This window comes from Halobacterium sp. KA-4, from assembly GCF_021028995.1.
GTDB lineage: Archaea > Halobacteriota > Halobacteria > Halobacteriales > Halobacteriaceae > Halobacterium.
In genome coordinates this window covers 269835-324728 of record NZ_JAJJZG010000002.1, presented here as the reverse complement: position 1 = coordinate 324728, position 54894 = coordinate 269835, and the positions used below count along the sequence as shown (strand labels likewise).

Genomic DNA, 54894 nt, shown 5'->3' with positions numbered 1-54894 from the left:
GTCCTCCACGAGCGCGCCGGTGCTCTCCGTGAACTTGCGCTCCTCGCCGACGAGGTCCGCGCGAATCTGGTCGAGAATCTCCTCGGCGACGCTCATCTCCACGTCGCTCTCCAGCAACGCGAGTTCGAGTTCGCGCAGCGGGCCGTCGAGGTCCTCCTCGTCGATGACGACGCGCCCGCGCGCCAGCGACGACGCCTTGCTCACGAACCCGCCGCTAGAACTCTCGGACTCCTCGGCTTCCGCCTCGGGTTCGGCTGCTTCGCCCTCGACGTCGGCGGCCTCTGCGTCGGCCTCCGCGACGTCCGCCTCGGATTCGGCTCCGGCGGCCTCGTCGCTGTCGAGTTCTTCTGCGTTCTCCTCCGCGACCTCCTCGGCGTCCTCGCGGAAGTTCGAGAGTTTGTCCTTCAGCCCGTCGAACATGCCCTTATTCGCCGTCCTGCTGCTGGGCCTGCATCTGCTGCTGCATCATCTGCTGCTGGGCCTGCTGTGCCTGCTGTTCGAGGGCGGACTGCTCCTCCTCGACTTCGGCGATTTCGGAGCGAACGTCCTCGATGCGCTCGTCAAGCGCTTCGCGCTTCTCGTCGAGCACGTCGGCCGCGTCGTCGGCGTCCTGCTCTGCCGCGTAACCGCCGCCAAGGCTGACGACGACCTCGTCCATGTCCTGCACTTCGGCGCGAACGTACGCGTCGCCGCCGAGCGGGACCTGCACGGTCGAACCGGTTTCGAGGACGTCGAGCGCTTCCTGCGCCTCGTCGACCTCGATTTTCTCCTCTTCGAGGGCCTCGACTTCTTCTTCGAGCTCCTCTTTCTCCTCTTCGAGGGCCTGAATTTCCTGTGAAAGCTGCTGAAGCTGCTGTTGACCGCCGCCGCCTCCAAGACTCATACCCAAAATTCGGGGAGCGAGCGGGAAGTATCTTCCTACTCGGGAACTCGGCGACGGCGTGTGAGACGCCCGCCCTCGCAGGCGACAGCGCTCGTGACGGAGATAGAGAACCGGGGAAAACGAAGTCGAGAGGATCGTCAGTCGATGAAGCCGAGCGCGTCGTCGATGCGCCCGAGTTCGGGGCCGGTAGTGTCCTCGCCGACGACGTAGCCGTTGTCGTTGGCGACGAGCCCGGAGCCGACCAGCGGCGCGCCGTAATTCACGGTCCCGATGTCCGCGGGGACGCCGAGGGCGTCCTCGATCGCGTCGAGCTCCTCGTCCGTGGACTTCGGGTGGCAGAGCACGCCGTCGTTCGTCGCGACGGCGGCGGTGCCGACCGTGTTCACGCCTGCGAGTCGGCCACGGGTAACGGGCACGTCGAGGGCGTCCTCGACAGCCTGAACGGCCTCCCGCGAGAGTTCCGAGTGGACGTACGCGCCCGTGTCGTTCGCCACGACGACGTTGCCGGCGGCGTTCACGCGTCCGGGGAGTTCGCCGACGGAGACGTCGGCGGCGTCCTCGATGCGGTCGCGTTCGCGCTGCCGGATTCGGCTGCTCGCGAGCAGGCCGTTGGAGTTGCCCGCGACTAGCGAGCCGACCGTCGACGAGCCGCCGACGTTCGTCGGAACGGCGGGGACGCCGAGTTCCTCGGCGAGTTCGTCGGTCAGTTCCTCGGAGATGTCCGGCCGGACGACGACGCAGTCGTTGGTCGCGCGGGCGAAGACGCCGACGTACGGGGACCCGAGGAAGGCAGCGCGTAACAAGTTCTTACTCTTCGTATTCGGCTTCGACGACGGTCTCGCCGTCCTCGACGAAGCGCGCGGCGTGCACGCGGACCTTCCGCGGCGGGTTCTTCTGGCCTTCCGACCAGACGGCCTCGTTGATGGAGGGGTCCAGACGGACCTCGTCCTCCTCGACCGCGAAGTGCTTCGCGAGGTGTTCGCGGATGATGGTCATCGCCTGTCCGGCCTGCTCGTGTTGGGGCACCTTCGTCACGTCGCGCAGTGGGACGGTGACGATGCGCTCCTCGAAGTCGCTGGCGGACATTATTCGTCGGTGTCGTTACGCCGCCAGTTGCGGCGCTTCGGGTTACGCTGGACGTCCCGATTCGTCTTCATCATGACCCACGCGGGCACGCGGCTGTTCTGGCGTTCGAGTTTCGCCAGTCGCTTCTTCTGCGCCTTCGATTTCTTGCCCATAGTGGTCGTCGCTACCACCGCCGTCGTTAAAACCTTGTTCTTCTGAAGCCGCGTCAGCGCCGCCGCTAGAGGTCGACGGCGTGGACAGTCTCGTACTCGGGGCCCTCGTGGGTGAGCACGCTCTCCGTGAGCCGGACCTCGGAGACGCGCATCGTCCCGACTTCGGGGTGGCGGTCGCGCACGAGGTCCTGGACGAGTTCCTTCCCGCCGGCGTGTTTCATCCGCGCGAGCGTGACGTGGGGCGTGAAGTCGTGTTCCTCGGCCTCGAAGCCGTGCTCCTCGACGAACTCCATCTCAATGGCCTCGTGCAACCGCGCGAGTTCGGCGCTGCCGTCGCCGACGCCGAGCCACACCACGGAGATATAGTCGAGACTCGGGAACACGCCGAGCCCGCCGAGTTCCGCGTCGAACGGCTCGACGCCGCTCTCGTCGACCGCGCGCCCCAGGGCATCCGCGAGTTCGTCCTCGCGGGCGTCCTCAACCTCGCCGAGGAACTTCATCGTCACGTGGGTCTGGCTGGGGTCCACGAAGTCCAGGCCCTCGGCGTCGGCGAATTCGGCTTGCAGGTCCGCTACGTCGTCGGCGAGCCGGTCGGGGAGGTCGACACTGACGAACAGCCGCATACCGGCCGTTCTCGGTGCGTTGCCCTTAACCTCCCGGCCGCGCTAGACGCGTGTATGACTGACCGAGAGGAGCCCGAGCCGCCCGAGGCACCCGACGACCACGAGTTCTCCGAGGGGCAGGGCTTCGACGAGCCCTACGATGGGTTCGACCTCGACCCGCCGGAGCTCTCCGTCGACGACCCGTCCAGCGTCGACCCCGTCGACAGCCGCGTCGTCAGCGACTCCCTGGACGAGCGCGTCGTCCAGAACGACGACGTCGACGCCGACGAACTCATCGACGTCGGCCTCAGCTACCTCGGCATCAACCGCCACGAGCAGGCCGCCGACGCCTTCGAGCGCGCCGCACGCTTCACCGACGACGAGGACATCGAGCAGGAGGCGTGGGTGAACAAGGGCATCGCGCACGGCCAGATGGAAGAGTGGGACGAGGCCGTCGGCGCCCACCGCGAAGCAATCTTCGTCGCCGAGGACGGCGACTTCGAGGCGGAAGCCCACACGAACCTCGCGTACGCGCTCTGGGAGTTCAGCGAGGACGAACAAGCCTACGAGCACGCCGAGGAGGCCGTCCGGAAGAACGACCGCCTCCCGCAGGCGTGGTACAACCTCGGCTTCATCGAGAACGAGCGCAGCCGCCACGAGCAGGCCCTCGACGCGCTGAACAACGCCGTCCGGCTGGGCTTCCAGCAGGCCGACGTCTACGAGGAGAAGCAGCGCGCCCTCGAAGCGCTCGGTCGTGACGAGGAAGCCCAGAAGGTCGCCGAGCAAGCCGAAGACATCCGGGAGGCCCAAGAGCGGGACCTCGTCGAGCGCGAGTGATGATACTCAGCGAGCGACAGACAGACCGCGGCCTCCTCGTCACCGCATGCGACCCGGACGTCCTCGGGGAGACGTTCGCCAACGGTGACACGGAGTTCACCGTGAACGAGGAGTTCTACGGCGGCGAAACCGTCGACCCGGACGCCGTCCGCGAATCGCTGGCCCGCGCGAACGTCGCGAACCTCGTCGGCGTCGACGTCGTCGACCTCGCCATCGAGGAGGGCCACGTCGAGGAAGCGAACGTGCTCGACCTCGACGGCACCGTGCACGCGCAGTTCATGCGTCTCTAATCCCTGTTTTCGGGCGTCAGCGATACCGGCAGCGATCCCGGCACCGAAGAACAATAGTGTCCGCGCCTCTTATCCGACTGTAATGGAAGCCACCGAGCAGGACCCCCTCGACGTCGACGCCATCCGGGCCGACTTCCCCATCCTCGACCGGGAGGTCAGCGACGGCCAGCGGCTCGTCTACCTCGACAACGCGGCGACGACGCAGACGCCCGAGCAGGTCGTCGACGTCTTCTCGGACTACTACCGCGGGTACAACGCGAACGTCCACCGCGGCATCCACCAGCTCAGTCAGGAAGCCTCCATCGCGTACGAGGAGGCCCACGACCGCCTCGCCGACTTCGTCGGCGCGGACGGCCGCGAGGAGATGATTTTCACGAAGAACACCACCGAGTCCATCAACCTCGTGGCGTACGCGTGGGGGCTCAACGAGCTCTCGGAGGGCGACGCGGTCGTGCTCTCCGAGATGGAGCACCACTCGTCGTTCGTGACGTGGCGCGAAATCGCGAAGAAGGTTGGCGCCGAAGTCCGCTACATCCGCGTCGACGAGAACGGCTACCTCGACATGGACCACGCCGCGGAACTCATCGACGAGGACGTTGAGATGGTCTCCGTGGTGCACGCCTCGAACGTCCTCGGCACCGTCAACCCGATGCGCGAACTCGCGGACCTCGCCCACGAGCAGGACGCGCTCATCCTCGGTGACGGCGCGCAATCCGTCCCGAACCGCCCCGTCGACGTGAAGGAACTCGACGTCGACTTCTACGTCTTTTCCGGGCACAAGATGGCGGGGCCGACCGGCATCGGCGGGCTCTATGGCAAGCAGGAGATTCTGGAGGACATGGAGCCGTTCCTCTACGGCGGCGACATGATTCGGCGCGTCTCCTTCGAGGACACCACGTGGAACGACCTGCCGTGGAAGTACGAGGCCGGCACGCCGCTCATCGCGCAGGGCATCGCGCTCGCGGAAGCCGCCGACTACCTTGACGACGTCGGCATGGAAGCCATCCAGGCCCACGAGGAACGCATCACCGAGTACGCTTACGAGCGCCTCGACGAATTCGACGACGTGGAAATCTACGGCCCCCCCGCGGACGACCGTGGCGCCGTCGTCGCGTTCAACGTCGACGGCATCCACGCCCACGACCTCGCCTCGATTCTGAACGACCACGGCGTCGCCATCCGTGCCGGCGACCACTGCACGCAGCCGCTCCACCAGAAACTCGACATCGCTGCGTCCGTGCGCGCCTCGTTCTACCTCTACAACACGAAAGAAGAAGTCGACGCGCTCGTCGACTCGCTGGACGCCGCGCGGGAGATTTTCAACTAGCGCACGCACTTTTTGCTGCGTTCGGCGCGCCTCACTTGCAAAAACTTGCGGAGAAAGCACTCCTCCTTCGGTCCGCTTCGCGCTCACGGCGACGCCGTTCGCGCATTCCGAGGCGCGTAGTGCCTCGCGCCCCTCAGTCGTCGGCCAGCGAGCCTCCGGCTCGCGGTGAACCCCTTCGTCCTCGTTCGTTTCACTCACGAGGGGCAAGCAGACCGGAGGTCTCCTCAGTTTCGGGTCCTTCGGACCGCTCACTCGCGGATGCTAACTCTCTCTGGTGTGTCGTTCCGCGGAACGTTTTTACGGCGTTCTGCCCTACGAACGCTCAATATGAGTATGGGCTCGGACATGTACCGGCAGCAGATTCTCGACCACTACCGCAACCCCCGGAACCACGGCGAGCTCGGCGACGCGACGTTCTCCCACGACGGCTACAACCCCTCGTGTGGCGACGAACTGGAGTTCGACGTGAAGCTCGAAGACGACGGGGAGACGATCGAGCGCGTGGCGTTCCGCGGCGACGGCTGCGCCATCAGTCAGGCCTCCGCGAGCATGCTCACGCAGAAGCTCCCGGGGATGACCCTCGACGAAGTGAAAGACCTCGACACCGACGACGTCCTCGACATGCTCGGTGTCGAAGTGACGCCGATGCGCGTGAAGTGCGCGGTGCTCTCCGAGAAGGTCGTGCAGGACGGCGCGAAAATCTACGAGGGTGAAGCCGACGTCGACGAGACGACCACCGAAGACGACGAGTAACGCTCGCTGCTCACCGATACTTTCACTTCTCTGCCTCTCTGTCGTCCCGCGAAAACAGCGACTTCTCTCGTTCTGCCATCCAACCGCCGTTGCGAGCATTCGCGGTGCGAGCAGTCTGACAGACCCGAGCACCGCGATTCATCGAGCGACCAGAGAGGGACGACGGAGCCGCCCCTCGGGCCTGTGGGCGACTCACAGGTCGCCTGCAGACGACGGGGGCGAGGAGTGTTTTGCCGCAAGTTCTTGCCAGGGAGGGCGCCTCTGACGTTCTCCCTGGCAAAAAGTGGGTTCTAGAACCCGAACATCCCCATGACGGACTTGGCGGCGCGACGCACGACGAGTGCGAGGCCGAGCAGGACGAGGACGAGACCAGCGGCGACGATGGGGGCGTTCCACGCGACGACGCCGATGCCGGCGAGAATCAGCAGGACGCCGAACAGCCCGGAGAGGCCGAGTTTGTCGAGCATGTGCGGGACGAGCGCCACCACGAGGGTAAGCGTACTGGTCCCGCGTGGGGTTGTGTACACCCCGAATTGTACAGGGTTTAAACCGCTCGCTGTCCTATTCGCGCCCATGAGCGACGACGAAGGTGGACGCACGAACCTTCGGATGCCCGAGGACGACGAGGTGTTCGCGGAAGTCACAGACATGCTCGGCGCGAACCGCGTCCGGGTTCGTTGCGCGGACGGGGAGGAGCGGACCGCCCGCATCCCCGGCCGGATGCAGAAGCGCATCTGGATTCGGGAAGGCGACGTCGTGCTCGTCGAGCCGTGGGATTGGCAGGACGAGAAGGCCGACGTCGTGTGGCGATACGAGAAATCGGAGGCGGACCAACTACGTGAAGAAGGACACATCAAATAATGGGTCGGCGGTGACCGACGGGTTCGGTCTCGCCGAGGACACCGAGGGAGCGTCCGGCGACGAGTTCGAGGAAATCGACGTCTCGGACACGGAGGCGGACCGTATCGCGCGCAGACAGGACCGGGAGTTCGCGGAGTTCCGGAAGCGCCTGAAGGACAACGAGCGGTTCAAGCTCGACGACGGCGCGTTCGACGACGCGACGTACGCGGCCATCTACAAGCTCGTCGAGGACGGCTACGTGGGCGCGTTCGGCGGCCCGATTTCGACCGGGAAGGAGGCCAACGTCTACGAGGCGCTCGACCACGATGGCGGCGACGTCGCGGTCAAAGTCTACCGCATCAACGCGTCGAATTTCAAGCAGATGCGGGGCTACCTCGAGGGCGACCCGCGCTTCGAGGGGATTCGCGGCGACAAGAAGGCCGTCGTGTTGTCGTGGACGCGCAAGGAGTTCGCGAACCTCCAGCGCGCCCGCGAGGCCGGCGTACGCGTCCCCGAACCCATCGCGGTCCAGCGAAACGTGCTCGTGATGGAACTCATCGGGCAGGAGGGCGACGCCGCGCCGACGCTGAACGACGTCGACGTCGACAACCCCGAGACGGCCTACGAGGTCGTCCGCGAGTACATCCGCCGGCTGTACGACGCGGGCCTCGTGCACGGCGACCTCTCGGAGTACAACCTCGTGGTGTACGACGGCGAACTCGTCGTCATCGACGTCGGGCAGGCGGTCACCATCCACCACAACAAACACGACGAGTTCCTGCAGCGGGACTGCCGGAATATCGCGAATTTCTTCGCGCGGCAGGGCGCGGATGTCGACCCCGAGTCGCTGTACGACTACGTCGTCGAGAACGCGTCGCCGCGGTCGGACGAGGAGACCAAACGCCCCGACGAGTAACCGACCGCAATCATTTTTACTGGTCTTCGACTACCGCCGCGTATGCAGTCCGCTCCCACTGGCTGGCGCTGGCGTGCTCCGGGAGCGGACAGTCTCGCCGCCGCGGCCTGACGGGCGTCACCCGGTCGGGTCGGGCGCGTGGCTCCCTCGCTTCTCTCGCGCATCGCTTCGCCGAGCACCTGCCACACCCACTACACAGCATGCCAGCCGACTCCGTCACACCGTACAGCGTCGCGGGCGATCTCGACTACGAGAAACTGCTCGCCCAGTTCGGCGCGGACGCACTGACCGACGACCAACGCCGCCGCTTCCCCGACCACCCGCTCGTGCGCCGCGGCTCGTTCTACGCAGGCCGCGACGTGGACGCCTTCCTCGATTCGGACGACCAGTCAATCGTCACGGGCATCGGGCCGTCCGGGCCGATGCACCTCGGGCACGCGATGGTGTTCTACTTCGCCAAACGCCTCCAGGACGAATTCGGCGCGCGCGTCTACGTGCCCGTCTCCGACGACGAGAAGTACTGGTTCAAGGACCAGACCGCCGCGGAGACCACCGACTATCTGGAATCCAACCTCCGGGACCTGCTCGCGGTCGGCCTCGACCCCGTGTTGACCAGAATCGTCGTCGACACGGAGGACGCCGACGTGGTCTACCCGCTGGCGACGGCGTTCGGTCGGGATATCACGCATTCGACGCTCGAAGCCGTCTACGGGACCCCCGAGAACGTCGGGCAGGGGTTCTACCCGGCCGTGCAGACCGCGCACCTGCTGCTCCCGCAGCTCGTTCACGGTGCGCACGAGACGCTCGTCCCCATCGCCGTCGACCAGGATCCGCACGTCCGCGTGAGCCGGGACGTCGCCGCGAAAGCGCGCTACCCCGCGAACAAGCCGGGCGCGCTGCTGCTGCAGTTCCTACCGTCGCTTGGTGGCCCCGGAAAGATGAGTAGTTCCGAGGGCGTCGCGATTCGGCTCACGGACGACGGCGAGACAGTCCGACGGAAAGTCCGCGAGAACGCCTACACGGGCGGCTGCGCGAGCGTCGAGGAGCACCGTGAGCACGGCGGCGACCCCGAGGTCGACGTCCCGTTCCAGTACATCGCGGCGTTCTTCGAGCGCGACGACCGCGAAGTCGCGCGCATCGAGCGGGACTACCGGAACGGCGACCTGCTCTCTGGCGAACTGAAGGAATTCGCCGCCGACCGCATCGTCGACTTCCTGGAGGGGCACCAGCGCCGCCGGGCCGCGCTCGGTGACGTGCGCGAGGAACTCGCTGCCTACCGGCTCACTCAGGACGAACGCGACCGTGCGCGAGCCGCGGTCGGCTTCCAGCGCGAGTAGTTCCCACACCGGCACAACGCTGAAGCCGGTTCGGTGTCGTCGTCCCTACATGAGCGGCGACGCAGAGGCCGCGTTCGGCGCGGTCGCGGACGAACTCCGCATTCGCATCCTCCGTGCGCTGTGGGAGGCCGACGACCCGCTGTCGTTCTCCGAGCTCCGCGAGCGCGTCGACGTCCGGGACTCCGGGCGGTTCAACTACCACCTCGGGAAGCTCCGCGGCCGGTTCGTCGAGCAGACCGACGACGGCTACGACCTCCGGTTCGCGGGAAGCCGGCTCGTCGGCGCGCTGTACTCGGGCGTGTTCACGGAGGAGGCGTCCGTCGGACCGGTGCCAGTCGAGGGCACGTGTACGAGCTGCGGCGGGGCCCTCGAAGCGAGCTACGAGGACGAACGCGGGCGCGTCGACTGCACTGACTGTGACGTGGCGCTGCTGTCGGGCGGCGTTCCGCCAGCGTTCGTGGACGACCGCGAGGACGACCTCGCGACCGCCCTTGACGGCTACTTCCGGACGATGCTGCGGGAGGTCAGAGCGGGCTTCTGCACGCAGTGCAGCGGCCCGGTCGCCGGCCGCCTCAAACACGACCCCGACCACGGGCCGCGAGCGGTCTTCAAGTGCGAGCGGTGCGGCGGCACATTCCGCGGGACCGCGGCCGCCGTCGCGCTCGACCACGCGGCAGTCGTCGCGTTCTACTTCGAGCACGGCCTCGACGTGCGGACCGTCCCCATCTGGGAGGTCGACTGGCTCCACGACGCGACGTACGAGAACGACACCGCCCACGTGACCGTCGAACTCGACGGCGACGAACTCGACCTCGTCGTCGACGAGTCGCTGGCCGTCAGCACGCCGGAGCGGGCGTGAACCGGTCACACGACGGGAGAGAAGGCTTTTACGCGCCCGTCCAGTATTCTGGTGTATCATGAAACACGTGAAGATTCCGCAGGACCGCATCGGCGCGCTCATCGGCGAGGGAGGTGAGACGCTGCGCCGCATCGAGCAGGCCGCCGAGGTTCGCCTCGACGTCGACTCCGAGGACGGGTCGGTCGCCATCGAGCGGACCGGCGACCCCGTTCGCGGGATGCAGGCGCCCGAAATCGTCCGCGCAATCGGCCGCGGGTTCGACCCGGACGCCGCGCTCAGCCTGCTGGACGACGACATGCGGATGTTCGAGACCGTCGACATCGAACGCGCCGCCCGCAACGACAACGACCTCCGCCGCAAGAAGGGCCGACTCATCGGCGAGAACGGCCGCACGCGCGAACTGATGGAGGAACTCACCGGCGCGAACGTCGTCATCTACGGGTCGACGTTCGGCGTCATCGGCCAGCCCAACGAGGTCGACGTCGCCCGGTCGGCCGCCGAGATGCTGCTCGACGGGGCACCCCACGGCTCCGTCTACTCGTTCCTTGAGCGCAAGCGCGCCGAGGAGCTCAAACAGCAGGGCATGGAGTACCACGAGTTCTCCGGCTGAGGCGACACACTCAGGATTTTCTGCTACCTTCTCGTTCTCTGTGCTCGCCGAGCGCGAGCGCCGTCTCCCGACGAGAAAACCCGATTTAAGCATAAATACCCCGTCGTGAATTTTCGAATTTGGCGTTGACTGCCGTCTCAGCGCGTCTCCCAGGGTGTGTTACTCCCTTTCGCACAATATTTAAATAGAATCGCATTCAATCAAACAGTGACTATGGCGCAGCAGATGGGTAATCAGCCGCTTATCGTACTTTCGGAGGATAGCCAGCGCACCTCCGGAGAGGACGCACAGTCGATGAACATCACCGCCGGGAAAGCCGTCTCCGAGGCCGTACGTACCACACTCGGCCCCAAAGGGATGGACAAGATGCTCGTGGACTCCACGGGTGAAGTCGTCGTCACGAACGACGGCGTCACCATCCTCAAGGAGATGGACATCGAGCACCCGGCGGCCAACATGATCGTCGAGGTCGCCGAGACGCAGGAGACCGAGGTCGGCGACGGCACCACCTCCGCCGTCGTCGTCTCCGGCGAACTCCTCTCCGAGGCCGAGGACCTCCTCGAACAGGACATCCACGCGACCACGCTCGCGCAGGGTTACCGACAGGCCGCCGAGCAGGCTCGCACGTTCCTCGAGGAGAAGGCCGTCGACATCTCCCCGGACGACACCGAGGAGCTCGAGAAGCTCGCCGCGACCTCGATGACCGGTAAAGGCGCGGAGAACGCCAAGGACGTCCTCTCGGGTCTCGTCGTGCGCGCCGTCCAGTCGGTCGCCGACGACGGCAGCGTCGACACGGACAACATCAAAGTCGAGAAGGTCACCGGCGGCGCCATCGAGAACTCCGAACTCATCGAGGGCGTCATCGTGGACAAGGAGCGCGTCAACGAGAACATGCCCTTCGGCGTCGAGGACGCCAACATCGCGCTCGTCGACGACGGCCTCGAAGTCAAGGAGACCGAAATCGACACCGAGGTCAACGTCACCGACCCCGACCAGCTCCAGCAGTTCCTCGACCAGGAAGAGGAGCAGCTCAAGGAGATGGTCGACGCGCTCGCGGCCGCCGGTACCAACGTCGTCTTCGTGGACGGCGGCATCGACGACATGGCCCAGCACTATCTCGCGGAGGAAGGCATCCTCGCCGTCCGCCGCGTGAAATCCGACGACTTCACCCGTCTGTCCCGCGCCACCGGCGCGACGCCCGTCTCGAACGTCACGGACATCGAAGCCGACGACCTCGGTGAAGCCGGCAGCGTCGCCCAGAAGGACATCGGCGGCGACGAACGCATCTTCGTCGAGGACGTCGAAGAGGCGAAGTCCGTCACGCTCATCCTCCGCGGCGGCACCGCGCACGTCGTCGACGAAGTCGAGCGCGCCATCGACGACTCGCTCGGCGTCGTTCGCGTCACGCTCGAGGACGGCAAGGTGCTGCCCGGTGGCGGCGCCCCCGAAACCGAGCTCGCGATGCAGCTCCGCCAGTTCGCTGACTCCGTCGGTGGGCGCGAACAGCTCGCCGTCGAAGCGTTCGCGGACGCCCTCGAAGTCATCCCGCGCACCCTCGCCGAGAACGCGGGCCACGACCCCATCGACTCCCTCGTGGACCTCCGCAGCCAGCACGACGCCGGCAACTCCGCGGCCGGCCTCGACGCCTACACCGGCGAAGTCATCGACATGGACGCCGAAGGTGTCGTCGAGCCGCTCCGCGTGAAGACCCAGGCCATCGAATCCGCCACCGAAGCGGCGACGATGATTCTCCGCATCGACGACGTCATCGCCGCGGGCGACCTCGCTGGCGGTCAGGTCGGCGGCGACGAAGGCGGCGACGAAGGCCCGCCCGCCGGCGGCCCCGGCGGCATGGGCGGCGGTATGGGCGGCGGCATGGGCGGGATGATGTAAACCCACTTTTTGCTACACTCGGACGGCTTCGCCGTCCTCGTTCGCAAAAACTTGGGAAAAAGCCCCGTCGCCCACTTTCGGTGGGTTCGGCGCCAGCGCGCTTCGCGCGCTGTGAACCGGCGACCTCCGGTCGCCGGATACTCCCGTTCCGCCGCGCTGCACCGCTCGCTCACCGACTCGCGACCTTCTTTCGAAATTACCGGATAGCGGCCGCTGTCGACACAAGGGAGGTTCTAAGTGCGGTGCCTGCAATTTTTGCGGCATGGAGACGCTGCTGCTCAACAAGGAAGACGTCAGCGAGAACGTCCAGATGGCGGACCTGATTCCGGCCGTCGAGGACGCGTTCGCGGCCTACCAGAAGGGCGACGCCCAGATGCCCTCGAAGTCCTACATCGACCTCCCCGAGTACAACGGCGACTTCCGGTCGATGCCCGCGTACCTCGACGCCGGCGACTGGGACGCCGCCGGCATCAAGTGGGTGAACGTCCACCCCGACAACCCCACGCACTACGACCTCCCGACCGTCATGGGGACGATGGTGTACTCGGACCCCGAGAACGCCTACCCGCTCGCCATCATGGACGGCACCGAACTCACGATGCAGCGCACGGGCGCCGCCGCAGCCGTCGCCACCGACTACCTCGCCATCGAGGACGCCACGTCCTTCGGCGTCGTCGGCGCTGGCGTCCAGTCATACACGCAACTGGAAGCCATCGCCACCGTCCGCGACATCGAGGAAGTCGTCGTCAGCGACGTCAACGAGGACGCCGTTCGCGCGTTCGTCGAGCACTTCCAGGACCGCTTCGACGTCCGTGAAGGCTCCATCAGCGACGCCGGCCACTGCGACGTCCTCTCGACGGTCACTCCCGTCGAAGACCCCATCGTCTCCCGCGAGGACGTCGGCGACCACACCCACATCAACGCCATGGGCGCGGACGCCGAGGGCAAACACGAACTCGCCGACGACCTCCTCCTCGACAGCAAACTCGTCATCGACGACCACGACCAGACCACCCACTCCGGCGAAATCAACGTCCCCTACAATACTGGTGTGCTCGGCGACGACGACATCTACGGCGAAGTCGGCGAACTCGTCACCGGCCTCAAGGACGGCCGCACCGCCGATGACGGCATCACCGTCTTCGACTCCACGGGTCTCGCCATCCAGGACGTCGCCGCCGCCCACGTCGCCTACGAACACGCCGAAGAACACGACAACGGCTACGGCTTCGACATGCTCGGCGTCTAAGACGCACTTTTTGCTGCGCTCGGCGCGCTCCGCGCGCCTCACTTCCAAAACCTTGCGGAGAAAGCACTCCTCCCTCCCGATGGTCAGTCGTCGGCCCGCGCTCACTACGTTCGCGCGATGAATCGCGGCACGAGGCCACGAATGCTCGTCCGCGGCTGTTCAGCGTCCCGCAGCGTAGTCCGTGAGCCGCGCGATGACCCAAATGATGACGAGGAACGGCAGTAGCGGCATCAGCAACACGAGTAGGCCGAGCAGCATCGCGTAGCCGACGCTGGTCATCTCGGGATTCCGCCGCACCTCCGCATGTCGCCGGACGCTCCGCGGCGCTTCGTCGTTCTGGTCGCTCATGTGTCGCGGTTCGACGCGCCGCGGAAAAAGCAGTCTGGCCGACAGGCTCGCTACTCGAGTTCGATGGCGGGACGGAACGGCACCGCGCGTGAGGCGCGCTCGGCGTCAGTTTCCGTCTCGGGGACGACGTCGACGTCGGCGTCGAACTGGCGCGCGAGGAAGCCCGCCGCGTTCTCGTAGACGTCCTGCTCGTCGACCTCGTCGAGCGCCGTCAGTTCCTCGGCGGAGCGCTCGCGGACGTCCGCGACGAGGTCCTGCACGAGGTCGTTGACCGCGTCGCCCTTCTCGCGCAGGCTCTCGTGTTGCATCACTTTCCCCATCACCGCGCCGATATCAGTGCCGGTCTCTCGAACCGTCTCGTAGACGGTCTGCTTCCACGGCGCGGGCGTGAACACGGTAATCTGGTCGGGGTCGGTGTCGGTCACGTCGATGACCTCGCGCACGTCGTCGGTCAGCGACTCCACGAGCTGTTCTTCGACCTCCACGCGCTCGGACTCCAATTCGGGGTCGGCCTCCGGCCAGTCGTCCTGGCCGACGGGCTCGCCCGTGAGCTGCTCGTGGAGTTCGTTCGAGAGGAACGGCACGATGGGCGCGAGCAGGCGGAGTCGCGTCCGCAGCACTTCTCGGAGCGTCCACCGCGCGCCGTCGCGGTCGAGGTCCGTGCGCTTGCGGTACCACGTCAGGTGCTCCTCGAAGTGGTAGAACGCCTCCTGGCTGGCGGCGCGCGTCTGGAACTCGTCCATCGCGCCGGTCGCGTCACGAATCGTCGACTGGAGCTTCGACAGCAGCCAGCGGTCGATGCGCTTCAGCTCGACGTCCTCGCGGTCGCCGACGCCCTCCGCGTTCTCGATGACGTCCTGCGCGCGCTCGTAGAAGCGCGCGAGCTGGTCTTTCGTGGTGCCGACTTCGTCGTCGCGCCAGTCGACGTCCTGCCACGGCTCCGCGGAGTTCAACAGCACGAAGCGGACGGTGTCCGCGCCGTACTCCTCGATGGCTTCGGTGGGGAGCACGACGTGCCCCTTCGAGGAGGACATCGCGTCGCCCTCCAGCAACACCATCCCCATCACGGTGATTCCCTCCGGCCACTTCGCCTCCTCGAAGAGGTCGGTGTGGTGGAAGAGGTAGAACGTCAGGTGGTTCGAGATGAGGTCGTTGCCGGAGACGCGCTGGTCGACGGGGTACCAGTAGTCCCACTCCTCACGCAGGTCCAGGGCAGTCTCGTCGGGGTCGTCGACGGCGTCCTCGCCGTAGAACAGCGTGTCGAAGAACTCGCGGTCCATCTCCTCCGGCGGTACGTCCTGGAGCCGGTGGGCGATGGTGTAGTAGGACATGTACACCGTCGAGTCCGACAGCGGCTCGATGACGAAGTCGTCGTCCCACGGCAGGTTCGTGCCGAGCCCGAAGTTCCGGATGCACGGCCACTCGTTGAGCCAGTCGACCGTGTGGTCGAGCTGGTCGCCCGCGCTGTCCGGGCGCGCGTCCAGGTCGCTAATCGCGTCGTGAGCGAGTTCCTTCCAGTCACCGTCGCTGTACGTCAGGAACCACGTGTCCTGCTTGGCGACTTCGACGTCGCCGCCGCAGCGACAGACGACCTCCTCGGAGAACTCGTACATCGAGTCGAACTCGCCGGTCGAGCGGAAGTGCTCGGCCAGCTCGTCGCGGACGTCCTCGACGACGGCGCCCGCGTACTCGTCGTACATGTCCTTCAGTTCGCCTGCGTGGAATTCGCGGTTGTACACCTCCTGCGTGGCCTCTTCGAGCGCGGGGTCGTCACTGGACTCGATGCCGTGCTCTTCGACGGCCGCCCGCGCCGGGAACGGGTCGTCGTAGGCGTCGACGTCGATGATGGCCTTCGGCTGGATTTCGTCGACCTCAGCGGGGTCGATGCCGTACTCGCGCATCCGCTCGTCGTCGGCCTTGGCCTCCTGCAGGGCCATCCAGTCGTCCGGCGAGTGCGCCGGCACGGACATCACGATTCCCGTGGCGTTGTCCGCGTCCACGAAGCTCGCGGGCAGCACGAGCACGTCCTCGCCCGTGACGGGGTTGGTGACGCGCTCGCCGACCAGCGCCTCGCCCGTGAACCGGTCGAGAATCTCGACGTCGCGCTGCTGGAGGACGAGTTTCTCCGCGGCCTCGTCGCTGAGGAGCCACGTCTCGCCGTCCACGTTCGCCTCCACGTAGTTCGCGTCCGGGTCGATGTACGCGTTCGTCACGCCACGCACGGTCTCCGGGCGCAGCGTCGCCATCGGCACGACCGTGTCGCCTTTCCGGAATTTGACGAGCGTGTACTCCTGGAACTCCGCCTCCTCACCCTCGAGCAGGTCGTGGGTGGTGACGGGGTTCTCCTCGTCGGTGCAGTACTTCACGGGGTGGAGGCCCTTCTCCAGGCGCCCGTGGTCGCGCAGCGTCTCGTACTGCCACGTGACGAACTTCGAGTAGCGCTCGTCGTTGGTCGTGAATTCCCTCCGCCAGTCGATGCTGAGGCCGAGGGACTTCATGTTCTGCTTGTAGTGGTTCTCGATGAAGTAGCGCGCGAACCCCATCGGCGTCTCCAACTGTTCGAGTTCGGACTCGGGGACGTCGTAGGTGTCCCGCAGCACCGACATCTGCTCTTCCTCGCGCTTCTGGAGGCGGTTGACGGCACCCACGATGGGCGTACCGGTCACGTGCCACGCGATGGGGAACAGGACGTTGTCACCCTGGAGGCGTCGGTAGCGGGCGTAGACGTCTGGCACCGTGTACGTGCGAGCGTGCCCGATGTGCATCCCGCCGGAGGGGTACGGGTACGGGACCGTCACGAACGTCGCGTCCTCGTCGGGGTCGGGGTCGGCGTGGTAGCGGCCGCCGTCCTCCCAGCGGTCCTGCCACTTCCGCTCGACTTCCCGTGGCTCGTAGGTCATATCCGGTGTGACACTCTGCCGGGCCAAAAGCCCTCCCATCGTGACTCTGGGGCCTGTCGCTTCCCGGACTCGATTGCCGGTGTCGGCCCACGCAGAACGTCTTTGACGCCCGGGTGTCTCTCGCGAGGTCGTGGGCGAGTTCACCGGTGCCGGGCACGTACACCGCCGTGACGCGCTCGCCGCCGGTCCGCGGCGACGCCGAGCACACCGTCACACGTGTTGCCGACCGCATCACGGGCGGCCTCTGAAAAGGACTCGTTGACGCCCGCGACGCTACTCGATGTCGACGCTCGTCGACTCCTCGCTTGTATGGACCTTCGGGAGCGTCACGGTCAGCACGCCGTTCTCGAAGGATGCGGACGCGCCCGCCTCGTCGACTTCCTCGGGGAGTGTGACGCTCCGCGAGAGCGAGCGCTTGCTGCGTTCCCGGCGAACGTAGTTGTCCTCGCCCTCCTCCTCGGTCTCCTCCTCGTGGCGGGCTTCGAGACGGAGCGTCCGGTCGTGGACCTCCACGTCGATGTCCTCCTTGTCGAATCCCGGAAGGTCAGCGGTCACAACGAACTGGTCGTCCTCATCCTCGACGTCGACCGCGAGCCCGCCGCCAGCGCGCTCGCGTGCGTCGTTCATCTTGTCCAGCAGTCGCTCCAACTCGTCGAACGGGCTGCCTCGTGCCATACACCCGGATTCACCGCGAACCACGGAAAATCTACTGGCTAACCGAGTCAAATAACGGCTGACGAGCATCCGCGAGCGCCGCGAGGTGCATAGCGCCTCGGAATGCGCGAGCGGTTCACTCGCGGCGAAGCCACGAGGCCGACGACCGACTAACGCGCCCGCAGGGCGCGGCAGGAGCGAGGAGTGCTTTTTCCGCAAGTTCTTGCTAGAGAGGGCGCCTCCGGCGCCTTCTCACAGCAAAAGTGCGTCTTAGACGCCCTCGACGGTCTCGCGATAGGCTTCGACGCTGGCTTTGGCGTCGGCGATGCTCTCGCGTGCTTCCTCGTCTTCGACCGCGTCCGCGAGGTCGTCGAGCGCGTGCGTGATGCGGGCGAGGCGGCCGTGGTCGGGGCCGTCGTCGGCGGTCGCGAGTTCCGCGAGCGCGTCGGACTGGTCGTAGAGGCGCTGCTCGTGGTCGGGGTCGTCGGCGGCGACGGAGGCGGCTCGGAGGTGGTCGCTCGCCGCGCGCAGGTCTTCGCGTACCATGCGTCGAATATCGTCCGGGTCCGGGAAATAGGTGCGGTGTGGCTACCAGGGTCCCGACCCTTCGCCGACGGCGTCCTCGACGCTGACGACGTGGTCGAGCGCGCTCGCGACGAGGTCGCGGGCGTCTTCGTCGACGCGCCCGTGGAACTCCCGGAGCGTGTGGCGGTGGCCCGAGAGCCGGCGCTGGTCGGGCGCACGGTCCCGCGCCGCGAGTTCTTCGAGCGTCTCGGCCTCCGCGTACAACTGATCCTCGATGTCGCCACCCTCGACGAGTTCCTCGGCGTCTCGAAGGCACTCCACGGCGGACAGCAGTTGCTCGCCGTTGCCGGTGTCGTCGCTCATGCTCGCGGCTTCGCCCGGTCGCGGCGAAAGCGTTGGGGCCGACTACTGGAGTTCGAGGACCCCGCCGTCGTCCGTGCCGACGAGGAGGGCATCCCGCACCGCAGCGAGGACGGTCACGCCGTTGGGTTCGCCGTACGTCCAGCGCGTCTCGCCTGTCTCCGCGTCGAGTGCGTACACGTTCCCGTCGCCGTGTTCGTTCCCAGCCTCGCCGACGTAGACGGTATCGTTCGCGACGACCGGCGGACAGAACCAGCCGGGTCGCTGGAACGACCAGCGTTCCTCGGCGGTGTCGACGTCGATGCCGTGTAGCGTTGAGGAGTCCGGAACGTTGTAGCCGTTCTCGGAGTCCCCGTACTGGATGGAGACGACGTACGCGCGGTCACCGTCGCTGGCAATGCTACCCGCGCTGTTCCCGAGTTCGACATAGTGCTCGCGGGTGCCGTCCGGCAAAACCACGTTCACGCCACAGGTCTCCGTCTGGAAGCAGGTGGTCTCTCCCGCGACGATGCGGTTACCGGTGACGACCGGCCTCGTCGGGCCGAACACGTCGCGAGACGTCCAGGCGCGTGTCGGCGCGTCCACGAGGACGCCCCGGAGCGCGCCTCGTGGCTCGTACGCAGCGAGGTTCGACGCACCGGCGAGCAGGTGGCGCCCGTCGAGCGCGGGGAAGGTGTCGGCGCCGGTTTCCACGCGCCATCGGCGACGGCCGGAGTCGAGTGCGTACGCGTCGAGCCGGTCGTCGACGCCGACGTACGCCGTCCGCTGGTCGACGAGCACGCCGTAGACCCGGCTCTCGACGTCGTGCCGCCACCGCAGCGCGCCGTTCGACGCCGCGAATGCGGCGACCATCCCGCGGCCGACCGCGACGACCACGTCCGGGCCGACGGCGATTCGGTACCCGCTCGCGGCCCGGTCCCAGCGCGGATGCTGGTCGCCGTCCGCGAACGCGTAGACGGCGTGGTCGGTGCCGACGTACAGGTGGCCGACGCCCGAGGCGAGCGCGTTCACGGCCCCGGCAACGTCGTAGGTCCACGCGAGACTTGGGTCCCCAGTTGGTGGGGACGCGTCCGGATTGTGGCCGGTGTTGCCATCGTCGTACCGCGGCTGTAGCCACGTCCCCTCGGGCGGGTCCAGCGGCGCCGGCGACCACGCACCGTATCGCGCCGCGCCGCCAGCGAGCAGGCCTGCTGCACCGAGCGCGCCGGTCTTCAACACGTCGCGTCTGGAGGGCATCGTCGACGGTTCGTCCGGCGCCGGCAAGTGTCTGTTGTCGGGTCGCACGCCGCTCGCGATAACGTGGTCCCCCTGCGGTCGCCCACGCCGCCGGTGGCGAGCCCCTGAAGTGTCCTCGCGCCTACTATCAGATAATGAGCGACGCCAGCGGTCCCCTCCAGCCGGACCGGCCGGAGGCCGACGTGCCGTTCCGCGTGGACGCGCCGTTCGACCCCGCGGGCGACCAGTCCGACGCCATCGAGCAGCTGGTCGAGGGGTTCGAGAACGGTGCCGACGCACAGACGCTGCTCGGGGTGACGGGCTCCGGGAAGACCAACACCGTCTCGTGGGTGGTCGAGGAGCTCCAGCAGCCGACGCTGGTCATCGCACACAACAAGACGCTCGCGGCCCAACTCTACGAGGAACTGCGGAACCTCTTCCCGGACAACGCCGTCGAGTACTTCGTCTCGTACTACAACTACTACCAGCCGGAGGCGTACGTCGAGCAGACGGACAAGTACATCGAGAAGGACGCCTCCATCAACGATGAAATCGACCGGCTGCGTCACTCTGCGACGCGCTCGCTGTTGACCCGGGACGATGTCATCGTCGTGGCGTCGGTCTCCGCGATTTACGGACTGGGTGACCCGGGCAACTACGAGGAGATGAGCCTCCGCCTCGAAGTCGGCCAGGAAATCGAGCGCGACGAACTGCTGGGGCGGCTCGTGGACCTGAACTACGAGCGCAACGACGTGGACTTCACGCAGGGCACGTTCCGCGTCCGCGGGGACACCGTCGAGGTGTTCCCGATGTACGGTCGCTACCCCGTGCGCGTGGAGTTCTGGGGCGAGGAGGTCGACCGAATGGCGAAACTCGACCCCCTCGAGGGAACCGTCGAGAGCGAGGAGCCCGCGGTCCTGTTCCACCCCGCGGAGCACTACTCGGTCCCCGAGGACGAGATGGAGGAAGCCATCGAGAAGATTCGGACGGACATGCACGAGCGCGTCCGGCACTTCGAGCGCAACGGCGACATGGTGGCCGCCCAGCGTATCGAGGAGCGCACCACGTTCGACCTCGAGATGATGGCGGAGGCGGGCTACTGTTCGGGCATCGAGAACTACTCGGTGTACCTCTCGGACCGCGAGCCCGGGGACGCGCCATACACACTCCTGGACTACTTCCCCGACGACTTCCTCACCGTCATCGACGAGTCCCACCGCACGGTCCCCCAAATCAAGGGCCAGTACGCGGGCGACAAGTCCCGGAAAGATAGTTTGGTAGAGAACGGCTTCCGGCTCCCGACGGCGTACGACAACCGCCCGCTGACGTTCGAGGAGTTCGAGGAGAAGACCGACCAGACGCTGTACGTCTCCGCGACGCCGGGCGACTACGAACGCGAGCGCTCCGACCAGGTCGTCGAGCAGATTGTTCGCCCGACGCACCTCGTCGACCCCGAAATCGACATCGCCGACGCCACGGGCCAGGTCGAGGACCTGATGGACCGTATCGACGACCGCGTCGCCAACGACGAGCGCGTGCTCGTGACGACGCTCACCAAGCGCATGGCCGAGGACCTCACGGAGTACCTCGAAGAAGCGGGCGTCGCCGTTGAGTACATGCACGACGAGACGGACACGCTCGAGCGCCACGAGCTCGTGCGCGGGCTCCGGCTCGGCGAGTACGACGTGCTCGTCGGTATCAACCTCCTGCGCGAAGGCCTGGACATCCCGGAGGTCTCGCTGGTCGCGATTCTGGACGCGGACCAGGAGGGGTTCCTGCGTTCGGAGACGAGTCTCGTCCAGACGATGGGACGTGCCGCCCGGAACGTCAACGGCGAGGTCGTGCTGTATGCCGACGAGCGCACGGACGCGATGCGGGACGCCATCGAGGAGACTCAGCGCCGCCGCCGCATCCAGCGCCAGTTCAACGAGGAGCACGGCACGACGCCGACGACCATCGACAAGGAGGTCGGCGACATGAATCTCCCCGGCGCGGAGACCGACACGTCCGACGTCGCCGGCGACGGCCCGAGCGACGAGCAGGAAGCCGCCATCCTCGTCGAGGACCTCGAAGAACGCATGGAAGCGGCCGCCAGCAACCTCGAATTCGAGCTCGCGGCGGACATCCGCGACCGCATCCGCGAAGTTCGCGAGGAGTACGACCTCGCCGGGGGCGACGAGGGCGAGGACGCGGGTGTCGCGCCTGAACCCGGCGAGTGGTAGCGGCCGGACGTCGCCCTGATTCCCCTCTCAGAGTCGACTCGTGATAGTTTCTGCAGTTGCCTCGCCCACGCCCTCCACGTCCCGCAAGTCCTCGACGGAGGCTTCGCGCACGCCCTTGACGCTCCCGAACCGCCGTAGCAGGCGCTTGCGGAGTTCCGGGCCGACGCCATCGACGTTGTCGAGTGTCGTCTCCACGTCGTCCCGGATCGTCTGATGGTAGGCGACCGCGAACCGGTGGGCTTCGTCGCGCACGCGCTGGAGGACGTGCAGTTGGGGTGCGCCGTCGGCCCAGTCGTACGTCCGGCGCTCCGTGATGACGACCTCCTCGTCCTTCGCCAGCGCGACCGCGGGCACGTCCCAGCCCGCGTCCGCGAGCGCTTCGCGCGCCGCGTCCAGTTGCCCCTCGCCGCCATCGATGAGGAGCAGGTCGGGGGCTGGGCGGTCGTCTCGTTCTTCGACCGCGCGGTCGGCGCGCCAGCGGAGCAGCCGGTACATGTTCGCGTAGTCGTCGTTCTCCTCGTCGAGTTTCTTCCGGCGGTAGTCGGACTTCTCGGCGCTCCCGTCCACGAAACAGACGTCGCTGCCGACCACGGCCTTCCCCTGCGCGTGGCTCACGTCGAAGCCCTCGATGCGGGTCGGCCGGTCGATGCCGAGCGCGTCCGCGAGCGCGCCGAGTTCGTCCCGCTCGCCGGAGCGCCGGTGGGCGTTCTTCAGCGCCAGGTCGACGAGCGTCGCCTCGCGGCCCGCGCCCGGCACCCGGACCTCGACGCCCGCCTCGTCGAGCCACGCCGCCACGTCGTCGTCGCCGTGGCGCTCGGGCAACAGCAGGCGGTCCGGGAGGTCGCGTTCCGCGTAGAACTGCACGAGGAACGCCGCCAGCACGTCCGCCGGACTCTCGTTCTCTGGTGCATCCAAGTGGTGCTGGTCACGCTCCACGAGCTGCCCGCGTTCGGCGTGCAGGCGCGCGACCGTCGCATCCTCGCCCTCCACAGCGACGCCGAGCACGTCCGTCGTCGCCGCGTCGTCGCCGCCCGCGACCGCCGCGCCCGCGCCGCCGTGGAACGCTTCGACGGCGTCCAGGCGGTCTCGGAGGTGCGCCGCGCGCTCGAAGTTCTGCGCTTGCGCGGCCTGCTCCATCGCGCGTTCGAGGGGGTCCGCGAGCGCACCCGTCTCCCCCTCGAAGAATCTGCGGGCGGACTCCACGTCAGCCGCGTAGTCGGCCTCGCCGATTTCGCCCGTGCAGGGCGCCGAACACAGCCCCATCTCGTAGTCGAGGCAGGGGCGCTCGCGGTTCCGGTACTTGTGGTCCGAGCAGCCGCGGAGCCCGTACACCTCCCGAATCGCCTTCACCACAATCTCGACGTCGCCCTTGTCCGTGTACGGGCCGTACGCCGCCGCGCCCTCGTCGGGGTCGCGGGTCACCTCGATGCGTGGGACGGCGTGGTCCGTGAATTGCACGAGCGGGTAGGACTTGTCGTCTTTGAGGCGGACGTTGTACCGCGGCTGGTGGCGCTTCACGAGGTTCGCTTCCAGCAGCAGCGCCTGCGTCTCCGTGTCCGTCACCGCGAAGTCGATGGCGTCCGCGCGCTCGACCATCCGCGCGATGCGCTCGCTGCGCGGGTCTGCGTACGACCGCACGCGGTCCCGGATGTCCACCGCCTTCCCGACGTAGAGGACGGTGTCGCCGTCGAGGAACTGGTAGACGCCGGGCTCCGTCGGCAGGTCGCTCGCGCGCTCCCGAACCGCGTCCGCGTCCATCGCTTCGAGGTACGGCCGCGGCGACTTTCAACTGCGCGGTCGCCGAACCGCCAGGCTTGAACCGAATGCCGCCGAACCCGCACCTATGCCCGAAACCGAGCGCGTCTGGCTGGTCTTCCGGGAGTACACCGACAAGGGGCTGCTCAACCTCGTCTACGCGACGCCAGAGGGTGACCGCGTGCTCCGCAAGCAGCGCTCGCTGAACGCCGGCGACCCCACCGCCGCCGTCGACGCCGACGTCGACGACCTCGAACCCGTCGAGGACCCCGAGGACCGCGAGCGCTACGGCCAGGAAGCCAGCCGGATGCGGGACTCCCACGACCCCGACGACCGCGTGTAGTTCGCAGCGGCTGCGGTCGGGAGCAAGACACTTCCCGCCGCACTGCGACGGCCCGACCATGCAGTCAGCCCTCCCCGTGGTGGTAGCGTGACGTGGCCGGTCGTCGCGCGCCGCGACCTCCGCGCCCTCCACGCCGACAACTCGCTGGCGGTGTTCGGCGGCTTCTTCGCGCTGCTGGCGGCCGTCCTCGCGTACGGTGCCACGAACGGCGCCGGCGTCACCCCGCTCCCGACCGCACTCGCGCTCCTGTTCATGTTTGCCGTGCCGCTGGCCGCCGGCACGCTCACCCACGAAGCTGTGCCGAGCGCCGTCGCCAGCGGTCGCGTCCGACTCACGCTCTCGCTGCCACACTCGCGCTCGACGTTCCTCGCTGGCGCGGGCGCTGCCCGCCTCACGACGACGCTCGTCGCCGTCGTCGCTGCAATCGTCGTCGCCACCGTCGTCTACGCGCTCCGCGGCGCGCCGGTGCCGGCGCTCCGGGTGCTCGCCGTGCTCGCGCTCGCCGCGCTGCTGGCCGCCGCGTTCGTCGCCGCGACGCTCGCGTTCACCGCACGCTCGACGTCCACGACGCTCGCCGCCGCGACCACCTTCGGCTTCTTCGCGCTCGCGCTGTTCTGGCCGATTGCGCTGAGCCTCGTGCGGGTCGTCCTCGCCGGCCAGTTCGGCGTGCAGGTGCGTCTCGGTCTCACGGACTCGCTCGTCGTCGCCAGCCCGCTGTACGCGTACGTGAACGCGCTCACCGTCGTCGGCATCGACCCGGTCGCGACGACCGGCTCCGTCCCCGACGGCGTCGGCGTCGCCGTGCTACTGGCCTGGACGTTGGTCGGGTTCGCGCTCGCGTCGCGCCGATTCGCCCGCATCGAACTCTGAGACGCCGGCGCGCGGTCGCTCGCGCTGCAAACCACCCCAATCGATTTAGGCGGTCGGCGAGACTTCCACCGCATGGCAGCAATCGAACTCGCTGGCGTCACCAAGCGATACGGTGACGTCACCGCCCTCCACGACCTCGACCTCCAGGTCCAGTCCGGGGAGATATACGGCTTCCTCGGGCCGAACGGCGCCGGGAAGTCGACCACCATCGACATCCTCCTGGATTTCGTGCGCCCGACCTCGGGCACCGCGACCGTGCTCGGTCACGACGCCCACGACGAGTCGCTGGCCATCCGCCAGCGCATCGGCGTCCTCCCCGAGGGGTTCCACGTCTACGAACGCCTCACCGCCCGCCAGCACCTCGAATTCGCCATCGAGTCGAAGGACGCCGACGACGACGTCGAAGCCCTGCTGGAGCGCGTCGGCATCCCGGAAGCCGCCGACCGGAAGGCTGGCGGCTTCTCGAAGGGGATGCAGCAGCGGCTCGCGCTCGCTATCGCCCTCGTCGGCGACCCCGACCTCCTCATTCTGGACGAGCCTTCGACGGGGCTGGACCCGAACGGCGCCCGCGAGATGCGCGAAATCATCACCGAGGAGGCCGCTCGGGGCGCGACCATCTTCTTCTCCAGTCACATCCTCGAACAGGTCGAAGCCGTCTGTGACCGCGTCGGCATCCTCCAGCAAGGCGAACTCGTCGCCCAGGACACCATCCGCGGGCTCCGCGAGGCTGCCGGCACGGGCGCGACGCTGACGGTCACCGTCAAAGCACTCACACCCGACATCGTCGAAGCCGTCGAGGACGTCCCCGGCGTCACGAGCGTGGACACCGACCGCGACGTGCTCACCGTGAGCGCCGACGACGCGTCCAAGACCGACATCCTCGACGCCATCGAAGCCGCTGGCGGGGAGGTCGTCGACTTCGCCACCCGGGAAGCGTCGCTGGACGACGTGTTCGCGGCGTACACGAACGACCGCGACGAGGAGGTGTCGGCATGAGCTGGCCGGCAATCGCGCGCAAGGACTTCCACGACGCCGCGCGCTCGAAGGCGCTGTGGGCGCTCACCGCGCTGTTCGTGCTGTTCATGGCCGGCGTCGCGTACGTCTACACGCTCCTCCAGAGCGGCGGGCAGGGCGGCGGGGAGTTGGAGACGATCGGCCTCATTTTCTTCCTGCTCAGCCCGGTGACGCTGCTCATCCCGCTGACCGCGCTCGTGATGTCCCACAAGGCCATCGCGGGCGAAGTCGAGTCCGGGAGCGCGAAGTTCCTGCTGTCGCTGCCCCACACCCGCCGCGACGCCATCGTCGGGAAAGTCGTCGGTCGTGGCGCAGTCCTCGGCGTCTCCGTCGTCGTCGGGCTCGTCGTGGCGGCCGTCGTCACGGTCGCGCTCTACGACAGCTTCGACGCGCTGGCGTTCCTCGGCTTCTCGGCGCTCACGGTGCTGCTCGCGGTGCTGTACACCGCCATCGGCGTCGGGCTCTCCGCGACCACACAGGACTCCGGGCGCGCCACCATCGTCGCCGCAGCGTTCTTCGTCGTCTTCGAGGTCGCGTGGGGCGCCGTCGTCAGCGGTGTCTACTACCTCCTGAACGGCACCTTCGGGCCCATGAGCGCCGGCTCGGTTCCGGACTGGTACCTCCTGTTGAACCGCGTCCCGCCGTCCTCGGCGTTCACGAACGCCGTCTTCCAGTTCCTCCCCGGGCAGTCCACGCTCGTTGCCCAGCTGTTCCCGCAGAATCCCCCCATCTACCTCTCGAAGTGGGCCGCGCTCGCGACGATGTTCGCGTGGCTCGTCGTCGTCCCCGCGCTCGGCTACTACGTTTTCGAGCGCGCGGACCTCTAGGGCACGTACCGGTACCGCCGCGTCTGCTCGCCGTCGAAGCGCGGTCCCGCCCCGGCGTCCTCGAAGCCCTCGTTCAACAGGATGTCGCCGAGTTCGTCACCCTCGACCAGCACGGCCTCCACCGCGAGCCCCTCGTGGGCCGCGAAGTCGCGGGGGCCGTCCAGCAGTTCGCCGAGCGTCTCCGGGTCGCCCGCCAGTCGCGTGACGTGGACGGCGCCGCGCCACGCGTCGAACGCGACGAACCCCGCGAGCCCGTCGTCGTTCTCCGCGACGCGTACCGTGCGGTCCCTGACGAGGCGCGCGGCGTCGAGGTCGTCGTCGGCGAGCGCGTCCAGCGCGGCCGCGTCCTCGGCCGTCGCGTCACGAACGTTCATACCCTCAAGTACGCGAGCGACCAACTTAACGCCGCGGCCGCGAGAACGGCAACCGTTTCGTGCATGCAAGCAGTTATCACCGCCCGCGTCCCTACGACCCGGCTATGAGCACGGCTCCGATGACCGGTGGGAAGCGATGCGCGTAGTCGCGAAGTTCGGCGGCACTAGTCTCGGGAGCGGCGACCGCATCGAGCGGGCCGCCGACTCCATCGCAGACGCGGTCGCCGCCGGCCACGAACTGGCGGTCGTCGCGTCGGCGATGGGGAACACGACCGACGAACTCCTCGACGACATCACGTTCGACGCCGACGATGCCGACCGCGCGGAAATCGTCTCGATGGGCGAACGCACGTCGGTGCGGATGCTGAAGGCGGCGCTGACCGCCCGCGGCGTCGACGCCGTCTTCCTCGAACCCGGCCACCCCGACTGGCCGGTCGTCGCCAACGACCGCGGCGAAGTCGACGTCGAGGAGACGAAGAAACGCGTCGAAGCGCTCGCCGAGGACCTCGACGAGGTCGTCCCCGTCATCACGGGCTTCCTCGCCGAGGACCACGAGGGCAACGTGACGACGCTCGGGCGCGGCGGCAGCGACACCACTGCCGTGATGCTCGGCCGGTACGCCAACGCCGACGAGGTCGTCATCGTCACCGACGTCGAGGGCGTCATGACCGGCGACCCCCACGTCGTCGAGGGCGCGCGCAACGTCGGCGAAATCACCGTCGACGAACTCCGCAACCTCTCCTTCCGCGGTGCCGAGGTGGTCGCCCCCTCCGCCCTCTCGTTCAAGGACGACGACCTCGACGTCCGCGTCATTCACTACCAGCACGGCGACCTGCTCTCGGGTGGCACGAAAATCGAGGGCCAGTTCGAGAACATGATCGACATGCGGGACACGCCGCTGGCGTGTCTCACCGTCGCCGGGCGCGCCATCCGCAACCGCCCCGGCATCATGTCGACGCTGTCGACCGCGCTCCACGACAGCGACATCAACGTCGACGCGGTCGCCTCCGGCATGGACTCGATGACGTTCTACGTCGACGAGGGCGTCGCCGAGCGCGCCGAGAACGTCCTCCACAGCGAGGTCATCGAGGTCGGCGAACTCTCCTCGGTCACCGTCCGCGACGAGGTTGCGGTCATTCGCGTGCTGGGCGGCGAACTTCCGAACCAGCCGGGCGTCCTCCGGCGCATCGTCGACCCCATCGCGGAGGCCGGCATCAACGTCATCGACATCATCTCCAGCGCCACCTCCGTGGCCGTCTTCGTCGACTGGGACGACCGCGAGAAGACCCTGGACATCGTCCAGGACCACTTCAGTTCCTAATCACCGACCGTCCGCGAGTCGCTCGGCGGTCGCGTCCGGCAACCCCGCGTCCCGCACTGCCTCTGCGACGCGGTCGACGTCGTATTCGACGCGGTGTTCTTCGACCGTCGCTTCCTCGACGTCCAGCACCGCGTACGCCGCACGCGGGTCGCGGTCCCGCGGCTGGCCGACGCTCCCCGGGTTCAGCACGACGCCCTCGTCGTAGACCTCGTGGTGCTGGACGTGCGTGTGCCCGAGAATCAGGACGTCCTCGTCGCCGAGCAGGTGCGGACCGAACGCCTCCGGGTACGTGTAGCGGTCCTGTACCTCGGGATGGTCGTGGACGACCTTCACGCGCCCGTCGAACAGCGTCCGCTCGCGGGGGAGTCGTTCGACCCAGCCGCGCTGGACGTCGTTCAACTCCCGCTTGGCGTGTCTCACGCCCGCCTGTGCCATCCCGTTCCCGCCGAAGTTCCGGTCGGTCGCCACCATCCGGTCGTGGTTTCCCATCACCGTCGGGACGTCGCGCTCGCGGAGCGCGTCCACGCACTCCGCGGGCCACGGGTTGTAGCCGACGACGTCGCCGGCGCAGACGAGCGCGTCCACGGCCGGCAGGTCGTCGAACACTGCCTCCAGCGCGACCAGATTCGAGTGGATATCGGAGACGACGCCGACCTTCATGGCTGCCGGTCGGTGCCGGTCGCCCTTAGTTCTCGGGCCCGTTCTCGATTGCCGTCGCGTAGCCGTCGCCGTCGCGCACGACGCCGACCGCACAGACCGCGTGCTCGAACGCCGCGCTGTACGCCTCCGCAGCCACTTCGCTGGCGGTGTCGGCCTCGAAACCGATTGGCTCCGGGCTGTCCTTCTCGTAGGTCGCGACGAGCGTCGGCTCGTCGACGGCCTCCACGAGCAGCGCGTCCTTCCGCACGGTCCCAAGGAACGCGTCGCGGTCGGGCGTCAGCACGCCCGCGATGCGGGGTGTGTCGTAGTCGTCTTTCTCGTAGTCGAGCGCGAGCAGCGACGCCGCGAGCGCGTCCCGCGCCGGGTAGCCCAGGCCGAGTTTCTCCGTAATCGGGTCGACGTGGCTGCCGTTCCCGACGACCGCGTGGCCCGCTGCCGTCCGGTAGCAGTTGTACGACACGTAGGGGTTGTCCGTCTCCGGCGCGTCCGGCGTGGGCGCGACCGTCAGCGCATCCTCGCGCTCGACCACCTGGCGGTTCGGGAACGACCGCGAGGACACTCGATACGCTGCCACGTCCGGACCGACGACGACGAACCGTCCGACGTACATACGAGAACGTGCATTCTCGGGCGGCAAATAGGCGTCGAACTACACACGTTCGCGGTGTCGGCGCGACGCGGCGTCACGGCTGCTCGGCGCGTCTCCGTCGTCGGGGTTCGCAACACTCATAAGCCACAGTCGCCTTCTATCGTGTGCGAGCAGTCCATTGGGGTAGTGGCCAATCCTGAAGCCTTCTGGGGGCTTCGACCCTGGTTCGAATCCAGGATGGACTATTCTACTTCGACACTCGACTTCGTAGCGGCGCGTTCGCTTCACGTTCCAAACTTTCACCCGCAGATAGCCGAACGAATCCAACCACAACGCCACTAAGCGAGGCGTCCGTACCCTCGTACATGAGCGTCGTCGACACGCTCGCGGAGGGACTCCGGCTCGGCGGGGAGATGTTCTGGGAGACGTGGTGGGCGCTCGTGCTCGGGTTCACCATCGCGGGTGCCGTCGAGACGTTCGTCAGCGAGGAGCGGATGTCCCGGGTGCTCGGCGGGTCTGGCCTACGCGAGCTCGGCCTCGGCACGCTGTTCGGCGCGGCGTCGTCGTCGTGTTCGTTCGGCGCGGTCGCGACGACGAAGAGCCTCTTCAAGAAGGGCGCGTCGCCGATAGCGAGTCTGGCGGCGTTCCAGTTCGCGTCCACGAACCTCGTCATCGAGCTCGGGCTCGTGATGTGGATTCTGCTCGGCTGGGAGTTCGTGCTCGCGGACTACGCCGCCGGCCTGTTGCTCATCGTGCTGCTCGCCGCCGTCTTCCAGTACGTCGTGCCCGAGGAGTGGTTCGCGGCCGCCCGCGACCACGTCCAGTCGACGGAGGGCGTCCGCGACCCGGTCTGTGGGATGGACGTCGACCCGACCAGCGACGACGTCGTCACGCTGGAGGCCGACTCGGGGACCGAGTACTTCTGCTCGGAGTCCTGCAAGCGCACGTATCGCGACGAACGGGAGGCCGGTGAGCGCCAGCCCAGTCTCGCGACCCGGCAGGGCTGGCGGCTCGCCGCGAAGAACGCGGTCGGCGAGTGGAAGATGCTGTGGACGGACATCGTCGCCGGGTTCCTCGTCGCGGGGCTCATCGGCGCGTTCGTGCCGCGCGCGTGGTGGACGACGCTGTTCGACGTCGGCGCGCAGGGGTCGTTCACGTGGGTCGCCGCGAGCGCGATAATCGGCGTCACGGTCGGCGTCGTGACGTTCGTCTGCTCGGTGGGGAACGTCCCGTTCGCGGTCATCCTCTGGAGCAACGGCATCGCGTTCGGCGGCGTCATGTCGTTCATCTTCGCGGACCTTATCGTCCCGACCATCACCGACGCCTACCGGCGGTACTACGGGCTGCGGATGGCGGCGGTGCTGTTCGTCGGCATCTTCGTGACGGCCGTCGTCTCCGGCATCGTCATTCACTACGCGTGGCACGGGCTCGAACTCGTCCCGCAACCGGGTGAAGTCGGCGGCACCGCACCGTCCGGCTACACGCGCTACCTGAACGCGGCGTTCACGCTGGTGTTGCTCGCGCAGCTCTACCTGATGTACGGCACGAGCGCCGACGAAGAAGCCGAGGGGGCGCACGCGCACTGACAGCGACGGCCGCGTTACTGGTCGGCGGGCGGTGCTGCGGTCTCGGGGTCGGCGTCCGTGTCGGCCGCGTCGACGTGCTCGTACTCCTCGCGGAACTCGCCGATGAGCTGGCCCATCTTCGCGTACCAGTCGTTGAGCATGCGCTGCATCTCGTCGGCGATCTCGTCGGGGTCGGCGGGCTCGTAGACGTGGTAGTAGCCGCCGTGGTCGTAGTTCACCTGGTGCTTCTCGACGAGGTCGGCGTCCATCAGCCGCTGGACCGACCGGTAGGCCGTCGAGCGCTCGCGGTCGATGCGGTCGCTGACTTCGTCGACGGTCAGCGGCTCGCCCGTCTCGACGAGCAGCCCGAACACGCGCCGGTCGAGGTCGCGGAGCCCGTGGAAACATTCGAGGAGCCCCTCGCACTCCATGTCCCGCTGGAGGTAGTCGCGCATCGAATCTGGCATCTCGGCGGGAAGTACGCCGCTGAGCCGTAAAAAGGTTTGTAGCGACCCTGCAATACCGTCAGTCGCGGCTCCGCCAGTACCCCTGTGTGTACGCCCCGAGGACCATCCCCGCGACGCCCCACAGAATCGGGAGGTTGCCGATGCCGAGGCTGGCGTACGCCGCGCCCGGGCAGATGCCCGAGATTCCCCAGCCGACCCCGAACACCGCGCCGCCGCCGACGACGTTCCGGTCGAGGTCCTTCAGCCGACGCGAGTACCTCGTTCCCGTCACCGGTGCGCGGTCGAGGTACCGCGTCGCGACGAAAAAGGACAGCCCGGAGACGATGGCCGCGCCGCCCATCACGAAGACGAGCCCGAGGTCCTCCAACTGGAGGAAGTCCAGGACGACTTCGGGTTTCGCCATCTCACTGAGCGCCAGCCCGAACCCGAACACGAGCCCGCCCAGCAGCACGACGGCCAGCACCCACGGACTGCGTTCGCTCCCGTCGGTCACTTCATCCTCGCGGCTCACGGCGACACCCCCACAGCCTGCACCAGTTGCGCCGTCCCGATGGCGACGCCGAGGAACGTCACGACGTTCACGAGCGAGGCGTTGGACAGCGACCCGACGCCGCAGACGCCGTGGCCCGACGTGCACCCCTTCCCGACGCGGGTGCCGACGCCGACGAGCACGCCGCCGCCGAGCAGCCGCCACCACTGGACGTCAGTCGTCCACGCGCCGCTCCCGGAGACGAGCGTGTAGACGGCGGCGCCGGCGACGATGCCGACGGTGAACACGACGCGCCAGTCCCGCGAGCGCACGTACTTCCCGCGGTTGAACCGCGAGACGTCGGAGACGTACGACAGCGTGGATTCGAGGAACGTGCTCGCGCCCGCGATGATGCCGGTACCGAAGTAGATGATGGCGGCCCCCAATCCGACGAGCAGGCCGCCAGCGAGATACTGCGCGATGCCGCGCGGGAACAGGTCGACGGCAACGAGTGCGCCCGCCATCTACTCGGCCGCCTCCCCGCTGGCCGCGCAGTTGTTCGGCCCGAGTTCGAGCGTGAACGCCACGTCGTCGTCGGGCGCGCGCTCGCCGAGGTTCGTCGCGACGATGTCCTCGTGGTTCGCGGGTCGCGGCGGCATGTCGGTGGTGACGAATTCGACGAACGCCTCGCGGTCCAGCGAGAGCGCGTCCACACGGTCGATGATTTCGCCGAGTTGCGCGGTGTACGTGTCGCCCTCGCGCCGCACCGCGCCGTCGCCGTAGTGGGCGGGCGCGACGAGCGTCTCGTCGTCGTGCGCGAGCACGCGCTCGTGGAGCGTGTCGTACAGCGTCTCCGCGGCCTCGCGGGCGGCCTCCGGGTCTTCGAGGTCGGGGCGCGCGACGCTCTCGGTGAACAGGCCGTCGCCCGTGAACAGGACGTCGTCGACGCGGTACGCCGTCATCCCGGTCGTGTGGCCGGGCGTGTGGACGGCCTCGATGGTCGCGTCGCCGACCGTCAGTTCGTCGCCGTCCGCGACAGTCTCGAACGGCGCCTCGTAGTCGACACCGCGCGCGGCGGCCGGTTCGGGAAGGACTGCCGTCGCGCCGGTCGCTGCGGCGAGTTCCCGGATGCCCGAGACGTGGTCGGCGTGAACGTGCGTGTCGACGGCGTACTTGATGCTGATGCCGCGCTCGCGAGCGTCTTCGACGTACGCGTCGGTGAACGCGCGTAGCGGGTCGACGACTGCGCCCTCACCGTTCGAGGCGACGAGGTACGCGAGACAGCCGCTGGACGGCCGGCGGTACTGCACGACAGTCGCGTCGCCGTTCGTCTCGACTTCGCGGGACTCGTAGACGCGCGCCCAGCCGCGCATGCCGTCGGCGAGCTGTTCGGCGTCGTAGCCCGCGTCGAGCAGGCGACCCGCGACGAAGTCGCTCGACGCGCCCTTCGCACAGACCACCGTGACCGTGCGGTCGTCGGGCAGTGCTGCAAGGCTGTCTTCGGGGAGTCCGTCGAGGAATTCGAAGTACGGGACGTTCAGCGACTCGACGCCGCTGTCGATGTGCCACTCCTCGTAGTTGCTGGCCGCACGCACGTCGAGGACGAAGACGTCCTCGTCGGCGTCGATGCGGAACTTCAGTTCGCTCGGCGCGACGCTGTCGGGGCTCGCGTCGGTCGCCGGGAAGTCTTCGGGTTTCATCTCGGCCGTGGCTACCGGACGCTCACGAATAAACCTTCGCGTAGACGAGTGTATATGATACAATACTATGCCCCAACAGAACTTCAGAAATACGCTTTTGCACCTTCTGTGGCTGTTTTGATATTGTCTTATTGCTTCACTACTGGATTTCTACCGACGAGTTTTTCCCTGACCAGTCGGTATTGCAGGCCGAGCACAATCATGGATGCAGACGAGACCCTCGACGCGACCGGACTGAGCTGTCCGATGCCAGTGGTCAAGACCAAGCAGGCGACCGACGACCTCGCGGTCGGCGACGTCCTCGAAGTGCGCGCGACCGACCCCGGGAGTGTCAGCGACCTCGCCGGGTGGGCCGACGGTACCAGCGGCGTCGAACTCCTCGACCAGACTGAGGACGGTGACGTCTACACGCACTACGTCCGCCGGACGGAACGATGAGCGCGGAGTCACCCGAACCCACGCGCGAGGAACTCGCGGCGCGCGTCGCCGACCTCGAAGCCCGTCTCGACGACGGCGACGACGCTGACGAGGACCAGCCGAAACTGAGCATTATCGCCACGAAGGGCACGCTCGACATGGCGTACCCGCCGCTCATCCTCGCGACCACGGCCGCCGCCTTCGACTGGGACGTCACCGTCTTCCACACGTTCTGGGGACTGGATATCCTCCACGAGGAGCGCGCCGACAGCCTCGAACTGAGCGCCGTCGGCAACCCGAACCTCCCAGTGCCCAACGCTGTCGCGGCGCTGCCCGGGATGGACCGCGTGACCACGCACATGCTGGAGCGCAAACTCGACGCCAACGGCACCGCTTCGGTCGCCGACCTCCTCGAGACGGGCATCGAGATGGGCGTGGAGTTCCAGGCCTGCCAGATGACCATCGACCTGCTGGACTACGACGCCGACGACTTCTACGACGGGGTCACCGTCGGCGTCGGCGCCGCCACCGCGCTCCGAGACATGGCCGACGCGGACGTCCAACTACTCGTCTGACCGATGCCCGACGACACTGCCGACTCGACCGACGGTGACGACGCGACCGCGTCCGACCCCGAACTCGGCGTGGGACTGTTCGAGACCGACATGGGCCCCAGCTCCGCGCTCGCGCACGTCTACCGCGGGGAGATTCACCGCATGAAGTTCTGGCGCGAGCGCCTCGACCGCACTACGAACTGGGCAGTCGTCGTGATGGCGGCGGTCCTCACGTGGGCGTTCTCCGGGCGCTCGAACCCACACTACCTCCTGCTCGTGGGTGTTATCGCGCTCGGCGCGTTTCTCGGCGTGGAGGCGCGTCGCTACCGCGGCTACGACATCTGGCGGAGCCGCGTCCGCACGCTCCAGGAGAACGTCGTCGCCGTCGGCCTCGCGCCCGACGAAACGTCGCCGGACACCGACTGGCGCGAGCGCCTCGCCCGCGACTACCGCGAACCCACCATCAAGGTCTCCGCGGAGGAGGCGATTGCCCACCGCCTGCGCCGCATCTACCTGCCGCTGTCGACGGTACTGCTCGTGGCGTGGGTGGTGCGCGTCACCGCGTTCTCCCCGGTGTCGTGGCCGTCGAGTGCCGCCATCGGCTCGCTGCCCGGCGTCGTCGTGACTGCCGCCGTCGCCGTGACGTACGGAACTGCGGTCGCCGTCGCGTGCCGGCCGCGGACGTGGCACGCCCGCGGCGAACTCCGCGAGGAAGCGCTCCGGAAGCACGACTGACCTCGCACGCGCCGCGAGTCGCCGGTACGTTGAAACGCACCGTGGGCGAACCACCCGGCCCATGCTTCGGGACGCCCTCCACGCCCTGCGGACGCTGCTGTTCGACCCGCGCTCGTTCTTCGAGACGCACCCGCCCGAGCGGTCGCTGGGTAGCGCCGCGCTGGTCGTCGTCGCGGTCGCCGCCGTCACGACCGTCGCGTTCGTCGCCATCGGCGAGTACATGGCCGCCCAAATCGACGCCACCGTCACGGTCACGACAATGGAACCGTGGCCGGAGTCGACGTGCCAGTCGTTCGCCGACATGAACGGCTCGCTACCCGAACCCTGTACTATCGACGAACCGCGGACGAAGCAGGTCTCGGTCGGCGCGAAACTCCGGGACGCGATATACGGACGCATCCCCGTGATTTTCTTCGGCACCCTACTGGGCTGGGTGCTGGTCGCCGTCGCGCTGCACGCGGTGGGTGCATTCACCGGGAGCCGCGGCTCGTTCACTGCGACGCTGGCGGTTACCGGCTGGGCGACGCCGGCCCAACTCGTCCAGACCGTGCTCGGCGCGGCCGGCCTCGTCTTCCTGCTGTCGGGCGTCGACTTCGCCAGCGACCCCGAACTGCTAGCCGAGCAGCTCCGGCGACTCACGAACACGACCGGTACCGCCATCGGCGTGCTCGGCGCGCTCGTCGGCACTGCATGGCAGGCGTACATTTGGACGCACGGCCTCCAGGAAGGCCACGACGCCCAGCCGGGCAGCGCGGCCGTCGCGTCCGGCATCGTCGCCGTGCTGCTGTTCGTGCTCTCGCTGGCCTGACGTCACTTTCAGTTTCACCGCGCGGCAGGATTCCATTCTTGTGTGCGACGAGCGTCAGACGAATCTACATGGGCGACCACCCGTCCGACGCCGGCTGGCGTGTCAAGTGTCCACGCGGCCACACGCGACTGCGCCGGCAGCGCGACGGCCGGTACTACTGCCGGAGTTGCCAGCGCCACTACGACCGCCGCGACCTCCGACAGTAACACGCTGTACGTCTAGTGTCTGACGACTGTCTGCTCTTCGCGGGCGGCGTTTCGAGTGGAAAACCAACTGATAGCGACGGCGCAACGCGGCCCACCACTACCTTTCCGACGACAGAATCACGGGAAAGCGACCACCCGATACCCCTTCGTTTCGACTGGAGAGGGGTATGTTACCGTTTCTCACTATTCGTCCTGCACGAGGTCCATCGCGTCGAGTTCGCGTTCGGGGTTGTACTCCGCGAGGTCGCCGTGCTCGATACCTGCTCGCCCGGTCAACTCGCCGAGAATCGCCTCGCGAGCGTCCTCGGGGGTGTCGTACTCCTCGGGCACCAGCCGGTCGAAGACGTCCGCCAGCGCCTCCGTCTCGTTGACGATTTCGTCGCGCTCGGTCGCGTACTCGGATTTGAGTGAACTCGCGTTCGTCGGGTAACTCGACCCCTGGACGGCCGCCTCCATCGCTTCGAGGGTCTCCTCGACGTGTTCGGCGAGCGGCTCCTCGTGCTCGCTGGGGAACTCCTCGGTCGACTCCTCTGGCACGTAGTCAGCGTCGTCGCTCATGCCTAGGTGGTTCGACGCGCCCGCCAAATGCGTGCTGGCCGCCTACTTCTCGACGTCCAGCAGCGCCACGCGCTCCCGGACGACACCTGACAGGTCGCCCGCGGCCGCATCCAACTCGGCGTCGCCCACGTCGAAGAACTCCCGAATCGTCTCGCGGTCCCCGTAGACGCCCGCCTCGGGTGGCTCCACTGCCGGGAGTACGGCGGCGTCGTCGAGGAAGTCCACGACGGCGGTCACCGCGTCGTCCTCGTCACCGCCCGCGACGACGACCACGACCTCCTGCTCGCCCTCGGCGACACCCATCGCGAGCGACTCCCGAATCTGTCGGCGACCCGCCGCGTACAGCAGAATTTCGACCGCGCGGTCGCTGGCGACGTTCTCCCCGCGCTCGAACGCACGGTTGGCGTGCTCGACCGCCGACGCGAGGTGCTCGCAGCCCGCCACGTAGTCCGCGTCGAACGCCTGTACCGCGGTCTCGTGGCCGCCGTCTGGGAGGGCGGCGACGAACGTTTCTACGTCCTCGACGACCGCGGTGCCCGCGACCAGTTTCACGAGAAGTCCCCCAGGTTCGCCTGCCCGCTCCGGTCGGCCTCCTCGGCGGCCGCCACCGCGTCGGCGTCCGCGTTCACGGCGTCCATCTCCGGGTCCGGGTGGCCGACGTTCTCGAGGATGCGCTCGGCGGTCTTCTCACGGCCGCGGACCGCGCCCAGCACGAGGCTCTTCTCGGCGTTCCGGAGATCTGCCCGCGACTCGATGCCCGCGTTGTAGAGGCGCCGCGCGCGCTTCCGACCGACGTTGCGCACGCCGGCGAGGTCCAGGAGTTCCTCGCGGACGCCGTACTCCACGCGCTTGCGCGCCTCGCGCACGGCGGCCGCGGACTCCACGTCGTCGAGGTCGCCCGCGAGGCGCTCGGCGGCGTGGAGCAGCCACTCCGCGGTCTCGACCTTCCCACGGATGTCGCCTGGGCCGACGCCGTAGCGCTCCGCGATGCGGTCCTCGTCCAATTCGGAGGCCCAGTCTTCGAGGAGTTTCGCGGTCTTCAGCGCGGACAGCCAGTCCTCGAAAGCCGCCTCCTCTTCGCGGGGTGCGGATCCGAGCAGCTCGTCCTCGCGCTCGTAGGCGAGTTCCGTGTACTGCTCGCGGTCCCCCGAGCGCAGGTAGAGTTCGTACATGTCCGGCGTCCGGCTCACGAGGTGGAACAGGCCGAACGGCGTCGGGCTCGCGCCCTCGCCCTCTGCGTCACCCGTCTCGGCGTCCTCGTCGCTCGTTCCGGGCGCGCTGTCGTCCTGTAGCTCGCTGGCGGTCTGGAACGTTGCTTCCCCCGCGCGGCTCGCGGCTTCACCGCTCGCCTCGGCTGCCGTTTCCCCGCGTTTGGCCGCCCGCAGTCCGTCGACGAGCGTCGCCGCACTCATCGGGTCGACGTACAGCTGGCTCACGAGGTGGCCGGTGCTGGTCGCACGCAGCGTGCCGTCCTCGCGCTCGACGAACTCGTTCCGTTCGAGGTACGTCAGTACGTCCCGCGTGACGCTCTTCAGGCGGCCGGGGTCGTCGGTCTGCGTCGCGTACAGCGTCTCCCCGAGGAACTCGTGGAGTGCGTCCTCCGTGGTCGTGAAGCCCGTCGCGACCGCCGCGAGCACGTGCGTCCGGAGCGCGGGCTCCGCCGCGAGTTTCGAGCGCACGGGCTCGGGCTCCGCGTAGATGTAGCGGTCGAACAGCTCCTCTAGCTCGTCGTGGTTGTTCGCGAGCAGCACCGCTTCGCCGTACGGGTCCCGGCCGGGACGACCCGCGCGCCCGAACATCTGGTGGACTTCCAGCACGGACAGCGGCTGCATCCCGCCCGCGGTGCCGTCGTAGCGCTGCCAGTCCCGCACGACAACCCGGCGGCTCGGCGTGTTCACGCCCGCCGCGAGCGTCGGCGTCGCGGAGACGACCTTAATGGCGCGGTCGCGGAACGCCTCCTCGACGAGTTCGCGGTGCTCGCGCGCGAGCCCGGCGTGGTGGAATGCCGCGCCCTTCTCAACGGCGTCCGCGAGGTCGTCGCTGGTCTCCGTGTCGCTGACGCCCCGGATTTCGTCGGCGACCTCCCGGAGGCGCTTCTGGTCGTCGTCGCTGATGCCCTGCTTGGTCACGTCCGCGAGCCGGCGCGCCGCGGCTTCGGCGTTCCGCCGCGAATTCACGAACACGAGCGTCGAGCCGTCGTCAGCGAGCGTGTCCTCCACGATGGCGGCGGTTTGGCTGTCGCTGCCGCCGGTCGCCAACTCCTCCTGCGTGCCGTCGTCGTAGTGGACGGCCTGCCCGTAGTGGACGCCCGTCCGCAGGTCGATGGGCCGCCACTCCGAGTCCACGAGTTCGGCGTCCAGCCACTCCGCAATCTCGTCGGCGTTCCCGACCGTCGCCGACAGCGCAACTACCTGGAGGTCCTGCACGCGTTGGCGGAGTTTCGCCAGCGTCACTTCCAGCGTGGGCCCGCGGTGGTCGTCATCTACGAGGTGGACCTCATCCGCGACCACGCAGGAGAGGTCGTCGATCCAGCCCGCGCCGTTGCGCACCAGCGAGTCGACCTTCTCGGAGGTGGCCACGATGATGTCGTTGTCGGACAGCCGCGAGCCGTCGTCCTCGTAGTTCCCCGTGGAGACGCCCACGGAGAACCCGAACTGTTCGAACTCCTCGAACTCGGTGGCCTTCTCGCCGGCGAGCGCGCGCAGCGGCACGATATACAGCGCCTTCCCGCCGTCAGCGACCGCCGACAGCATCGCCAACTCCGCGATGAGAGTCTTCCCGCTGGCGGTCGGCACGCTCGCCACGAGGCTCTCGCCCTCGGCGACGCCCGCCTCCACGGCCTCCGCCTGCGGCGGGTAGAGCTCCTCGATGCCCCCCGATTCGAGGTGGTCGGCGACCCCCTCGGGGAGCCCGGGTACGTCCGCGACTTTCATTACGCCGAAGTAGGCGCGTCCCGCGGTTTAAACTGTCGCACCCGCCAACGTGGTTTCGCTGCTCCTCGCGTATCTGTCGCTTACCCCGTCTGTGAACACCTCGAACTCCCCCGCTCGCCACGCTTGTAGATAGTGGTCCACGAGACGGCCACGCAAGCGTGAGCGAACACGGGCTCCGAGGTGTCGTAAAAGATCGAGTTAGCAGCGGTCCGTAGACTGATTTCACACGAACGTCCACACGAGCCACATCGCCGCCGCCGCACCGAGCGGAATGGAGGCGTTATCGTCGATGACGTAGCCGCGAACCACCGGGTTGGTGCCGTCGGCAATCGTCGCGGCGAGCGCGCCGGCTGCAGCCGGCACGGGCGGCACACCGAGCAGGCTCGCGATGGCCATGCAGATGCCGAACGTCGCGAGCAACACCCACCCCTGTTTCATTTCGAGGCCGCTGGTCTGGGAGAGCAGGCCGCTCGCGGGATCCGCGAGCGCCAGCATCAGCATCGCGGGCACCGCAATCGTGGGGTCGAACAGCCACGCGGTCGCCGTCCACGAGAACATGTACAGCGCGTACCCTGCGGGGTTGTCCTGCTCGTACTCGCGGGTGAGGCGGTCGAAAATCCACCACGAGACGTAGCCGGAGAGCCGCAGTGCTTCGAGGCCCGCCGCGACGACCGACCCCGCGACGAGCAGCCACTGGACCGCCGGCCACGGGAGGACGCCAGCGAGGAACGCCCCGGGGAGGAGCACGCCGCTGGCGTGGACGAGCCGGCGATCGAGTTCGCTCACCGTTACAGGTCCGCGAAGTCGCGCTCGCCGTCCCGGAGCGCGGCCACGACGTCTACGAGGTCATCAATATCGACTCGCACCTGGTCGGTGGTGTCGCGGTCCCGCAGCGTCACCGTGTCGTCCTCAAGGGACTCGTAGTCGACGGTGACGCAGTACGGCGTCCCGACCTCGTCCTGACGTCGGTAGCGCCGGCCGATGTTCCCGGAGTCGTCGTACGTCACCGAGAGTCCGGCCTCGCGAAGGTCCGCCGCGAGGTCGCGTGCGGTGTCACCGAGGCCGTCCTTGTCCATCAGCGGGAACACGCCGACCGTCGTTGGCGACACTTCCGCGGGCAGCCGCAGCACGTCGCGGGTCTCGCCCTCGACTTCGTCCTCGTCGTAGTTGTGCGCCAGCACCGTGTACACCGCGCGCCCGACGCCGAACGCCGGCTCGACGACGTGCGGGACGATGTGGCGGCCCGACTCCGTGACTTCCTCGACGGCGAAGCCGGTCTTCTCCGTCGGCACCGTGTACGCCTCGCCGTCGACCTCTACTGTCACTTCGTCGCCGTCGAACGCCGAGCGGTCGCGCTCCGCGAGCGCTTCCAGGGCGTCCTCGACGGCACCGGCATCGCCGCCGAACTCCGGCCCGAGGTAGGACATGTCGGGGTCGACGGTCGCGCGCTCGACGGTCTTCGGCTCGTCGTACTGCTTGAAGATGGTGAAGGTGTCGTCGGCGTGCTCGCTGTGCTTCGAGAGGTCGTAGTCAGTGCGGGAGGCGACGCCCTCTAATTCGATCCAGTCGCCGTCGACCTCGCCCTCCGCATCCCAGCAGTCGCTGGCGTAGTGGGCGAGTTCGCCGGGGAGGTGCTGGCGGAACCGGAACCGCTCCATGTCCACGCCGACGCGCTCGAACCACACCTTCGAGCGCGCGAGGAAGTACGCCACCCACTCGTCGCCGACGACGCCCTCCTCGAGCGCCTCGCGCGGCGTCAGGTGGAGGTACTCCTCGCCCTCGGACTCCTGTGCGCCCGCCGGGTACAGCGGCAGTTCGACGTCCGCGACCCGGGAGAGGTCGGGGCCGTTGCCCTCGGGGTCCACGAAGAACTCCAACTCCGCCATCGTGAATTCGCGCGCACGAACGAGCGCCTTCCGCGGGCTAATCTCGTTCCGGTAACCCGTCCCGATTTGCGCGGCGCCGAACGGCAGCTGGTTGCGCGCGTACTCCTTGAGGCGCGGGAACTCCGTGAACATCCCCTGAGCGGTCTCCGGTCGCAGGTAGCCCGGCTGGCCCGACCCCGGCCCGATGGACGTCTCGAACATCAGGTTGAACTCGTCGACGGACTGGCCCGCCAGCGGCGCGCCACACGACGGACAGACGAGGTCATGCTTGGCGATGACTTCCTCAACCTTCTCCGTGGGGTAGGTCTCGGCGTCCGCGATGTCCGTGTTGTCCTCGACGACGTGGTCCGCGCGGTGGCTCTCCCCGCACTCCGCGCACTCCACGAGCATGTCGTCGAAACCGTCGAGGTGCCCCGAAGCCACGAAGACGGGTTCGGGTGTGACCGTCGGCGCATCGATTTCCATGTTCCCCTCGCGGGTGACGAAGCGGTCGCGCCACGTCTCCTCGACGTTGCGCTTCAGCGCTGCGCCCTCCGGGCCGTACGTGTAGAACCCCGAGACGCCGCCGTAGGCCTCGTTCGCCTGGAAGAAGAACCCGCGTCGCCGCGCGAGCTCGTCGAGCTCACTCATCGGTCAGCCCCGCCAGCAGGTCGACGTCGCGCACGATGCCGACGAGGCTGTCGCCGGACACCAGCGGCACCTGTTCGATGTCGTTGGTGAGCATCGTCTGTGCGACCTCGCGGGCGCTCCGGCGCTTGGTCACCGTCACCACGTCGGGCGTCATGAACTCCCGCACGGGCGCCGCCGGGATTTCGACGTTCCGCGTCGGCAGATAGCGCGCGCCGACCGCCTTGATGGACTCCCACTTCCAGTCATCGTCGTCGTCCGCGATGGAGTCACCGGTGTCGGCTTCGCCCTCGACGACGCGCGCGACCTCGATGATGTCCACCTCCGTCAGCATCCCCGCCATCTCGGCGTCCTCGCCCAAGACGACGGTGTAGGGGACGTTCGCGTACGAGATTTCGCGCTCCGCGACGGTCAGCGGCGTCTCCGCGTACGTCGTGTTCACGTCCTTCCGCGCGAGCTCGCCGACACCGGTGTCGCCGTCCTCCTCGCCGTCCGCGATGGCGCGCACGACGTCCGTGACCGTGATGATGCCTTTGAGGTGGCCGTCCTCGACGACCGGGACGCGACGCGTCCCCTCGCGGTGCATCAGCCCCGCGACCTCCCGGACGGTGGCGTCCGTGGTCGTCGTCGGCACGTCCCGCATCAGCATCGCTAACTGGTCCTCCTCGGGATGTTCGATGAGGTCGTCCCGGGACACCAGTCCCCGGTACTGCTCGCCGTCGCTCGTCGGCTTCACCACGGGCACGGAGGAGAACGCCCGCTCCTGAATATACTCGAGGATGTCGTCCCGCGTCCCCGGAAGCTCAACCGTCACTACGTCATCCCGAGGGGTCATCGCGTCAGCGACGTTCATGTAGGCGTCGTACTTTCCCCACCCATTTGTAGGCTACGACACCGCATTCCAGACGCTCACCGCCACTACCAGTCGTTCCCATCCTTCGGTGCAGCCGTGCCTGACCGCGCGGCCACGAACGCCCTGTGTGGGTCCCGAACAGCTCTACTGCAGACGACCCCTCACGACGACGAGAAACCCCGCGTGCTACGAGGAAACAGCCTCCGGAGCGGCGAGCCGAGGCGGCTGGCGGCACCGTCGTGGACGCATACTCCTCGGATCACCAGCAAACAAACTACAGATCGGCAACGTACCGGCTGGCTTCTAGACCACGAAGTCTGCAACGCACACCCGCTGCCCCACCATCTACGATCCGAACCACCAACCGCCACCTCGAGAATTATGGGCATTCAGGTCGCCTTCCACCCAATAATTCTCTGTACCTCCTGCATACACGGTGCCGATGTGGCCGAACTGCCCGCCCGCCGCCACCGCACGTCGACACGAAACACCGACCGTACAGCGACGCCTCACCCGCTAAACGCCGCCTTCAGGATCAACGTAACCACCACACCTACAGCGAATGGCCACCCGGCCTCAATCACACCCCCTACAGAGCCCCTCCCACTCCGCAAGCTCCACCGACAACCCCCGCTGTAGGGCGGGCAGCGACTCGCCGTGGGCACGTGTGGATTCGTGGTGGCGCGACTGCGGGCGGACGCCGAGCGCGGGTTGCGAGCCGGTCTCCCGGGCGTGTAGGCAGCTGTGGCTCCGACGATCGATGGGGGTGTGGTGTGACGCTAGTCGTGCCGAAATTGTTGTACAGACTCCCGCTTTTGGGGATGTTTGCGTCGATGATGTGGCCTTGCTAGGGGTGGTGTGGGCCACCGCGAGGGTGGCGCCAGCGATAGGGAAGTGCCGGCGTGCTCGGGGGCCGCTGACGCGGTTCGATGGCGGGAGTGCCAGCAGCGAAGCCAGACGTCGGCTGGCGGTTTGCGGGCATGTAAGTCGCCGGTCAATGGCCGGCTACGAGCCGGGGCTGGCCGCGCCGACCGGTCGCCCGATGCCGTCGTCGCGGATCGCGCTGCCGGCCGCTGCTGGCGTCGCCAATACTTGTACAGAGTCACGCCGGCTCGCGATTCCCGCGGCGACGACGAGAGCGATCTGAACGGCTGACCGCAACCACGGATCGGACGGAGCGTCGACGCCCATGCGTTAGCGTCGCCGGATTGCACCCGTTGTTCACCCCCAACCTGCAGCCCCGACACGCACACACCCCCTCGCTGGATCGTGGTTTGCACTCCGTGGTCGGTAACCGCAGCCATCCCTGAGCACGCTCATTCGGCTCGCTGGCCTCTCGCCCCTTCACGTCTCGCTCCCCACTAACCGCCAGCTAGCGACTCACCAGCGGTGGTGACGGTACAGAGCTCTCTCGGCTGTTTTCTTGTGGAAGAGACCGTCTTTGTAGTTGCTGGCCGCTGTTGTCTTCGAGTGGTGCATCGGTGTTGGGTCCCGTGGGTGAGGTGTCGGTCGCCCGTGGGCCCAGTGTCCCGGGTTGCGACGAACAGCCACCCGTAGATGGGTTTGCTGGTTGTCGTGCGATGAAGCCGCGTGATTGGGGCGACGGCACGCGGGTACTGCGGGTCGGTGCAGGGCTGGACGTGGCGGTACTGGGGTGGTCGTGAAGTGCTCGGGGGCCACGTATGGCGAGTAGGGGGCTGAATTATGGGTGGCGCATGGTGTGTGGCCGTATGAGACTCAGGCCGTACGTTTGGGATTCCTGGAATTTAGGGTGGGTTACAACAGTCGGCGTGACCGCTGGTGGCTGTTGGGAACGAGATTGCTGTGTACTGCTACGAGGTGGTGTCGAATGTCCGTGACCGCCGTTGCGCGCCTTGTGCTTGCGGGATCGGGGGACGATCTCGAGGTGACGGCGCGAATCATTCCCGCGAACGAACGGGTGTATGGCGACGTAAAGGTGTCTGTGAACGGCTCAGGTTCATGGATGTCTCTCCGTTCGGCGTTCTCCCTCGCTGCATGGGCGGCAGACGTCGCCGAGGTTGTTCGTGATCGGCTTTCTCGGATTAGTCGGCCGGCCGAGCAGCTCATCGAATCCCCCAGAATCATAGGCGCTCGGTTGCGGTGGTGTTCATTTGCGCCCGCGGAGCGGTGGAGGCGTACTCGCGTCTTCACCGAATTATGTCCTCCGAACAACTCAGCGCGATTCCCGAAACCGTCCCGGAAGGATCGCACGAGTGGATCTTGAACTACGAACGAAGCGATCCCCCGAGGAGTCGATGGCCGTCTCTTTTGCTCGAAAAAGCGGCCGCTAGGGGGTGCGGTCGGCGTCTGGGAACTGGTACGAGGTTGACGTCGTCGCCGAGACGTGCACCTGCCCGGATTGAGGGTATCGCACGCCGGAGGGCTGCTATAAGCACCTGCGGCGCGTGGACGTCGAACTCAAGATCGGCCGTGTTCCGCGGCCAGATGGACGGCTCCGGGACCAGGCGCGCACAAGCCTTAACTAACAGAACTCCCGGTAAGCGAGGTTCTGTTGGTTAACCCGAACTCATCATATCAGAGCCACCAACCCCACCGACAGCACTGCCCGACGAGTGTTCGCTCTCTCTACGGCAGGTCTTCTGCGTCGTGCTAATCCGCGAATTATGCTACGCCGCGCTAATCGTTACTCTCGTGGGAGTTCCTCAATTTTGGCGGGAGCACCACCTCTCCGCCCCTCACATAAAGATAATCACCACGGCAATTGTTATCCAACATGAATAAAGTGGATGATTTGGATTCTGTCGCGATAATCCCTGATCTACCGACTGTATTTGGTGTTTGTTGGTTACTCACACAGATATTGTGGACTCTATCGCAAAAACATGCCATCCGTTCACGAAGACTTTAAGTGAGTAAGCTATGGAAATGGGGGTATGCCACGCAAAGGCAAAGATGAGAAGAATACTAGCCGCCGGCGGTTCCTCAAAGCAACTGGTGCGGTCGCCCTCACTTCTGCGGTCGCAGGCTGCAGCAGTGGTGGAGACAGCGGTAGCGAGTCGACCTCGAGCGGCACGACGACTACGGACAAGGGAGCGTTCTCGCCGGATTTCGATAGCTATCCCTACGGGATTAACGAGACGCAAGTCGACCAAGCCCGCCAGGTGATGGAGGACGCCGGCTACGGGCCGAACAATCGCTATGAGCTCAACTGGCTCCAGTACCAGGACCCTGCCTGGGAAGAAATGGCGAACACGATTCGTGCCCGTCTGGAGTCCGCCCACATCGACATGAACATCAATCAGGCGGACTTCGGGTCGCTCCTCAACGACACCGAGCAGGGCAACCACGAAGCCTTCACGCTCGGCTGGGTCGCTGACTACCCCCAGCCCCGGAACTTCCTGCAGCTCGTCCAGCCGGAGAACACGAACTACAACGAGAGCGGAGCGAACGGTGCCCGCCTCTTCTGGACGGAAAATGCCGAAGAGTCCGACCAGGTGCGGAAGTACATGAGCGAGCAGTACAGCCGCATTCTGGACAACCCGGGCGACTCCGAGGCGGAAGTCCAGACCCGTGGCGAAGCTGCCGTCAATATGGAAGAGGCACTGTGGGAGTCGTGCGCCCTCATCCCCATCTACCACCAGAAGGACGAAGTCTTCTGGTACGACCACGTCGACTACGAGCCGTATGGCGGGATGGGTGCGTCCCGGCAGAAAGCGAACATCGCCGTCAATTCGCTCGAAGGCAAAGACCGCCTGAGCGAGATCTCGGACACGTTCAACTCCCTCGACCCGGCCGCCTCCGGCAACACACAGAGTGGTGCGCAAGTCATGTACATGTTCGACGCGCCACTCAACTACCGCAACGGAACGACTGAGGTCGAGAACCTCCTCATTCAGGACTACGAGATCAGCGACGACCTCACCGAATACACCTTCACGCTCAAGGAAGGCGTCCAGTTCCACAACGACTACGGCGAGCTTACGGCCGCCGACGTCGTCTACTCGATTCGCCGCGTGATGGAGTCGACGAATTCCACGAACCAGTACTTCCCCGTCTCCGTGCTCGGCATTGAGCACGAAACCGACGACGACGGCAACATCACAGAAGCCACCGGCGTCGAAGCTACCGGCACCTACGAGTTCACGCTCTCCCTCGAGCAGCCGTTCCCGTACGGGCTCGAAGTGCTCGCGTACGGCGCGTTCTCCGTGCTTCCTGAAGGCATCGTCGGCGATATCGACGGCTACGAAGGCGACATGGAGTACTCGGAGTTCTCCGCGTCCAACCCCGTCGGCTGCGGCCCCTTCCAGTTCGTCAACTGGGAGTCCGGCAACGGTGGCGAAGTGAACCTCGACACCTTCGACGACTACCACGGCGCCCCCGCCTCCTTCGAGGGCGTCGACAACGCGATTATCTCCGACACGTCCGCCCGGTACAACTACTTCATCAACGAGAACGCCGACATCGCGCCGATTCCGACCTCACAGTACGACCCCAGCCTTGTCTCCGTTGAGGAGACCCGCGAGGGTGGGCGTGAAATCGGGACGTACGGCCCCATGGAGAACGACCAGACTGTCAACTACTCCGGCGTGCCGACAATTGACACGTACTACGTTGGGTTCCACATGGAGAAGGTGCCGAAGGCAGTCCGGCAGGCGATGGCGTACGTCGTGAACCGCGAGCAGTTCGTCTCGAACGTGTTCAAGGAGCGCGGTGCTGGCGCGTATCACCTCGAGCCTCCCCAAGTATTCCCGGGTGGCCAGTCGGCTTACGACCAGCATTACCAGGGGTAACGGCCCGTTTCCACCGGGAAATCGAACCATTTTTCAAAACACAATTCATGCCTTAGGCTGACGAACGCCCTGATTCCACACATAATGGCAATTATGAGCCGTACCCAACAGGTTGTCACCGGTGAAAGAATGTGAACCGATTCATCTACCTCCTCAAACGACTACTGCTCGGTATCCCTGTCCTACTCTTCGGGCTCACCGTCACGTTCCTCGTGCTCTACCTCGGCCCAATCGACCCCGTCCTCGCCATTCTCGGTCGAGACGCCAACCCCGCCGCCGCCCGTCAGCTCGAAATCGCACTCGGCATCCGCTACTCCGACGGGAGTATGGTCCCACTCTGGATCCAGTACAAGAACTTCCTCGTCGACATGGTGACTTTCAACTTCGGCACTTCCTGGGGGGTTGCCCGCAACCAGCCCGTCATGGATCTCATCATCGGCCGCTTGCCCGCAACGCTCTGGCTGGGCTTCTGGTCGGTCGTCATCGCCCTCGGCTTCGGCGTTCCGATCGGCCTTTACGCCGGCCTTAACTCCAACACGTGGGGCGACTACTTCGCGTCTTTCGGCGGGATTGTCTGGCGTGCGATGCCGAACTTCTGGCTCGCCGTGATGCTCGCTGGCGTCCTCTCAGCGGGCGGCATTCTCTCCGGTTATCGGGATTTCCTCATCAAAACGGACGTCATCGGTACGCCCGACGAACTCCAATACCTCTTCTCCGGTATCGACGTCTTCCCCGGTATCCCGATTCTGGAATATCTTTGGATTCCCATTCCGAACCTCATGCCGATGGCGGCAGCCTTCAAGTGGATTCTGCCAGCCGCGCTCGTCCTCGGCTCCGCCTCGATGGGGAACGAAGTCCGCATCGGCCGCACGGCCGTCCTCGAGAGCCTCAATTCCGAATACATCGACACGGCAAAGGCAAAGGGGGTTTCGACGCGGCGAATCATCACCAAACACGTCGGCCGGAACGCAGTGATTCCGCTGCTCCCCGTCATCATGGGTGAGTTCTACTTGCTAATTGGCGGGTCCGTCCTCGTCGAAAGCGTGTTCAGCATCAACGGCCTCGGGAACCTCTTCCTGCGGGCCGCGTTCGCAGCAGACATCCCCGTTCTGATGTCGCTGACGTTCATCTTCATCGTGATTCAGATCCTCTTCAACACCACCCAGGACATTCTGTACACGTATATCGACCCGCGAATCACCCTTGCGGACAACAACGAGTGAGCTTCAATGTGTGCAAACGCTACTTCCATGGAGAACGCAGACGACCTCGCTGACCGCGAGTCGGACGGTCTCTGGTCGCGAGTAATGACGAACCCAACGCCTGCAGCTCGCTGGGCTGCCGTCGCCACGGTCCTCCTGCTCCTCGAGTTCGGTGCCTTCGCTGGCGGTCTTCTCACCATCCTCGACGCCATCGTTATGGGTGCGACCGCGCTCCTCGACGTTGTCGTTGGCATCTTCGCCCCCGGGCTCGCCCAATCGATTGTCGACGTCCAACTCGCAGCCAGCACCTTCATCGAGGGAGTTCGACATGCGGCCGAAAGCCTCCCGACGCTGCTCAGCCGAGACGTCATTCCGAACCAAGGCTATCAAACCCAAAGCGGCACCTGGAACGGTACCTTCTTGGGGCTCTCCCCCGCTGCCGCCTGGGCACTTCGCCTGAGCTTAGTGTTGCTGTACTCGCTGTTCGCCTTCTACTGGCTGTACAAGGGCTGGCAGCTCTTCCGCACGCACTACCGGAAAGCAGATTGGACGCCCCGTGACGACATGGTGGCTCGCCTCCAGAACCACAGCTGGGGCAAGTTCGGAATCATCGTCCTGGTGCTGTTCTTGACGATGTCCCTGTTCGGGTCGACGATGGCACCGTCGACTGTCGACCAGAACATCACTTCCTCGTACTCCCACGAAATCCAGTACTTCTCGGAGGAGTCCGGCCAAGTCGAGACGGTCACCGTCGGACAGGCGAACTTCAACTCGAAATCGAAGGGTGCTGGCGACCAGAACGTCGGGGTGATGTCGTACGACCAGTACGACCGGTTCCACCCGTTCGGGACGCTCACAAACGGCCGCGATCTCTTCACCTATATGATGGGCGGCGCCCAGATCACGCTCATGGTGGCTGGCATCGCCATCGGGCTCGCTAGCCTGATCGCGGCGCTGCTCGCGCTTGTCGCCTCCTACTACACCGGCGTTGTCGACCTCTCGATTCTCACCCTCGCCGACGGTGTGGTATCGATCCCGCAACTCCTGTTATTGATTCTCGTTAGCGTCGTCTTCCAGAACCACTGGCTGTCGTCCGTCCTCAACGGCGGCTTACTCCTTGCGCTCATCTTCGGGCTAACCACCTGGCCGTTCCTCTGGCGGTCGCTTCGCGGTCCCGCCCTTCAAGTCGCCGAAGAGGAATGGGTTGACGCCGCCAAGAGCTTCGGCCAACGCCCGACGACGACGATGCGAAAACACATGCTCCCTTACGTCCTCGGCTATCTCCTGATCTACGCCTCCATGTCTGTCGGGGGAATCATCATCGGGATGGCCTCCCTCTCGTTCCTCGGGAACGGCCTCGGGATTACGCCACCGACACCCGCCTGGGGACGTGTAATCTCTCTGGGACAGCCGTACGTTTCGACCCAATCTTGGCATATCTCGCTTATCCCCGGGGTGATGATCGTCATTCTCGTCACGGGCGCGAACGCGCTCGGTGACGGCATCCGTGACGCCATCGATCCCGAGAGCGAGGGTGACTCCGAAGAGGAAGCTGCCGCCGCTGGAGGTGGTGCCTAAATGAACTCGACACTCAACGACGCCAACCCTGACAGCAGCACCGAACCCGTCCTGTCGGTTCGAAATCTTCAAACGGTCTTCCGCACTGACCGCGAACTCATTCGGGCCGTCGACGGTATCAGCTTCGACATCAGCAAAGGCGAAACCCTCGGCATCGTCGGCGAATCCGGCTCCGGGAAAAGCGTCACCGCCCGGTCGATTATGGGCTTGGTTGACTCTCCCGGTGAAATCCTTCCTAAATCGTCGATCAAATTCAACGGCGAGGAACTCACCGAGTACACTGACGCGGAATACCAACAGATCCGCGGCAGCGGCATCGGGATGGTGTTCCAAGACCCCCTCAAATCTCTCAACCCCGTCTACACGGTCGGCAACCAAATCAAGGAAGCCCTCCGAATCAATCGCGGGATTAGCGGCCAAGAAGCCACCGACAAAGCAATCGAGCTGCTTGAGGACGTCGCAATTCCCGACCCCGCTCGCCGCCTGAAGGAGTATCCCCACGAGTTCTCCGGCGGAATGCGCCAGCGTGCCGTGATCGCGATGATGCTCGCCTGCGATCCCGACCTCCTCATCTGTGACGAACCAACCACCGCGCTCGACGTCACCATTCAAGCACAGATCATCGAACTGTTACAGGACCTCCAGGAAGAACGGGACCTCGCTATCCTGTTCATCACCCACGACATGGGCGTAATCGCGGAGATCAGTGACCGCGTTAACGTCATGTACGCGGGTGAGTTCGTCGAGAAAGCCCCAGTTACCGAGCTCTTCGAGAATCCGAAGCATCCGTATACGGAGGGGCTGCTCGACGCCATCCCGGGGACGAACGCGGAGAAGGAACGCCTGAACACGATTGAGGGTGACGTCCCGACGCCGAACGAGCAGGCGACGTACTGTCGGTTCGCACCCCGCTGCCCGAAAGCGTTCGAAGATTGCGAGCAGGTTCATCCGGTCCACGTCCCCATCTCTGAGGACGGCGAACACTCCGCGGCCTGCCTGTTGTATCCGGAGGACCGGTCCACCGAGGAGGCTGTCGAATACCACCGTGAACGCGGCCGTGAAGCCGAAGACGTTCCTGAGGGTGATCACGCATGAGTAAGCCGTCCACATCGCCGAGTTCCGCGACCGACCAGCCGAATGAGACGCTCGTCGAAGTCGAGGGGCTGAAAAAATACTACGGGGAAGCTGGCCGGTTCAGTGGGCCGCCCGTGAAGGCTGTCGACGGCGTTACGTTCAATATCGAGGAAGGGGAGACGCTCGGGCTCGTCGGCGAGTCCGGCTCCGGCAAGACGACACTTGGCCGGACATTAATCCAGCTGGAAACCGCCACAGAGGGCCGTGTTTCGTTCTCCGGTCAGGACATCACGAAGCTCAGTGGTGACGAGCTCAAGCAGTGGCGGAAGAATGCACAGATCGTCTTCCAGGATCCCGAGTCCAGTCTCAACGACCGGATGACTGTCGGCGAGCTCGTGCGGGAGCCACTCGACGCCCACGACTGGAAGTCACCAGCCGAGCGTCGCGAGAAAGTCCGCTCGCTGCTGTCCGCCGTCGGCTTGCAGGAAGACCACTACTTCCGGTACCCTCACCAGTTCTCCGGCGGCCAGCGCCAACGCATCGGCATCGCGCGCGCACTCGCCCTCGAACCTGACTTCCTCGTGCTTGACGAGCCGGTGAGCGCGCTCGACGCATCTGTACAGGCGAAGATTCTGAACCTCCTTGAGGATCTTCAGGAGGAGTTCGGCCTGACGTACCTGTTCATCGCGCACGACCTCTCCGTGGTGCGCCACATCTGTGACCGCGTTGCGGTGATGTATCTCGGAAAAATCATGGAGATTGGGGAGACCGAAGAACTGTACACGGACGCCCAAAATCCGTATACGAAATCGCTGCTCTCAGCAATCCCACGTCCGGACCCGACCAGCGAGCGAACACGAATCACGCTGCCGGGCACCCCGCCAAGTCCTCGCGACCCACCGGAGGGCTGCCAGTTCAGTACTCGCTGCCCCGCGAAAATCCGCCCCGAGCAGTTCGCAGACCTCAACGACGACACGTGGGACGCAATCGAGCAGTTCCGTGAAGTCGTCCGCGAACGCACACGGCTCGACGTCGGGGTCCGGGACCGCATGAAGCGCCAACTCGGCGTCTTCTCGAAATTCGACGACATCGAGGCCGCCGCAACCGAGCTCTTCGACGATGTCGAAATCCCGCCGGACGTCGAGAAGCCAATCCAGACCGCAATCGAGCACGTCAAGGACGGCTACCCCGGCCGCGCCCGCAATCACCTCAAAGCCGAATTCGGCGGTGTCTGCGACACCCAGCGACCGGAGATGCATCCCGTCAGTGAGTCCGGCCGCCTGAGCTACTGTCATCGCCACAGCGACGAATACGCGGACGTCGATACCACACTCGAGCGCCGTACTGACGGCCACTAATCCGTCGTGTCGCCATGAATCGGCGCGTCCTGCGGCTGATCGAGTTCGTGTACTGGGTCCTCGCCGCTTCAGTCGTGGTCCTCATCGTGGCCGGTGTTCTTGGCTTCGCTGCCGGTAACTCGCTCGTCACGGTCAAGTATCTCCTGTTCGTCGTTGGCTTCCTCCTCTTCGGCATCGGCGCGATCGGAATCCGGCCAGCCCCAGCTGCACCCCACAAGGAGAAACGCTTCTCCCCGGAGAGTAAGTCACCGTCGGGCTTCGAAACCTGGATTCAACGGCTCCCACCACTCAACGACCATCCGTTGCGGTTTGCCGACCGAATCAGTCGAAGCTGGAAGCTTCTCGTGACTAGCCTAATTGTGTTAGGCGTCTCATTATTCCTTGAACTCGGGCTTGGTGTCACAGCCAGCGCCGCGTAGCAGTCATTCGCGCTCAAATCCACGTGGCTTTAAGCGCTTCTCTCCCAAGGATTCAGGTATGTCCACGACGACCGAATCCGCTCGGCTACCCAGGCTGAAATGGGTGCTTCGGAAACTCGTCAGCCTCTTCATCATCTACGCCGCCCTCGGGAGCATCTATCAGTCCATTCGCGCAGACAATATCCTCGCGGTCGTCCTCTACGTCCTGCTCGGCATCGGCGGTTTCTACCTGCTCTCGAACTGGTAGCCCTCGTTTTGCTTGCCGTTGCTGCAGGCGTTCTTCGGCGATAGCAGTAGCTGGATTCGAAACGACTGGTCGTGCGAGGAGAACGTCCCCCAAGGAGGAGATGGCTGTTACCGATCGACTTCGTAGGCGTAGAACTCGTCGGGATTCGGGAAGAAGGCGGCGACGTCGTCGTGCTCGAAGACACCGACTTCCGTGTGATCGAGTGTTTTGACGCGCGTAAACATCGTCCCACGTTCGGTTGCCGCTCGCACGAGGGGTGCCGCATGGCGCTTCTGGTAGACGCCCGCGATGAACACGATCTCCTCGGCATTTACATCGATACACTCCGTGACGATGTAGACGTGGCCAGCACTTGACGTTTGATAGACGCCGGTTTCGGTGAAGTCGTTACCCAGATACGCCTCCTCAAACTCTTCGACGGTGTTTCCCGGGATGATGTATGACAACCCGAACTCGTCCGTGTCACCCATCTCCGGCGCAACGGGGGAGGTGTCACCGGCGGCGATCGTCACTGTCGAGAACTCTTTCTCCTCGCGGTCGGCTGCCATCGCTCGCATATCCTGAACCGCGCGCTCCCACCCGCTTTTCGCTTCGTCGCTCGTCTGGGAGAGCCGCTCGGCGTCCGTCGGCGTCCCGCCGCCCGGCGTCTGATTGACCATATGAATGATGTGTGCTGCCAGGCTCAAAGGCCTTGTCACAGCTCCTCGCGCGCCGTCTCACCGATTGAGCGAAACGTGTGTCGATATGCTTCGTTTGCTTAACTCACAGCTGTGGACTGCGAGGTGTCAGTTCGATGCGTTTAAGTATGGGTTGTCACGTTGTATCATACGTCATGGCGACTGACGCCGCGCAGCC

Annotated in this window: 60 protein-coding genes, 1 tRNA gene and 1 pseudogene (2 of these 62 running past the window's edge); 33 read left to right on the top strand and 29 right to left on the bottom strand. The window is 66.3% G+C overall.

The window, feature by feature from the left end; genetic code table 11:
- From ftsY to thpR, 6 genes are all read right to left on the bottom strand, one after another.
- Positions 1-420: the 5' portion of a signal recognition particle-docking protein FtsY gene (ftsY, locus tag LPA44_RS04005; RefSeq protein ID WP_230888291.1), read on the bottom strand. 672 nt of this gene lie to the left of the window's left edge; 420 of the gene's 1092 nt are visible here — the first part of the coding sequence; the start codon lies at positions 418-420; its stop codon lies off the left edge, out of view.
- 4 nt (positions 421-424) lie between these two features.
- A complete protein-coding gene (pfdA, locus tag LPA44_RS04000) occupies positions 425-883 on the bottom strand; it encodes a prefoldin subunit alpha (RefSeq protein ID WP_230888290.1) in 459 nt (152 codons plus the stop codon).
- A gap of 137 nt (positions 884-1020) precedes the next feature.
- Positions 1021-1686, bottom strand: coding sequence for a translation initiation factor IF-6 (locus tag LPA44_RS03995; protein ID WP_230888289.1), 666 nt, complete (start codon positions 1684-1686; stop codon positions 1021-1023).
- Positions 1687-1690: 4 nt separating this feature from the next.
- Entirely contained in the window at positions 1691-1969 is a 279-nt protein-coding gene (locus LPA44_RS03990; RefSeq protein ID WP_230888288.1) for a 50S ribosomal protein L31e, read from the bottom strand.
- A complete protein-coding gene (locus LPA44_RS03985) occupies positions 1969-2121 on the bottom strand; it encodes a 50S ribosomal protein L39e (protein ID WP_059057931.1) in 153 nt (50 codons plus the stop codon). The genes LPA44_RS03990 and LPA44_RS03985 overlap by 1 nt, the downstream gene beginning before the upstream one ends.
- Positions 2122-2186: 65 nt before the next feature.
- Positions 2187-2744, bottom strand: coding sequence for an RNA 2',3'-cyclic phosphodiesterase (gene thpR / locus LPA44_RS03980; protein WP_230888287.1), 558 nt, complete (start codon positions 2742-2744; stop codon positions 2187-2189).
- A 54-nt stretch (positions 2745-2798) separates the two neighbouring features.
- On the opposite strand from thpR, the gene LPA44_RS03975 reads away from it, so the two are divergent.
- From LPA44_RS03975 to sufU, 4 genes are all read left to right on the top strand, one after another.
- Entirely contained in the window at positions 2799-3560 is a 762-nt protein-coding gene (locus LPA44_RS03975) for a tetratricopeptide repeat protein (protein ID WP_230888286.1), read from the top strand.
- Complete coding sequence (locus tag LPA44_RS03970; protein ID WP_230888285.1) at positions 3560-3850, top strand: DUF424 domain-containing protein; 291 nt, start codon at positions 3560-3562, stop codon at positions 3848-3850. Before LPA44_RS03975 ends, LPA44_RS03970 begins: the two co-directional genes overlap by 1 nt.
- Positions 3851-3932: 82 nt before the next feature.
- Complete coding sequence (locus tag LPA44_RS03965; RefSeq protein WP_230888284.1) at positions 3933-5177, top strand: aminotransferase class V-fold PLP-dependent enzyme; 1245 nt, start codon at positions 3933-3935, stop codon at positions 5175-5177.
- Between the two features lie 327 nt (positions 5178-5504).
- Positions 5505-5930, top strand: coding sequence for a Fe-S cluster assembly sulfur transfer protein SufU (gene sufU / locus LPA44_RS03960; protein ID WP_230888283.1), 426 nt, complete (start codon positions 5505-5507; stop codon positions 5928-5930).
- A gap of 290 nt (positions 5931-6220) precedes the next feature.
- On the opposite strand, the gene LPA44_RS03955 is transcribed toward sufU, so the two are convergent.
- Positions 6221-6397: a DUF7470 family protein gene (locus tag LPA44_RS03955; protein ID WP_230888282.1), complete on the bottom strand. Its 177-nt coding sequence runs from the start codon at positions 6395-6397 to the stop codon at positions 6221-6223.
- Between the two features lie 106 nt (positions 6398-6503).
- On the opposite strand from LPA44_RS03955, the gene eif1A reads away from it, so the two are divergent.
- The 7 genes from eif1A to LPA44_RS03920 all read left to right on the top strand — a co-directional run bounded on the left by eif1A (position 6504) and on the right by LPA44_RS03920 (position 13634).
- Complete coding sequence (eif1A, locus tag LPA44_RS03950; RefSeq protein WP_230888281.1) at positions 6504-6791, top strand: translation initiation factor eIF-1A; 288 nt, start codon at positions 6504-6506, stop codon at positions 6789-6791.
- Between the two features lie 10 nt (positions 6792-6801).
- Positions 6802-7686: a serine/threonine-protein kinase Rio1 gene (rio1, locus tag LPA44_RS03945; RefSeq protein ID WP_230888307.1), complete on the top strand. Its 885-nt coding sequence runs from the start codon at positions 6802-6804 to the stop codon at positions 7684-7686.
- 200 nt (positions 7687-7886) lie between these two features.
- On the top strand, positions 7887-9023 hold the full coding sequence (locus tag LPA44_RS03940) for a tryptophan--tRNA ligase (RefSeq protein WP_230888280.1): 1137 nt from the start codon (positions 7887-7889) through the stop codon (positions 9021-9023).
- Positions 9024-9072: 49 nt separating this feature from the next.
- Complete coding sequence (locus LPA44_RS03935; protein WP_230888279.1) at positions 9073-9882, top strand: ArsR/SmtB family transcription factor; 810 nt, start codon at positions 9073-9075, stop codon at positions 9880-9882.
- 58 nt (positions 9883-9940) lie between these two features.
- On the top strand, positions 9941-10492 hold the full coding sequence (locus LPA44_RS03930; protein ID WP_230888278.1) for a KH domain-containing protein: 552 nt from the start codon (positions 9941-9943) through the stop codon (positions 10490-10492).
- A 213-nt stretch (positions 10493-10705) separates the two neighbouring features.
- Entirely contained in the window at positions 10706-12385 is a 1680-nt protein-coding gene (gene thsA / locus LPA44_RS03925; RefSeq protein ID WP_442903360.1) for a thermosome subunit alpha, read from the top strand.
- A 262-nt stretch (positions 12386-12647) separates the two neighbouring features.
- On the top strand, positions 12648-13634 hold the full coding sequence (locus LPA44_RS03920; RefSeq protein ID WP_230888277.1) for an ornithine cyclodeaminase family protein: 987 nt from the start codon (positions 12648-12650) through the stop codon (positions 13632-13634).
- Between the two features lie 159 nt (positions 13635-13793).
- Here the strand turns inward: LPA44_RS03920 and LPA44_RS03915 are convergent, their stop codons facing one another.
- The 6 genes from LPA44_RS03915 to LPA44_RS03890 form a co-directional block, all read right to left on the bottom strand.
- Complete coding sequence (locus LPA44_RS03915; protein WP_230888276.1) at positions 13794-13982, bottom strand: DUF7535 family protein; 189 nt, start codon at positions 13980-13982, stop codon at positions 13794-13796.
- A gap of 50 nt (positions 13983-14032) precedes the next feature.
- Positions 14033-16882 carry a leucine--tRNA ligase gene (leuS, locus tag LPA44_RS03910; RefSeq protein WP_230888275.1) on the bottom strand — a complete coding sequence of 950 codons (2850 nt, stop codon included), beginning with the start codon at positions 16880-16882 and terminating at the stop codon, positions 14033-14035.
- A gap of 273 nt (positions 16883-17155) precedes the next feature.
- Complete coding sequence (locus tag LPA44_RS03905) at positions 17156-17557, bottom strand: Hsp20/alpha crystallin family protein (RefSeq protein WP_230888274.1); 402 nt, start codon at positions 17555-17557, stop codon at positions 17156-17158.
- Positions 17558-17806: 249 nt separating this feature from the next.
- Positions 17807-18082: a DUF7553 family protein gene (locus tag LPA44_RS03900; protein ID WP_230888273.1), complete on the bottom strand. Its 276-nt coding sequence runs from the start codon at positions 18080-18082 to the stop codon at positions 17807-17809.
- A gap of 42 nt (positions 18083-18124) precedes the next feature.
- Positions 18125-18424, bottom strand: coding sequence for a DUF7553 family protein (locus tag LPA44_RS03895; RefSeq protein WP_230888272.1), 300 nt, complete (start codon positions 18422-18424; stop codon positions 18125-18127).
- A 42-nt stretch (positions 18425-18466) separates the two neighbouring features.
- Entirely contained in the window at positions 18467-19657 is a 1191-nt protein-coding gene (locus tag LPA44_RS03890; RefSeq protein ID WP_230888271.1) for an outer membrane protein assembly factor BamB family protein, read from the bottom strand.
- A 134-nt stretch (positions 19658-19791) separates the two neighbouring features.
- Here LPA44_RS03890 and uvrB point away from each other — a divergent pair, with 134 nt between their 5' ends.
- Entirely contained in the window at positions 19792-21858 is a 2067-nt protein-coding gene (uvrB, locus tag LPA44_RS03885; protein WP_230888270.1) for an excinuclease ABC subunit UvrB, read from the top strand.
- 27 nt (positions 21859-21885) lie between these two features.
- On the opposite strand, the gene LPA44_RS03880 is transcribed toward uvrB, so the two are convergent.
- Positions 21886-23616 (bottom strand): excinuclease ABC subunit C, encoded by a 1731-nt coding sequence (locus LPA44_RS03880; protein WP_230888269.1) that lies wholly within the window; start codon positions 23614-23616, stop codon positions 21886-21888.
- 85 nt (positions 23617-23701) lie between these two features.
- On the opposite strand from LPA44_RS03880, the gene LPA44_RS03875 reads away from it, so the two are divergent.
- The 4 genes from LPA44_RS03875 (at position 23702) to LPA44_RS03860 (ending at position 26667) form a co-directional block, all read left to right on the top strand.
- Positions 23702-23956, top strand: coding sequence for a hypothetical protein (locus LPA44_RS03875; protein WP_230888268.1), 255 nt, complete (start codon positions 23702-23704; stop codon positions 23954-23956).
- A gap of 87 nt (positions 23957-24043) precedes the next feature.
- Positions 24044-24826 carry an ABC transporter permease subunit gene (locus LPA44_RS03870; protein WP_230888267.1) on the top strand — a complete coding sequence of 261 codons (783 nt, stop codon included), beginning with the start codon at positions 24044-24046 and terminating at the stop codon, positions 24824-24826.
- Positions 24827-24898: 72 nt separating this feature from the next.
- A complete protein-coding gene (locus LPA44_RS03865; protein WP_230888266.1) occupies positions 24899-25822 on the top strand; it encodes an ABC transporter ATP-binding protein in 924 nt (307 codons plus the stop codon).
- Positions 25819-26667 (top strand): ABC transporter permease, encoded by an 849-nt coding sequence (locus tag LPA44_RS03860; protein WP_230888265.1) that lies wholly within the window; start codon positions 25819-25821, stop codon positions 26665-26667. The genes LPA44_RS03865 and LPA44_RS03860 overlap by 4 nt, the downstream gene beginning before the upstream one ends.
- Here the strand turns inward: LPA44_RS03860 and LPA44_RS03855 are convergent.
- Entirely contained in the window at positions 26664-27041 is a 378-nt protein-coding gene (locus LPA44_RS03855) for a hypothetical protein (RefSeq protein ID WP_230888264.1), read from the bottom strand. The genes LPA44_RS03860 and LPA44_RS03855 overlap by 4 nt on opposite strands.
- 136 nt (positions 27042-27177) lie before the next feature.
- Here LPA44_RS03855 and LPA44_RS03850 point away from each other — a divergent pair, with 136 nt between their 5' ends.
- Positions 27178-28362 carry an aspartate kinase gene (locus tag LPA44_RS03850; RefSeq protein WP_230888263.1) on the top strand — a complete coding sequence of 395 codons (1185 nt, stop codon included), beginning with the start codon at positions 27178-27180 and terminating at the stop codon, positions 28360-28362.
- On the opposite strand, the gene LPA44_RS03845 is transcribed toward LPA44_RS03850, so the two are convergent.
- Together LPA44_RS03845 and LPA44_RS03840 are read right to left on the bottom strand one after the other, a co-directional pair.
- Positions 28363-29022 carry a metallophosphoesterase family protein gene (locus LPA44_RS03845; protein ID WP_230888262.1) on the bottom strand — a complete coding sequence of 220 codons (660 nt, stop codon included), beginning with the start codon at positions 29020-29022 and terminating at the stop codon, positions 28363-28365.
- A 25-nt stretch (positions 29023-29047) separates the two neighbouring features.
- Positions 29048-29632 (bottom strand): IMP cyclohydrolase, encoded by a 585-nt coding sequence (locus LPA44_RS03840; RefSeq protein WP_230888261.1) that lies wholly within the window; start codon positions 29630-29632, stop codon positions 29048-29050.
- 151 nt (positions 29633-29783) lie between these two features.
- Between LPA44_RS03840 and LPA44_RS03835 the strand changes: the two genes are divergently transcribed.
- Together LPA44_RS03835 and LPA44_RS03830 are read left to right on the top strand one after the other, a co-directional pair.
- A tRNA-Gln gene (locus LPA44_RS03835) sits at positions 29784-29856 on the top strand.
- A 120-nt stretch (positions 29857-29976) separates the two neighbouring features.
- Positions 29977-31197, top strand: coding sequence for a permease (locus LPA44_RS03830; protein WP_230888260.1), 1221 nt, complete (start codon positions 29977-29979; stop codon positions 31195-31197).
- 14 nt (positions 31198-31211) lie between these two features.
- Here the strand turns inward: LPA44_RS03830 and LPA44_RS03825 are convergent, their stop codons facing one another.
- From LPA44_RS03825 to LPA44_RS03810, 4 genes are read right to left on the bottom strand one after another with little or no spacing between them, the layout of a single operon-like run.
- On the bottom strand, positions 31212-31643 hold the full coding sequence (locus tag LPA44_RS03825; RefSeq protein ID WP_230888259.1) for a helix-turn-helix domain-containing protein: 432 nt from the start codon (positions 31641-31643) through the stop codon (positions 31212-31214).
- A 58-nt stretch (positions 31644-31701) separates the two neighbouring features.
- Positions 31702-32136, bottom strand: coding sequence for a DUF6691 family protein (locus LPA44_RS03820; protein WP_230888305.1), 435 nt, complete (start codon positions 32134-32136; stop codon positions 31702-31704).
- Positions 32137-32150: 14 nt separating this feature from the next.
- On the bottom strand, positions 32151-32636 hold the full coding sequence (locus LPA44_RS03815) for a YeeE/YedE family protein (RefSeq protein ID WP_230888258.1): 486 nt from the start codon (positions 32634-32636) through the stop codon (positions 32151-32153).
- The gene (locus LPA44_RS03810; RefSeq protein WP_230888257.1) at positions 32637-33812 is read right to left on the bottom strand and encodes an MBL fold metallo-hydrolase; all 1176 of its coding nucleotides are present in this window, start codon (positions 33810-33812) and stop codon (positions 32637-32639) included.
- Between the two features lie 201 nt (positions 33813-34013).
- Here LPA44_RS03810 and LPA44_RS03805 point away from each other — a divergent pair, with 201 nt between their 5' ends.
- The 5 genes from LPA44_RS03805 (at position 34014) to LPA44_RS03785 (ending at position 36532) form a co-directional block, all read left to right on the top strand.
- Positions 34014-34250 carry a sulfurtransferase TusA family protein gene (locus tag LPA44_RS03805; RefSeq protein WP_230888256.1) on the top strand — a complete coding sequence of 79 codons (237 nt, stop codon included), beginning with the start codon at positions 34014-34016 and terminating at the stop codon, positions 34248-34250.
- Positions 34247-34804 (top strand): DsrE/DsrF/DrsH-like family protein, encoded by a 558-nt coding sequence (locus LPA44_RS03800; RefSeq protein WP_230888255.1) that lies wholly within the window; start codon positions 34247-34249, stop codon positions 34802-34804. The genes LPA44_RS03805 and LPA44_RS03800 overlap by 4 nt, the downstream gene beginning before the upstream one ends.
- A 3-nt stretch (positions 34805-34807) precedes the next feature.
- The gene (locus tag LPA44_RS03795; protein WP_230888254.1) at positions 34808-35518 is read left to right on the top strand and encodes a DUF2270 domain-containing protein; all 711 of its coding nucleotides are present in this window, start codon (positions 34808-34810) and stop codon (positions 35516-35518) included.
- Between the two features lie 61 nt (positions 35519-35579).
- On the top strand, positions 35580-36326 hold the full coding sequence (locus LPA44_RS03790; protein WP_230888253.1) for a Yip1 family protein: 747 nt from the start codon (positions 35580-35582) through the stop codon (positions 36324-36326).
- A gap of 68 nt (positions 36327-36394) precedes the next feature.
- Positions 36395-36532 carry a hypothetical protein gene (locus tag LPA44_RS03785; RefSeq protein ID WP_230888252.1) on the top strand — a complete coding sequence of 46 codons (138 nt, stop codon included), beginning with the start codon at positions 36395-36397 and terminating at the stop codon, positions 36530-36532.
- Positions 36533-36715: 183 nt separating this feature from the next.
- Here the strand turns inward: LPA44_RS03785 and LPA44_RS03780 are convergent, their stop codons facing one another.
- The 7 genes from LPA44_RS03780 to LPA44_RS03750 all read right to left on the bottom strand — a co-directional run bounded on the left by LPA44_RS03780 (position 36716) and on the right by LPA44_RS03750 (position 44580).
- On the bottom strand, positions 36716-37090 hold the full coding sequence (locus tag LPA44_RS03780; protein WP_230888251.1) for a hypothetical protein: 375 nt from the start codon (positions 37088-37090) through the stop codon (positions 36716-36718).
- 42 nt (positions 37091-37132) lie between these two features.
- Complete coding sequence (cgi121, locus tag LPA44_RS03775) at positions 37133-37642, bottom strand: KEOPS complex subunit Cgi121 (RefSeq protein WP_230888250.1); 510 nt, start codon at positions 37640-37642, stop codon at positions 37133-37135.
- A complete protein-coding gene (locus LPA44_RS03770; RefSeq protein WP_230888249.1) occupies positions 37639-40023 on the bottom strand; it encodes an ATP-dependent DNA helicase in 2385 nt (794 codons plus the stop codon). The genes cgi121 and LPA44_RS03770 overlap by 4 nt, the downstream gene beginning before the upstream one ends.
- Before the next feature lie 222 nt (positions 40024-40245).
- Complete coding sequence (locus LPA44_RS03765; protein ID WP_230888248.1) at positions 40246-40809, bottom strand: dolichol kinase; 564 nt, start codon at positions 40807-40809, stop codon at positions 40246-40248.
- A 2-nt stretch (positions 40810-40811) separates the two neighbouring features.
- Positions 40812-42539 carry a glycine--tRNA ligase gene (gene glyS / locus LPA44_RS03760; protein WP_230888247.1) on the bottom strand — a complete coding sequence of 576 codons (1728 nt, stop codon included), beginning with the start codon at positions 42537-42539 and terminating at the stop codon, positions 40812-40814.
- Positions 42532-43389 carry a CBS domain-containing protein gene (locus LPA44_RS03755; protein WP_230888246.1) on the bottom strand — a complete coding sequence of 286 codons (858 nt, stop codon included), beginning with the start codon at positions 43387-43389 and terminating at the stop codon, positions 42532-42534. The genes glyS and LPA44_RS03755 overlap by 8 nt, the downstream gene beginning before the upstream one ends.
- A 1005-nt stretch (positions 43390-44394) precedes the next feature.
- The gene (locus LPA44_RS03750) at positions 44395-44580 is read right to left on the bottom strand and encodes a hypothetical protein (RefSeq protein WP_230888245.1); all 186 of its coding nucleotides are present in this window, start codon (positions 44578-44580) and stop codon (positions 44395-44397) included.
- A gap of 1046 nt (positions 44581-45626) precedes the next feature.
- On the opposite strand from LPA44_RS03750, the pseudogene LPA44_RS18330 reads away from it, so the two are divergent.
- The 8 genes and pseudogenes from LPA44_RS18330 to LPA44_RS03710 all read left to right on the top strand — a co-directional run.
- Positions 45627-45896 (top strand): annotated as a pseudogene (locus tag LPA44_RS18330) (hypothetical protein); the annotation flags it as partial.
- 408 nt (positions 45897-46304) lie between these two features.
- Positions 46305-48161 (top strand): ABC transporter substrate-binding protein, encoded by a 1857-nt coding sequence (locus LPA44_RS03740; RefSeq protein WP_230888244.1) that lies wholly within the window; start codon positions 46305-46307, stop codon positions 48159-48161.
- 131 nt (positions 48162-48292) lie between these two features.
- Entirely contained in the window at positions 48293-49384 is a 1092-nt protein-coding gene (locus LPA44_RS03735) for an ABC transporter permease (protein WP_230888243.1), read from the top strand.
- Between the two features lie 6 nt (positions 49385-49390).
- Positions 49391-50941 carry an ABC transporter permease gene (locus LPA44_RS03730; RefSeq protein WP_442903359.1) on the top strand — a complete coding sequence of 517 codons (1551 nt, stop codon included), beginning with the start codon at positions 49391-49393 and terminating at the stop codon, positions 50939-50941.
- Complete coding sequence (locus LPA44_RS03725; RefSeq protein WP_230888241.1) at positions 50942-52036, top strand: ABC transporter ATP-binding protein; 1095 nt, start codon at positions 50942-50944, stop codon at positions 52034-52036. It begins immediately after the preceding gene.
- The gene (locus LPA44_RS03720; RefSeq protein ID WP_230888240.1) at positions 52033-53373 is read left to right on the top strand and encodes an ABC transporter ATP-binding protein; all 1341 of its coding nucleotides are present in this window, start codon (positions 52033-52035) and stop codon (positions 53371-53373) included. The genes LPA44_RS03725 and LPA44_RS03720 overlap by 4 nt, the downstream gene beginning before the upstream one ends.
- A 14-nt stretch (positions 53374-53387) precedes the next feature.
- Entirely contained in the window at positions 53388-53792 is a 405-nt protein-coding gene (locus LPA44_RS03715; RefSeq protein ID WP_230888239.1) for a DUF7555 family protein, read from the top strand.
- 58 nt (positions 53793-53850) lie between these two features.
- Positions 53851-54039, top strand: coding sequence for a hypothetical protein (locus LPA44_RS03710; protein ID WP_230888238.1), 189 nt, complete (start codon positions 53851-53853; stop codon positions 54037-54039).
- Positions 54040-54146: 107 nt separating this feature from the next.
- On the opposite strand, the gene LPA44_RS03705 is transcribed toward LPA44_RS03710, so the two are convergent.
- The gene (locus tag LPA44_RS03705; protein WP_230888237.1) at positions 54147-54698 is read right to left on the bottom strand and encodes a DUF7529 family protein; all 552 of its coding nucleotides are present in this window, start codon (positions 54696-54698) and stop codon (positions 54147-54149) included.
- A gap of 173 nt (positions 54699-54871) precedes the next feature.
- Here LPA44_RS03705 and LPA44_RS03700 point away from each other — a divergent pair, with 173 nt between their 5' ends.
- A protein-coding gene (locus LPA44_RS03700; RefSeq protein WP_230888236.1) for a DUF7556 family protein crosses the window boundary here: on the top strand, positions 54872-54894 show its 5' end (the start). The gene runs 145 nt beyond the window's last position; 23 of the gene's 168 nt are visible here — the first part of the coding sequence; its start codon is at positions 54872-54874; its stop codon lies beyond the right edge, outside the window.

Bases quoted from the DNA above. Each gene is read 5' to 3' on its own strand.
- pfdA (WP_230888290.1), bottom strand. From the start codon at position 883: ATGAGTCTTGGAGGCGGCGGCGGTCAACAGCAGCTTCAGCAGCTTTCA.
- LPA44_RS03990 (WP_230888288.1), bottom strand. From the start codon at position 1,969: ATGTCCGCCAGCGACTTCGAGGAGCGCATCGTCACCGTCCCACTGCGC.
- LPA44_RS03985 (WP_059057931.1), bottom strand. From the start codon at position 2,121: ATGGGCAAGAAATCGAAGGCGCAGAAGAAGCGACTGGCGAAACTCGAA.
- thpR (WP_230888287.1), bottom strand. From the start codon at position 2,744: ATGCGGCTGTTCGTCAGTGTCGACCTCCCCGACCGGCTCGCCGACGAC.
- LPA44_RS03975 (WP_230888286.1), top strand. From the start codon at position 2,799: ATGACTGACCGAGAGGAGCCCGAGCCGCCCGAGGCACCCGACGACCAC.
- LPA44_RS03970 (WP_230888285.1), top strand. From the start codon at position 3,560: ATGATACTCAGCGAGCGACAGACAGACCGCGGCCTCCTCGTCACCGCA.
- LPA44_RS03965 (WP_230888284.1), top strand. From the start codon at position 3,933: ATGGAAGCCACCGAGCAGGACCCCCTCGACGTCGACGCCATCCGGGCC.
- sufU (WP_230888283.1), top strand. From the start codon at position 5,505: ATGAGTATGGGCTCGGACATGTACCGGCAGCAGATTCTCGACCACTAC.
- LPA44_RS03955 (WP_230888282.1), bottom strand. From the start codon at position 6,397: ATGCTCGACAAACTCGGCCTCTCCGGGCTGTTCGGCGTCCTGCTGATT.
- eif1A (WP_230888281.1), top strand. From the start codon at position 6,504: ATGAGCGACGACGAAGGTGGACGCACGAACCTTCGGATGCCCGAGGAC.
- LPA44_RS03940 (WP_230888280.1), top strand. From the start codon at position 7,887: ATGCCAGCCGACTCCGTCACACCGTACAGCGTCGCGGGCGATCTCGAC.
- LPA44_RS03935 (WP_230888279.1), top strand. From the start codon at position 9,073: ATGAGCGGCGACGCAGAGGCCGCGTTCGGCGCGGTCGCGGACGAACTC.
- LPA44_RS03930 (WP_230888278.1), top strand. From the start codon at position 9,941: ATGAAACACGTGAAGATTCCGCAGGACCGCATCGGCGCGCTCATCGGC.
- thsA (WP_442903360.1), top strand. From the start codon at position 10,706: ATGGCGCAGCAGATGGGTAATCAGCCGCTTATCGTACTTTCGGAGGAT.
- LPA44_RS03920 (WP_230888277.1), top strand. From the start codon at position 12,648: ATGGAGACGCTGCTGCTCAACAAGGAAGACGTCAGCGAGAACGTCCAG.
- LPA44_RS03915 (WP_230888276.1), bottom strand. From the start codon at position 13,982: ATGAGCGACCAGAACGACGAAGCGCCGCGGAGCGTCCGGCGACATGCG.
- leuS (WP_230888275.1), bottom strand. From the start codon at position 16,882: ATGACCTACGAGCCACGGGAAGTCGAGCGGAAGTGGCAGGACCGCTGG.
- LPA44_RS03905 (WP_230888274.1), bottom strand. From the start codon at position 17,557: ATGGCACGAGGCAGCCCGTTCGACGAGTTGGAGCGACTGCTGGACAAG.
- LPA44_RS03900 (WP_230888273.1), bottom strand. From the start codon at position 18,082: ATGGTACGCGAAGACCTGCGCGCGGCGAGCGACCACCTCCGAGCCGCC.
- LPA44_RS03895 (WP_230888272.1), bottom strand. From the start codon at position 18,424: ATGAGCGACGACACCGGCAACGGCGAGCAACTGCTGTCCGCCGTGGAG.
- LPA44_RS03890 (WP_230888271.1), bottom strand. From the start codon at position 19,657: ATGCCCTCCAGACGCGACGTGTTGAAGACCGGCGCGCTCGGTGCAGCA.
- uvrB (WP_230888270.1), top strand. From the start codon at position 19,792: ATGAGCGACGCCAGCGGTCCCCTCCAGCCGGACCGGCCGGAGGCCGAC.
- LPA44_RS03880 (WP_230888269.1), bottom strand. From the start codon at position 23,616: ATGGACGCGGACGCGGTTCGGGAGCGCGCGAGCGACCTGCCGACGGAG.
- LPA44_RS03875 (WP_230888268.1), top strand. From the start codon at position 23,702: ATGCCCGAAACCGAGCGCGTCTGGCTGGTCTTCCGGGAGTACACCGAC.
- LPA44_RS03865 (WP_230888266.1), top strand. From the start codon at position 24,899: ATGGCAGCAATCGAACTCGCTGGCGTCACCAAGCGATACGGTGACGTC.
- LPA44_RS03860 (WP_230888265.1), top strand. From the start codon at position 25,819: ATGAGCTGGCCGGCAATCGCGCGCAAGGACTTCCACGACGCCGCGCGC.
- LPA44_RS03855 (WP_230888264.1), bottom strand. From the start codon at position 27,041: ATGAACGTTCGTGACGCGACGGCCGAGGACGCGGCCGCGCTGGACGCG.
- LPA44_RS03850 (WP_230888263.1), top strand. From the start codon at position 27,178: ATGCGCGTAGTCGCGAAGTTCGGCGGCACTAGTCTCGGGAGCGGCGAC.
- LPA44_RS03845 (WP_230888262.1), bottom strand. From the start codon at position 29,022: ATGAAGGTCGGCGTCGTCTCCGATATCCACTCGAATCTGGTCGCGCTG.
- LPA44_RS03840 (WP_230888261.1), bottom strand. From the start codon at position 29,632: ATGTACGTCGGACGGTTCGTCGTCGTCGGTCCGGACGTGGCAGCGTAT.
- LPA44_RS03830 (WP_230888260.1), top strand. From the start codon at position 29,977: ATGAGCGTCGTCGACACGCTCGCGGAGGGACTCCGGCTCGGCGGGGAG.
- LPA44_RS03825 (WP_230888259.1), bottom strand. From the start codon at position 31,643: ATGCCAGATTCGATGCGCGACTACCTCCAGCGGGACATGGAGTGCGAG.
- LPA44_RS03815 (WP_230888258.1), bottom strand. From the start codon at position 32,636: ATGGCGGGCGCACTCGTTGCCGTCGACCTGTTCCCGCGCGGCATCGCG.
- LPA44_RS03810 (WP_230888257.1), bottom strand. From the start codon at position 33,812: ATGAAACCCGAAGACTTCCCGGCGACCGACGCGAGCCCCGACAGCGTC.
- LPA44_RS03805 (WP_230888256.1), top strand. From the start codon at position 34,014: ATGGATGCAGACGAGACCCTCGACGCGACCGGACTGAGCTGTCCGATG.
- LPA44_RS03800 (WP_230888255.1), top strand. From the start codon at position 34,247: ATGAGCGCGGAGTCACCCGAACCCACGCGCGAGGAACTCGCGGCGCGC.
- LPA44_RS03795 (WP_230888254.1), top strand. From the start codon at position 34,808: ATGCCCGACGACACTGCCGACTCGACCGACGGTGACGACGCGACCGCG.
- LPA44_RS03790 (WP_230888253.1), top strand. From the start codon at position 35,580: ATGCTTCGGGACGCCCTCCACGCCCTGCGGACGCTGCTGTTCGACCCG.
- LPA44_RS03785 (WP_230888252.1), top strand. From the start codon at position 36,395: ATGGGCGACCACCCGTCCGACGCCGGCTGGCGTGTCAAGTGTCCACGC.
- LPA44_RS03780 (WP_230888251.1), bottom strand. From the start codon at position 37,090: ATGAGCGACGACGCTGACTACGTGCCAGAGGAGTCGACCGAGGAGTTC.
- LPA44_RS03770 (WP_230888249.1), bottom strand. From the start codon at position 40,023: ATGAAAGTCGCGGACGTACCCGGGCTCCCCGAGGGGGTCGCCGACCAC.
- glyS (WP_230888247.1), bottom strand. From the start codon at position 42,539: ATGAGTGAGCTCGACGAGCTCGCGCGGCGACGCGGGTTCTTCTTCCAG.
- LPA44_RS03755 (WP_230888246.1), bottom strand. From the start codon at position 43,389: ATGAACGTCGCTGACGCGATGACCCCTCGGGATGACGTAGTGACGGTT.
- LPA44_RS03750 (WP_230888245.1), bottom strand. From the start codon at position 44,580: ATGGGCGTCGACGCTCCGTCCGATCCGTGGTTGCGGTCAGCCGTTCAG.
- LPA44_RS03740 (WP_230888244.1), top strand. From the start codon at position 46,305: ATGCCACGCAAAGGCAAAGATGAGAAGAATACTAGCCGCCGGCGGTTC.
- LPA44_RS03730 (WP_442903359.1), top strand. From the start codon at position 49,391: ATGTGTGCAAACGCTACTTCCATGGAGAACGCAGACGACCTCGCTGAC.
- LPA44_RS03725 (WP_230888241.1), top strand. From the start codon at position 50,942: ATGAACTCGACACTCAACGACGCCAACCCTGACAGCAGCACCGAACCC.
- LPA44_RS03720 (WP_230888240.1), top strand. From the start codon at position 52,033: ATGAGTAAGCCGTCCACATCGCCGAGTTCCGCGACCGACCAGCCGAAT.
- LPA44_RS03715 (WP_230888239.1), top strand. From the start codon at position 53,388: ATGAATCGGCGCGTCCTGCGGCTGATCGAGTTCGTGTACTGGGTCCTC.
- LPA44_RS03710 (WP_230888238.1), top strand. From the start codon at position 53,851: ATGTCCACGACGACCGAATCCGCTCGGCTACCCAGGCTGAAATGGGTG.
- LPA44_RS03705 (WP_230888237.1), bottom strand. From the start codon at position 54,698: ATGGTCAATCAGACGCCGGGCGGCGGGACGCCGACGGACGCCGAGCGG.